This window comes from Raoultella sp. (assembly GCF_039594335.1).
Classification (GTDB): Bacteria; Pseudomonadota; Gammaproteobacteria; order Enterobacterales; family Enterobacteriaceae; genus Klebsiella.
Genome location: NZ_JBCNNS010000014.1, coordinates 1 through 54,042, shown reverse-complemented (window position 1 = coordinate 54,042; position 54,042 = coordinate 1). Strand labels below are relative to the sequence as shown.

At 54.7% G+C, this 54,042-nt stretch carries 48 protein-coding genes; 19 read left to right on the top strand and 29 right to left on the bottom strand.

The genetic code is table 11. From position 1 onward, the window contains the following. Both ptsI and crr read left to right on the top strand, forming a co-directional pair. The coding region (gene ptsI, locus ACZAHD_RS04000) for a phosphoenolpyruvate-protein phosphotransferase PtsI (protein ID WP_462455634.1) at positions 1 to 1,662 on the top strand (1,662 nt) is incomplete at its 5' end. A gap of 42 nt (positions 1,663 to 1,704) precedes the next feature. Continuing rightward, a complete protein-coding gene (crr, locus tag ACZAHD_RS03995) occupies positions 1,705 to 2,214 on the top strand; it encodes a PTS glucose transporter subunit IIA (RefSeq protein ID WP_003861316.1) in 510 nt (169 codons plus the stop codon). Between the two features lie 40 nt (positions 2,215 to 2,254). Here crr and ACZAHD_RS03990 read toward each other — a convergent pair whose 3' ends face one another. Next, on the bottom strand, positions 2,255 to 2,494 hold the full coding sequence (locus tag ACZAHD_RS03990; RefSeq protein ID WP_462455633.1) for a cytoplasmic protein: 240 nt from the start codon (positions 2,492 to 2,494) through the stop codon (positions 2,255 to 2,257). Beyond that, positions 2,491 to 3,357: a pyridoxine/pyridoxal/pyridoxamine kinase gene (pdxK, locus tag ACZAHD_RS03985; protein WP_462455632.1), complete on the bottom strand. Its 867-nt coding sequence runs from the start codon at positions 3,355 to 3,357 to the stop codon at positions 2,491 to 2,493. The genes ACZAHD_RS03990 and pdxK overlap by 4 nt, the downstream gene beginning before the upstream one ends. A gap of 82 nt (positions 3,358 to 3,439) precedes the next feature. Here pdxK and ptsJ point away from each other — a divergent pair, with 82 nt between their 5' ends. Both ptsJ and ACZAHD_RS03975 read left to right on the top strand, forming a co-directional pair. Beyond that, on the top strand, positions 3,440 to 4,735 hold the full coding sequence (gene ptsJ / locus ACZAHD_RS03980; RefSeq protein ID WP_462455631.1) for a MocR-like B6 salvage transcription factor PtsJ: 1,296 nt from the start codon (positions 3,440 to 3,442) through the stop codon (positions 4,733 to 4,735). 126 nt (positions 4,736 to 4,861) lie between these two features. After that, positions 4,862 to 5,263, top strand: coding sequence for a YybH family protein (locus tag ACZAHD_RS03975; RefSeq protein WP_462455630.1), 402 nt, complete (start codon positions 4,862 to 4,864; stop codon positions 5,261 to 5,263). Here ACZAHD_RS03975 and cysM read toward each other — a convergent pair. The 9 genes from cysM to ACZAHD_RS03930 all read right to left on the bottom strand — a co-directional run bounded on the left by cysM (position 5,260) and on the right by ACZAHD_RS03930 (position 12,872). Then, positions 5,260 to 6,171, bottom strand: coding sequence for a cysteine synthase CysM (cysM, locus tag ACZAHD_RS03970; RefSeq protein ID WP_462455629.1), 912 nt, complete (start codon positions 6,169 to 6,171; stop codon positions 5,260 to 5,262). The two genes, ACZAHD_RS03975 and cysM, sit on opposite strands and share 4 nt — an antisense overlap. A 119-nt stretch (positions 6,172 to 6,290) precedes the next feature. Then, on the bottom strand, positions 6,291 to 7,385 hold the full coding sequence (gene cysA / locus ACZAHD_RS03965; RefSeq protein ID WP_462455628.1) for a sulfate/thiosulfate ABC transporter ATP-binding protein CysA: 1,095 nt from the start codon (positions 7,383 to 7,385) through the stop codon (positions 6,291 to 6,293). Beyond that, complete coding sequence (gene cysW / locus ACZAHD_RS03960) at positions 7,375 to 8,250, bottom strand: sulfate/thiosulfate ABC transporter permease CysW (RefSeq protein ID WP_462455627.1); 876 nt, start codon at positions 8,248 to 8,250, stop codon at positions 7,375 to 7,377. The genes cysA and cysW overlap by 11 nt, the downstream gene beginning before the upstream one ends. Continuing rightward, positions 8,250 to 9,083, bottom strand: coding sequence for a sulfate/thiosulfate ABC transporter permease CysT (cysT, locus tag ACZAHD_RS03955; RefSeq protein ID WP_462455626.1), 834 nt, complete (start codon positions 9,081 to 9,083; stop codon positions 8,250 to 8,252). Before cysT ends, cysW begins: the two co-directional genes overlap by 1 nt. Beyond that, entirely contained in the window at positions 9,083 to 10,099 is a 1,017-nt protein-coding gene (locus ACZAHD_RS03950) for a sulfate ABC transporter substrate-binding protein (RefSeq protein ID WP_462455625.1), read from the bottom strand. Before ACZAHD_RS03950 ends, cysT begins: the two co-directional genes overlap by 1 nt. A gap of 280 nt (positions 10,100 to 10,379) precedes the next feature. After that, the gene (locus ACZAHD_RS03945; RefSeq protein ID WP_462455624.1) at positions 10,380 to 11,279 is read right to left on the bottom strand and encodes a Dyp-type peroxidase; all 900 of its coding nucleotides are present in this window, start codon (positions 11,277 to 11,279) and stop codon (positions 10,380 to 10,382) included. Positions 11,280 to 11,373: 94 nt separating this feature from the next. Next, on the bottom strand, positions 11,374 to 11,949 hold the full coding sequence (locus ACZAHD_RS03940; protein WP_462455623.1) for an RpoE-regulated lipoprotein: 576 nt from the start codon (positions 11,947 to 11,949) through the stop codon (positions 11,374 to 11,376). 61 nt (positions 11,950 to 12,010) lie between these two features. Then, entirely contained in the window at positions 12,011 to 12,460 is a 450-nt protein-coding gene (locus ACZAHD_RS03935; protein WP_462455622.1) for a DUF2919 domain-containing protein, read from the bottom strand. After that, complete coding sequence (locus ACZAHD_RS03930) at positions 12,447 to 12,872, bottom strand: GNAT family acetyltransferase (RefSeq protein ID WP_462455621.1); 426 nt, start codon at positions 12,870 to 12,872, stop codon at positions 12,447 to 12,449. The genes ACZAHD_RS03935 and ACZAHD_RS03930 overlap by 14 nt, the downstream gene beginning before the upstream one ends. 210 nt (positions 12,873 to 13,082) lie before the next feature. Between ACZAHD_RS03930 and amiA the strand changes: the two genes are divergently transcribed. Further along, on the top strand, positions 13,083 to 13,958 hold the full coding sequence (gene amiA / locus ACZAHD_RS03925; protein ID WP_462455620.1) for an N-acetylmuramoyl-L-alanine amidase AmiA: 876 nt from the start codon (positions 13,083 to 13,085) through the stop codon (positions 13,956 to 13,958). Then, on the top strand, positions 13,955 to 14,854 hold the full coding sequence (gene hemF / locus ACZAHD_RS03920; protein WP_462455619.1) for an oxygen-dependent coproporphyrinogen oxidase: 900 nt from the start codon (positions 13,955 to 13,957) through the stop codon (positions 14,852 to 14,854). Before amiA ends, hemF begins: the two co-directional genes overlap by 4 nt. 75 nt (positions 14,855 to 14,929) lie before the next feature. Here hemF and maeB read toward each other — a convergent pair whose 3' ends face one another. Next, positions 14,930 to 17,209, bottom strand: coding sequence for an NADP-dependent oxaloacetate-decarboxylating malate dehydrogenase (maeB, locus tag ACZAHD_RS03915; protein ID WP_462455618.1), 2,280 nt, complete (start codon positions 17,207 to 17,209; stop codon positions 14,930 to 14,932). A gap of 289 nt (positions 17,210 to 17,498) precedes the next feature. Here maeB and tkt point away from each other — a divergent pair, with 289 nt between their 5' ends. After that, positions 17,499 to 19,493: a transketolase gene (tkt, locus tag ACZAHD_RS03910; protein ID WP_462455617.1), complete on the top strand. Its 1,995-nt coding sequence runs from the start codon at positions 17,499 to 17,501 to the stop codon at positions 19,491 to 19,493. Here the strand turns inward: tkt and ACZAHD_RS03905 are convergent. The 3 genes from ACZAHD_RS03905 to aegA all read right to left on the bottom strand — a co-directional run bounded on the left by ACZAHD_RS03905 (position 19,462) and on the right by aegA (position 23,232). Then, a complete protein-coding gene (locus ACZAHD_RS03905) occupies positions 19,462 to 20,529 on the bottom strand; it encodes a DUF1176 domain-containing protein (RefSeq protein WP_462455616.1) in 1,068 nt (355 codons plus the stop codon). The two genes, tkt and ACZAHD_RS03905, sit on opposite strands and share 32 nt — an antisense overlap. Before the next feature lie 66 nt (positions 20,530 to 20,595). Beyond that, positions 20,596 to 21,192, bottom strand: coding sequence for a GDP-mannose pyrophosphatase NudK (gene nudK / locus ACZAHD_RS03900; protein ID WP_462455615.1), 597 nt, complete (start codon positions 21,190 to 21,192; stop codon positions 20,596 to 20,598). A 57-nt stretch (positions 21,193 to 21,249) separates the two neighbouring features. Continuing rightward, a complete protein-coding gene (gene aegA / locus ACZAHD_RS03895; protein WP_462455614.1) occupies positions 21,250 to 23,232 on the bottom strand; it encodes a formate-dependent uric acid utilization protein AegA in 1,983 nt (660 codons plus the stop codon). Between the two features lie 379 nt (positions 23,233 to 23,611). On the opposite strand from aegA, the gene acrD reads away from it, so the two are divergent. After that, a complete protein-coding gene (acrD, locus tag ACZAHD_RS03890) occupies positions 23,612 to 26,725 on the top strand; it encodes a multidrug efflux RND transporter permease AcrD (RefSeq protein ID WP_462455613.1) in 3,114 nt (1,037 codons plus the stop codon). A gap of 138 nt (positions 26,726 to 26,863) precedes the next feature. Here the strand turns inward: acrD and ypfM are convergent, their stop codons facing one another. Next, on the bottom strand, positions 26,864 to 26,923 hold the full coding sequence (gene ypfM / locus ACZAHD_RS03885) for a protein YpfM (RefSeq protein ID WP_100181659.1): 60 nt from the start codon (positions 26,921 to 26,923) through the stop codon (positions 26,864 to 26,866). A 408-nt stretch (positions 26,924 to 27,331) separates the two neighbouring features. On the opposite strand from ypfM, the gene ACZAHD_RS03880 reads away from it, so the two are divergent. The 3 genes from ACZAHD_RS03880 to ACZAHD_RS03870 are packed head-to-tail and all read left to right on the top strand — an operon-like array spanning position 27,332 to position 29,049. Beyond that, on the top strand, positions 27,332 to 27,688 hold the full coding sequence (locus tag ACZAHD_RS03880; RefSeq protein ID WP_462455612.1) for an ArsC family reductase: 357 nt from the start codon (positions 27,332 to 27,334) through the stop codon (positions 27,686 to 27,688). Between the two features lie 3 nt (positions 27,689 to 27,691). After that, positions 27,692 to 28,819 carry a succinyl-diaminopimelate desuccinylase gene (dapE, locus tag ACZAHD_RS03875; protein WP_462455611.1) on the top strand — a complete coding sequence of 376 codons (1,128 nt, stop codon included), beginning with the start codon at positions 27,692 to 27,694 and terminating at the stop codon, positions 28,817 to 28,819. Positions 28,820 to 28,848: 29 nt separating this feature from the next. Next, a complete protein-coding gene (locus ACZAHD_RS03870; protein ID WP_462455610.1) occupies positions 28,849 to 29,049 on the top strand; it encodes a YpfN family protein in 201 nt (66 codons plus the stop codon). Positions 29,050 to 29,148: 99 nt separating this feature from the next. Here the strand turns inward: ACZAHD_RS03870 and ypfH are convergent, their stop codons facing one another. The 6 genes from ypfH to dapA all read right to left on the bottom strand — a co-directional run bounded on the left by ypfH (position 29,149) and on the right by dapA (position 35,815). Continuing rightward, positions 29,149 to 29,847 (bottom strand): esterase, encoded by a 699-nt coding sequence (gene ypfH / locus ACZAHD_RS03865; RefSeq protein WP_462455609.1) that lies wholly within the window; start codon positions 29,845 to 29,847, stop codon positions 29,149 to 29,151. A 76-nt stretch (positions 29,848 to 29,923) separates the two neighbouring features. Then, entirely contained in the window at positions 29,924 to 31,924 is a 2,001-nt protein-coding gene (locus tag ACZAHD_RS03860; RefSeq protein WP_462455608.1) for a tRNA(Met) cytidine acetyltransferase TmcA, read from the bottom strand. Positions 31,925 to 31,936: 12 nt separating this feature from the next. Then, positions 31,937 to 32,806, bottom strand: coding sequence for a KPN_02809 family neutral zinc metallopeptidase (gene ypfJ / locus ACZAHD_RS03855; RefSeq protein WP_462455607.1), 870 nt, complete (start codon positions 32,804 to 32,806; stop codon positions 31,937 to 31,939). A gap of 136 nt (positions 32,807 to 32,942) precedes the next feature. Further along, positions 32,943 to 33,656 (bottom strand): phosphoribosylaminoimidazolesuccinocarboxamide synthase, encoded by a 714-nt coding sequence (gene purC, locus ACZAHD_RS03850; protein ID WP_462455606.1) that lies wholly within the window; start codon positions 33,654 to 33,656, stop codon positions 32,943 to 32,945. A 229-nt stretch (positions 33,657 to 33,885) separates the two neighbouring features. After that, on the bottom strand, positions 33,886 to 34,920 hold the full coding sequence (gene bamC / locus ACZAHD_RS03845) for an outer membrane protein assembly factor BamC (RefSeq protein WP_462455605.1): 1,035 nt from the start codon (positions 34,918 to 34,920) through the stop codon (positions 33,886 to 33,888). Between the two features lie 16 nt (positions 34,921 to 34,936). After that, positions 34,937 to 35,815 (bottom strand): 4-hydroxy-tetrahydrodipicolinate synthase, encoded by an 879-nt coding sequence (gene dapA, locus ACZAHD_RS03840; RefSeq protein WP_462455604.1) that lies wholly within the window; start codon positions 35,813 to 35,815, stop codon positions 34,937 to 34,939. Positions 35,816 to 35,968: 153 nt separating this feature from the next. Between dapA and ACZAHD_RS03835 the strand changes: the two genes are divergently transcribed. After that, complete coding sequence (locus ACZAHD_RS03835) at positions 35,969 to 36,538, top strand: glycine cleavage system transcriptional repressor (RefSeq protein WP_004866176.1); 570 nt, start codon at positions 35,969 to 35,971, stop codon at positions 36,536 to 36,538. Positions 36,539 to 36,541: 3 nt separating this feature from the next. Next, positions 36,542 to 37,012, top strand: coding sequence for a thioredoxin-dependent thiol peroxidase (gene bcp, locus ACZAHD_RS03830; protein ID WP_100683280.1), 471 nt, complete (start codon positions 36,542 to 36,544; stop codon positions 37,010 to 37,012). A 79-nt stretch (positions 37,013 to 37,091) separates the two neighbouring features. Here the strand turns inward: bcp and ACZAHD_RS03825 are convergent, their stop codons facing one another. After that, a complete protein-coding gene (locus tag ACZAHD_RS03825; RefSeq protein WP_462455603.1) occupies positions 37,092 to 38,159 on the bottom strand; it encodes an AI-2E family transporter in 1,068 nt (355 codons plus the stop codon). A 226-nt stretch (positions 38,160 to 38,385) separates the two neighbouring features. Between ACZAHD_RS03825 and bepA the strand changes: the two genes are divergently transcribed. After that, entirely contained in the window at positions 38,386 to 39,849 is a 1,464-nt protein-coding gene (bepA, locus tag ACZAHD_RS03820) for a beta-barrel assembly-enhancing protease (protein ID WP_462455602.1), read from the top strand. 9 nt (positions 39,850 to 39,858) lie between these two features. Next, the gene (gene arsC, locus ACZAHD_RS03815) at positions 39,859 to 40,218 is read left to right on the top strand and encodes an arsenate reductase (glutaredoxin) (RefSeq protein WP_462455601.1); all 360 of its coding nucleotides are present in this window, start codon (positions 39,859 to 39,861) and stop codon (positions 40,216 to 40,218) included. A 95-nt stretch (positions 40,219 to 40,313) separates the two neighbouring features. Here arsC and ACZAHD_RS03810 read toward each other — a convergent pair whose 3' ends face one another. The 5 genes from ACZAHD_RS03810 to bglK all read right to left on the bottom strand — a co-directional run bounded on the left by ACZAHD_RS03810 (position 40,314) and on the right by bglK (position 45,638). Next, the gene (locus ACZAHD_RS03810; protein WP_071824600.1) at positions 40,314 to 41,015 is read right to left on the bottom strand and encodes a DnaA inactivator Hda; all 702 of its coding nucleotides are present in this window, start codon (positions 41,013 to 41,015) and stop codon (positions 40,314 to 40,316) included. 94 nt (positions 41,016 to 41,109) lie between these two features. Continuing rightward, complete coding sequence (gene uraA / locus ACZAHD_RS03805) at positions 41,110 to 42,399, bottom strand: uracil permease (protein WP_462455600.1); 1,290 nt, start codon at positions 42,397 to 42,399, stop codon at positions 41,110 to 41,112. A gap of 96 nt (positions 42,400 to 42,495) precedes the next feature. Then, the gene (upp, locus tag ACZAHD_RS03800) at positions 42,496 to 43,122 is read right to left on the bottom strand and encodes a uracil phosphoribosyltransferase (protein ID WP_004123492.1); all 627 of its coding nucleotides are present in this window, start codon (positions 43,120 to 43,122) and stop codon (positions 42,496 to 42,498) included. 181 nt (positions 43,123 to 43,303) lie between these two features. Beyond that, positions 43,304 to 44,734, bottom strand: a complete 1,431-nt coding sequence (locus ACZAHD_RS03795; RefSeq protein ID WP_462455599.1) for a 6-phospho-beta-glucosidase — start codon at positions 44,732 to 44,734, stop codon at positions 43,304 to 43,306. A gap of 10 nt (positions 44,735 to 44,744) precedes the next feature. Then, a complete protein-coding gene (gene bglK / locus ACZAHD_RS03790) occupies positions 44,745 to 45,638 on the bottom strand; it encodes a beta-glucoside kinase BglK (protein WP_462455598.1) in 894 nt (297 codons plus the stop codon). A gap of 265 nt (positions 45,639 to 45,903) precedes the next feature. Between bglK and purM the strand changes: the two genes are divergently transcribed. The 4 genes from purM to ppx all read left to right on the top strand — a co-directional run bounded on the left by purM (position 45,904) and on the right by ppx (position 51,455). Then, positions 45,904 to 46,941, top strand: a complete 1,038-nt coding sequence (gene purM / locus ACZAHD_RS03785; RefSeq protein ID WP_462455597.1) for a phosphoribosylformylglycinamidine cyclo-ligase — start codon at positions 45,904 to 45,906, stop codon at positions 46,939 to 46,941. Next, positions 46,938 to 47,579 carry a phosphoribosylglycinamide formyltransferase gene (gene purN, locus ACZAHD_RS03780; RefSeq protein WP_462455596.1) on the top strand — a complete coding sequence of 214 codons (642 nt, stop codon included), beginning with the start codon at positions 46,938 to 46,940 and terminating at the stop codon, positions 47,577 to 47,579. The genes purM and purN overlap by 4 nt, the downstream gene beginning before the upstream one ends. A gap of 273 nt (positions 47,580 to 47,852) precedes the next feature. After that, the gene (gene ppk1, locus ACZAHD_RS03775) at positions 47,853 to 49,913 is read left to right on the top strand and encodes a polyphosphate kinase 1 (RefSeq protein ID WP_462455595.1); all 2,061 of its coding nucleotides are present in this window, start codon (positions 47,853 to 47,855) and stop codon (positions 49,911 to 49,913) included. Between the two features lie 3 nt (positions 49,914 to 49,916). After that, a complete protein-coding gene (gene ppx, locus ACZAHD_RS03770; protein ID WP_462455594.1) occupies positions 49,917 to 51,455 on the top strand; it encodes an exopolyphosphatase in 1,539 nt (512 codons plus the stop codon). 19 nt (positions 51,456 to 51,474) lie between these two features. Here the strand turns inward: ppx and ACZAHD_RS03765 are convergent, their stop codons facing one another. After that, the gene (locus ACZAHD_RS03765; RefSeq protein WP_462455593.1) at positions 51,475 to 53,724 is read right to left on the bottom strand and encodes an EAL domain-containing protein; all 2,250 of its coding nucleotides are present in this window, start codon (positions 53,722 to 53,724) and stop codon (positions 51,475 to 51,477) included. Between the last annotated feature and the right edge of the window lie 318 nt (positions 53,725 to 54,042).

Below are 54,042 nucleotides of genomic sequence, written 5' to 3'. Positions count from 1 at the left end.
GAAATTGTCATCGACCGGAAGAAAATTTCTGCCGATAAGGTTGATCAGGAAGTCGAACGTTTCCTGAGCGGCCGCGCCAAGGCCTCCGCCCAGCTGGAGGTCATCAAAACCAAAGCTGGTGAAACTTTCGGTGAAGAAAAAGAAGCCATCTTCGAAGGGCACATCATGCTGCTGGAAGATGAGGAGCTTGAGCAGGAAATCATAGCCCTGATTAAAGATAAGCAGATGACTGCCGATGCGGCTGCAAATGAGATTATCGAAGGTCAGGCCACTGCCCTGGAAGAGCTGGATGATGAATACCTGAAAGAACGTGCGGCTGACGTACGTGACATTGGTAAGCGCCTGCTGCGCAACATCCTCGGTCTGGCTATCATCGATCTGAGTGCGATTCAGGAAGAAGTTATTCTGGTTGCCGCCGATCTGACTCCGTCAGAAACCGCACAGCTGAACCTGAACAAAGTGCTGGGCTTCATCACCGACGCTGGCGGCCGTACCTCCCACACCTCTATCATGGCGCGTTCCCTTGAACTGCCTGCCATCGTGGGCACCGGTAGCGTCACCACCCAGGTGAAAAACGGCGATTATCTGGTCCTTGATGCGGTTAACAACCAGGTGCTGGTTAACCCGACCAACGAACAAATCGAAGAGCTGCGTAAACTGCAGGTCCAGGTCGCTGAAGAGAAAGCAGAACTGGCTAAGCTGAAAGATCTGCCGGCGATTACGCTGGACGGACATCAGGTTGAAGTCTGTGCCAACATCGGTACCGTACGTGACGTTGATGGCGCTGAGCGCAACGGCGCAGAAGGCGTAGGTCTGTACCGTACAGAATTCCTGTTCATGGACCGCGATGCGCTGCCAACTGAAGAAGAGCAGTTTGCCGCCTATAAAGCGGTTGCCGAAGCGTGCGGTTCTCAGGCCGTTATCGTTCGTACCATGGACATTGGCGGTGATAAAGAGCTGCCGTACATGAACTTCCCGAAAGAAGAGAACCCGTTCCTGGGCTGGCGTGCCGTACGTATCGCTATGGATCGTAAAGAGATCCTGCGTGACCAGGTACGCGCCATCCTGCGCGCCTCTGCGTTCGGTAAGCTTCGCATCATGTTCCCGATGATCATCTCTGTTGAAGAAGTTCGTGCGCTGAAGAAAGAGATTGAGATCTATAAGCAGGAACTGCGTGACGAAGGTAAAGCATTCGACGAAAAAATCGAAGTCGGTGTGATGGTTGAAACACCAGCTGCGGCAACGATTGCCCGTCATTTAGCTAAAGAAGTGGATTTCTTTAGTATCGGAACCAATGATTTAACGCAATATACTCTGGCAGTTGACCGTGGTAATGATATGATTTCACATCTTTACCAACCAATGGCACCCTCTGTTCTGACGCTGATTAAGCAAGTTATTGATGCTTCTCATGCCGAAGGTAAATGGACTGGCATGTGTGGTGAGCTTGCGGGCGATGAACGTGCTACACTTCTGTTGCTGGGTATGGGGCTGGACGAATTCTCTATGAGCGCCATTTCCATCCCGCGTATCAAGAAGATTATTCGTAACACGAACTTCGAAGATGCGAAAGTATTAGCAGAGCAGGCTCTTGCTCAACCGACAACGGACGAGTTAATGACGCTGGTTAACAAGTTCATTGAAGAAAAAACAATCTGCTAATCCACGAGATGCGCGGCCCAAATTACTGCTTAGGAGAAGATCATGGGTTTGTTCGATAAATTGAAATCTCTGGTTTCTGATGACAAAAAAGACTCCGGAACTATTGAGATTGTTGCTCCGCTCTCTGGCGAGATCGTCAACATCGAAGACGTGCCGGATGTGGTTTTTGCGGAAAAAATTGTGGGTGATGGCATTGCCATCAAACCTACCGGCAACAAAATGGTTGCGCCGGTAGACGGTACCATCGGTAAAATCTTTGAAACCAACCATGCATTCTCTATTGAATCTGATAGCGGCATTGAGCTGTTTGTTCACTTCGGTATTGATACCGTTGAACTGAAAGGCGAAGGCTTCAAACGCATTGCCGAAGAAGGTCAGCGTGTGAAAGTGGGTGATCCGGTCATCGAATTCGATCTGCCACTACTGGAAGAGAAAGCCAAGTCGACCCTGACTCCGGTTGTTATCTCCAATATGGACGAGATCAAAGAGCTGATCAAACTGTCCGGTAGCGTTACCGTGGGTGAAACCCCGGTTATCCGCATCAAGAAGTAATTCTTGCCGCAGAAAAAATGGCGCCTTATGGCGCCATTTTTTATAGGATGGATTTTACCGGCTGAAAGCATTTCTCCCGGGAGAGTACCTTCATCCCCTCCGGTCCACTTTCCAGAATCCGCCGTTCACTATCTGAAAACAGCAGCTCGCACTGGTATCCTCCCATGACGCCAAACAGCGACCGGGCTACGCAGATATCTTCCAGGGCCTCATTACCGGTGGTATCAAAATAACCGACAATGCGCCCCTGCTGACGCACGACTAAACGATAGCTCTTCATACTGTCACCTCCAGCGGCGGCAGGATCAGCTCATCGCACCCCTGCCGATCGGTCCAGGTCATTACTGCCAGCACGCGCTGCGCCGCAGCCTGTGTCGCAGCTCCCAGCGCCAGTCCCGACAGCAGGCCGCTGATCAGCTCGGCGCAAAACAGGTCACCGGTACCTTTCAGGTCCGTTTCAACCCGTGGATGAACCACCACCTCAACCGAATCAGCCGTCACCACCAGAACGTTAATCGTCGCACTGTCCATTCCCGGAGCGCTGGTAATCACTACCCACTTCAGCGAGTCGGATAACAGACTGCGCGCGGCAGCGATGGCCTCTTGCTGATGGCGGCAAGGCATCCCGCTCAGCGTTTCCAGCTCAAACAAGTTAGGTGTTATTCCCTGGGCCAGCGGCAGCAGATGAGTACGATAGGCATCCGGAATTTCCGCCTTCACGTAGATCCCGCTGTCGACATCGCCAATGACTGGATCAACAAGAATACAGAGCTGCGGGTGAGATACGCGGATCCCGCGTAACCACTGCGCCAGTCGTTCTATCTGTACCGCGCTGCCCATATACCCCGTGGTCACCGCCCGTAATTCACGCAGCGCGTCACGCTCTTCCAGCGCCTGCAAGTAGCCCACAAACCATGCTTCAGGAATCACTCCGCCATAGAACGTATCGTAGTGTGGCGTATTACTGAATAACACGGTTGGTACAGCCATCACCCGCAGTCCATGCTGTTTAATAGCCGGCACTGCGATACTGTTACCGACGCTGCCGTACACGACCTGCGACTGCACGGCGACGATATCGACCTGCAGCGCCCGGCTCTTGTCGTTGAAGAGCACTGATTGTATTTCGTCTTGTTGGCCCATCCCTTCTCCCCCCGCTGGACAGCGGGTCATACTCTGATTATCATTCGTCCTATGCTAAAATTCATTTTGTCATAGGTCAATAATGATCGTTGGAAAAACCGCCAGTGAAATTTTTGATAACATCCGCCATCTGATCCAAAGCGGAGTATTAAAACCCGGAGAAACACTGCCTCCGGTTCGTGAGCTGGCTACTGAACTGACGGTTAACCGCAACACCGTCGCAGCGGTCTATAAACGACTGGTTACCTCCGGGCTGGCCATCAGCCAGGGGCGCAACGGTACCGCCATTAAATCCGCGAATGCCCCCCTGCCGCAGGAAGGCGGAGACCCCTCTTCCCCCCTCAGGGACATTTCCGGTGGCAACCCGGATCCCCGCCGCCTGCCGGATCTCGCTCACTATCTGAATCAGCTCTCTCTGACCCAGCACCTGTACGGCGATGCTGCCATAGAACCGAATCTGGCGGCCTGGGCGCAGCGCTGGATGCACCAGGATCTGGGAATCCATGCTGAGATTAACCTGACCAGCGGTGCCATCGACGCGCTGGAGCGGTTGCTTTGCGCCCTGCTTCTGCCCGGCGATAGCGTTGTGGTTGAAGACCCCTGCTTCCTCAGCAGTATCAATATGCTGCGCTACGCCGGATTTAATGCTTGCCCGGTGGCAGTCGACGGAGAAGGGATATTGCCGGACGGGCTCGAACAGACCTTACGCAGCGGCGCGCGAGCCGTTATTTTGACCCCGCGCGCGCACAACCCAACCGGCTGCAGCCTCAGTGAAGCGAGAGCAGCGGCTATTCGCCAGATCCTGGCTCGCTACCCGCAGGTGCTGGTGATTATTGATGATCACTTCGCATTGTTAGCGGCAACGCCCTGGCACTCCCCTCTGCCCGCCACCACCCAGCGCTGGGCGCTGGTACGCTCCCTGTCAAAAACGCTTGGACCGGACCTGCGTCTGGCGTTTGTCGCCAGCGATAACACCACTTCGACTGCGCTACGGCTGCGGCTCAACGCCGGAAGCCAGTGGGTTAGCCATCTGCTGCAGGGTTTTGCCTTTGCCTGCCTGAATGATAGTGCCTTTACTGCCTCGCTGGCGCAGAGTCGGCGCCATTATCGTCGGCAGAATGAAAAACTGGCCGCAGCCCTGGCCCATCGCGGTTTTCCCACCTCCTCGCCGGGAGATGGACTGAATTTCTGGCTGCCGCTAACGAAACCGAGCCAGCCAATAGCTCTGCGCTTAGCGCGCGCCGGCTGGTTAGTCCGCGAAGGCGAAACGTTCGGTATTCGCACGCCATCACACGGTCTTCGGCTATCGCCGGGGACGTTAAGCGATGAGGAGATTGAGCGCCTGGCTGACGATTTACACCTCGTTCTACAACCCTGACGCCAGAGGCCGGCACTTTATCCGTTCCGTGCAGGAAACGCGCAGCCGGGATTAGTGCGAGATCAAGCTGAAGCCATGGGCATTTTTCGCTAATCTGGTGCTTTATTATCGCCCCCGGAGGAATTCATGGTAAACCCACAGCTAAAAGCAGTCATTGAGGCATGCGACCGCGCAATATCGCAGGAAGACTACGAGACGTTAATGGACTACTACGCAGAGGATGCCCTGCTGGTGGTAACACCGGAGCGGGTCGTGAAAGGCAAGGAGAACATCCGCAAAGCCTTTCTCGCCATTGCCGACTACTTTCAGCATCGGCTGGTGGTGACGCAAGGCAGAATGGAGATACTGGAAGGCGGCGACACTGCGCTGGTGATTATGGAAACCCGACTGGATATCCCGACGGCAGAGTGTGGAACCACCCAAGTCACGCGCCGCGCCACCTATGTTTTTCGTCGCCAGGAGCACCGCTGGCTGTGTACCGTAGATAACTCCTACGGTACCGACCTGCTGGACTCGTCTGTCAGTTAAATCCCCGCCCCCTGGCTGAAGTGCTCTTCGCCAAAAACCCCGGTAGACAGATAGCGATCGCCGCGATCGCAGACGATCGCCACCACTACCGCACAGGGGTTTTCACGCGCGATACGTAACGCGCCGGCCACCGCCCCACCGGAGCTGACACCGCAAAAAATCCCTTCCCGAACCGCCAGCATACGCATGGTGTTTTCCGCGTCCTTCTGATGAATATCCAGCACCGTATCAACCAGCGAAGCATTAAAAATTCCCGGCATATACTCTGCCGGCCAGCGCCGAATCCCCGGAATGCTGCTGCCCTCCTCCGGCTGCAGTCCCACGATACACACCGGCTTATCCTGTTCACGCAGAAAACGGGATACGCCGGTAATGGTGCCGGTGGTGCCCATACTGGAGACAAAATGGCTGATTCGCCCGGCGGTCTGCTGCCAGATTTCCGGCCCGGTGGTGGTGTAATGCGCATAAGGGTTGTCCGGATTATTGAACTGATCCAGCAGTTTCCCTTCGCCACGCTGCGCCATTTCAAGGGCCAGATCGCGCGCACCTTCCATCCCCTGCTCTTTGGTGACCAGAATCAGCTCAGCGCCATAGGCCAACATCGCGGCGCGGCGTTCCTGGCTCATGTTGTCCGGCATCAGGAGCTTCATCCGATAGCCTTTCAGCGCGGCAATCATCGCCAGCGCAATACCGGTATTCCCGCTGGTGGCTTCTATCAGGATGTCGCCGGGCTTTATTTCACCGCGTTTTTCGGCTTCAACGATCATTGAAAGCGCGGCGCGGTCTTTTACTGAACCCGCCGGGTTGTTGCCTTCCAGTTTGACCCAGATTTCACTGCCGTTGTCCGCTCCCATGCGCTGAAGCTTGACCAGAGGGGTATTACCGATGGTGTGTTCTAGTGTATTCACGTTTTTTACTCAATAAAAAAGCCGGGTGGAGCTTAGCTTACCCGGCCTACAAGACGCAGTGATAACTGTAGGCCCGGTAAGTGCAGCGTCACCGGGCGATAAACATATTCAATAAACTATCAGGCTGACTCCGCCAGAGCAATATCCTCACGCGGCTCTATCCGCTGGTTGCCGTTATACAGTCGCGAATTCTGTAAGCCGACAAACAGTCGTTCACCGCGATACGGTGCATCATCGCCCGGCAGCACGACGGTCAGCGGTTCGTCATACCACCCTAATGGCTGAACAACTAATTGGGTGTAGTGCCCTTTCGGACTGGCTTCCAGTACCTGGACCGGCAGCGGTGAATCAAGGCTGGTACGGCGACTGATATCCACTTCCCAGGGGCGCAGGAACAGATCCACCGGCCCTTGATAAGCCGGGGTATATCCCAACGGCCAACGATGGGCACCGACATGGAACTGGCCGCCACGAACAATTCCTTTCAGGCGGTTAACCTCACCCATAAACTCCAGGACGAAGCGGGTGGACGGTTCACGCCAGACCTGTTCCGGCGCATCGGCCTGTTCGATATTGCCCTGGCTCATGACCACCACGCGGTCAGCCACTTCCATTGCTTCTTCCTGGTCATGGGTCACGAATACGCTGGTAAACTTCAGCTCTTCATGCAACTGACGCAGCCAGCGACGCAGCTCTTTGCGTACCTGAGCGTCCAACGCACCAAAAGGTTCATCGAGCAGCAGAATTTGCGGTTCTACGGCCAACGCACGCGCTAACGCCACGCGCTGCTTCTGCCCACCGGAAAGCTGCGCCGGGTAACGATCGGCAAGATGGGCCAGTTGCACCATTTCCAGCAGTCGGGTCACCTTCGCTTTAATTCCGGCGGCGTTCGGACGTTCACGACGCGGTAACACCGTCAGGCCGAAGGCGATATTCTCAAAGACCGTCATATGACGGAACAGCGCATAGTGCTGGAAGACGAAGCCTACTTTACGATCACGGGCGTGAACGCGGCTCACATCGGTGCCATGAAAACGGATATGACCGCTGGATTGATTCTCCAGACCGGCAATAATACGTAGCAGCGTGGTTTTCCCGGAGCCAGATGGCCCCAACAGCGCGACCATCTGTCCGGAAGGGATATCCAGAGAGATATCATTCAGCACCTGAGTGCGTCCAAAAGATTTCTTAATATTGACAATCTCAATGCTCATGATTCCCCTCCAGTTGCGCGCGTTTTTCCTGATTGGCCAGACGCCATTGCAACATACTCTTTAAAAACAAGGTCAAAATAGCCATTAACGTCAGCAGAGCTGCGGCGGTAAAGGAACCGACGGTATTGTAATCCTGCTCCAGCAATTCAATTTGCAGCGGCAGAGACAAAGTTTCACCGCGAATCGAGCCCGAAACCACTGACACGGCGCCAAACTCCCCGATAGCACGAGCATTGGTCAACACCACGCCGTACAACAGCGCCCAGCGAATATTCGGCAGAGTCACCCGGCGGAACATCTGCCAGCCGGACGCGCCGAGCAGAATCGCAGCTTCATCTTCATTACTGCCCTGGCTTATCATCACCGGAACCAGCTCGCGCACCACAAATGGACAGGTGACAAAAATGGTGGCCAGCACCATTCCCGGCCAGGCAAACATGATTTGCAGGTTATGCGCGTCCAGCCAGCCACCGAGCGGGCCGTTCGAACCGTAAAACAGCAAATAGACCAGACCCGCCACCACCGGCGAGACGGCAAAAGGAATATCCAGCAGGGTTAGCAGCAGTTGGCGGCCAGGGAAGTTAAAACGCGTCACCAGCCACGCCAACAGCGTACCGAAAACCAGGTTAACCGGTACGGTAATCAGCGCAATCATCACCGTCAGCCAGATTGCGTGCAGCATGTCCGAGTTAGCCAGGTTTTGCAGTACCGGCATCAGCCCTTTGCTGAAAGCCTGAACGAAGATATAAACCATCGGCACGATCAGAATGAAGGCGGAAACCAATATTCCGGTGCCAATCAGAAACCATTTCCCCCAGTTAATGCGGGGAGCATCGTAACGCTTCAATTGAGTAACTTCCGCCATTAGTGACCTACCACACGTCGACCAAAGCGACTTTGCAGGGTGTTGATGGAAAACAGCAGCAGCAGCGAAGCCGCCAGAATCACCGACGCAATCGCGCTCGCTGCCGGGTAATCAAACTCCTGCAGGCGCACGAAAATCATCAGTGAGGTGACTTCGGTTTTCCATGCAATGTTGCCGGCGATGAAAATCACCGCGCCAAACTCGCCAAGGCTGCGTGTAAATGACAGCGCAACCCCGGCCAGCAGCGCCGGAGAGAGCTCAGGCAGCACCACTTTACGGAAACTCTGTAGGCGCGTGGCGCCCAACGTTTCCGCCGCTTCTTCATATTCCGGCCCCAGCTCTTCCAGTACCGGCTGTACGGTACGGACCACGAAGGGAATGCTGGTAAAGGCCATGGCCACCGCGATACCGAGCCAGGTATAGGTGACCTTGATATCAAACTTCGCCAGCCACTCGCCGTAAAAGCCGTTCACCGAAAACAGTGACGCCAGAGTCAGGCCGGCAACTGCCGTCGGCAGAGCAAACGGCAGGTCCATCAGTGCATCGATCAGCGTGCGGCCCGGAAAGCGATAGCGTGTCAAAATCCAGGCCATCAGCAGGCCAAATACACCATTAAAAATTGAGGCGACAAACGCCGACAGCAGGGTGACTTTGTAGGCCGCCACCACCTGCGCGTTAGTCACCACTTCCCAGTACTGCCCCCAGGTCATCTGCGACAGCTGCATCACCAGCGCACTCAGGGGGAGCAGTAAAATCAAGCAGACAAACAGCAGGCTGGTACCGAGACTCAGGGTAAAACCCGGCAGCACGCGCTTAGATGCAGCAGCAAACATTACTTACGCCCCGCCGCCAACAGTTTGTCCAGCTCACCGCCACTGACAAAGTGGGTTTTCATTACCTGCGGCCAGGAGCCAAACTGGTCTTCGACGCGGAACAGTTCGGTCTGCGGGAATTTATCCTTCAACGTTTCCATCACCTTCGGGTTGTTTACGCGATAGTAATAGTCGGTGATGATCGTCTGTGCCTGTGGGCTATAGAGCCAGTTCAGGTAAGCCTTCGCCGCCTTCTCGGTCCCATTAGCCTTGACGTTTTTATCCACCCAGGCAACCGGGAACTCCGCCAGAATATTGACCTTCGGCACGACCACTTCGAAGCCCTGGTCCTCATACTGTTTGCGAATATTGTTCACTTCCGATTCAAAAGTAATCAGGACGTCGCCGAGTCCACGTTCAACGAAGGTTGTGGTCGCGCCGCGGCCACCGGTATCAAACACTTCGACGTTTTTCAGGAACTGGGTCATAAACTGTTCGGTTTTCGCCTTATCGCCGCCGTCGGCTTTATCTGCAGCTCCCCATGCCGCCAGATAGGTATAGCGTGCATTGCCAGACGTTTTCGGATTCGGGAAAATCAGCTTCACGTCCGGGCGCACCAGATCGCTCCACTCATGAATATTTTTCGGGTTTCCCTTACGGACCAGGAACGCCATGGTGGAGTAGAACGGCGAGCTGTTGTTCGGCAGACGGCTTTGCCAGTCGGCGGGAATCAGATTACCTTTGTCATGCAGGATCTGTACATCCGTTATCTGGTTATAGGTCACCACATCGGCTTTTAAGCCCTGCAATATGGCCAGCGCCTGTTTAGACGAGCCGGCATGAGATTGTTTGATCGTCAGCTTATCGCCGGCATTATCTTTCGCCCACTGCTGTTCAAACGGTGGATTAAGGGCGGCAAACAGCTCGCGGGAGACATCATAAGAGCTGTTCAGCAACTCAGTCGCCTGCGCCTGCGCAACCAGCAGCATGGAAGCAGCCAGTGCCAGATATCCTTTGTTCAGTGATTTAACCGCCATTGCGCACCCTTATTAATTTGATGACTTTCTTATAGCCATAATATTTATAACGGGTATGAAAGGAGTAACGGTTTTATATACCGTTTGGCGATTTGGAAGTCGAAAAGAGAATAAGCCGTTTACAAATCATTACGGAGACGGGCTTCCGGCGTGATTTTCCCTCTATGAGACAGGACAAGAAGTCAAGGTGGATAAGGGGTTAAGTCAGACGATGCCATCAAGCCGGGAGAAGGTTATCTGCCCTCTCCCGAACAGAAGAGGGACAGAGTCAACCCAGGGATTACAACGCCTGGAGACGATCCCGCGACGGAGCGAAGTAGTAGCCGCCAGTCACGGGCCTGGTAAAACGCAACATGGCATCGCGCTTGCCGTCGGTATCGCCAAACATGCTCAACAGCTGCTGTTCAATGTTATGGATACGCGCGCAGTAAGCACAGAAATAGAGACCGTGGGTGCCGCTGGCGGTACCGTAAGGCAGGCTCTGGCGTACAATCTTCAGCCCTTTACCATCCTCTTTTAAGTCGACGCGACTCAAATGCGACGTGGTCGGACGATCGTCGCCGTCAATCTCTTCGTTCGCTTCTTTGGTCCGGCCAATCATCATCTCCTGGTCCGGAACGCTCATGCGATTCAACTGCCGGAGATTATGCTCCCAGCGCTGAACGAACACATAACTGCCGCCAGCATCCACGCCATCTTTGATGATCGCCACCTCACGACGGGTCTCAAGACCGGCCGGGTTTTCCGTGCCGTCGACAAAACCGCTCAGATCGCGCTCTTCAATCCAGCGGAAACCGTGAACTTCTTCTTTCACGTCGATCGCCTCGCCAAAGGCCGCCATGGCCGCTTGAGCAACGGAGAAGTTCACCTCATGACGGGCAGAGAGGATATGAATCAGTACATCGTACTGGGTGGACGGCGCCAGACCCTTGCCGTAGACCGGGAAATCTTTCAGCTCTTCGGCACCGACACCGCCGCTCAACTGGCGCCAGACATTATGGCCAAAAGCCACCACGGCACCCAGTTGTGCATCCGGAAATTGCGTTTGAAAGGTCGCTAATTTATCAATAAAGACTTTGCTGGCTTCGCGCAGGGCGTTGACGTCCCCTTTGACATTGGCTTCAATCCAAATCGCCGCACGGCAATGTTCCGGCAAAATGCCGCTCTGAACCTGAGACATCGCTCCTCCTGAAATGATACAACCACAACACTGTGGCACTTTTATCGCGCTATTGTACCCGTTTTTTCCCGGTGCCGTGTCTCTTCAGATCAAATTAGCCGCGCCAGATAATTTTGCTGATTTTCCAGTTTTTCAACGTGTCGTCGGAAGGCATCAGCTCTTCCGGACCATTCCATTGGCCGGTAAAAGCGTAGCTGATATGCTGGCTGCCGTCCGCCTGGCACTCCACCACGGCGCCATTATCACTTACGCCTTTCTGACAATGACCAAAGGCTTTGCTGTACAGCTCGCTAAACGGCGTGCCAACCTGAACGCCGCGGTCCGTTTTAATCTCGCTATCCCGCACTTCAATACGGTTGATGGTTCCGCCATCACCGTTAATGGTCATCGCGACTTTGTCATCTTTCAGCGCCTCAAAGTAGCGTACGATATTACCGTTGGCGGCTTTCATTCCGCTGCGCAGGCGATAGCTCCCGCCAAGCGCATCGCTGATGGCCTGTTCATTGAGTGGTGTTGTGGCCGTCAGTTTACCCACGCCCTGCTCGGTCACTTCCATTGAGGAGCCAAACCAGTTCCACGGATAGGCCGCCGACCAGTTAACCGTACTCATAGTAGAGCAGCCGGTTAATGCCAGCGGTAAAGCGCAGAGAAGTAAACGTAGCGATTTCATGACACAGTCCTTTCTTGTTTATTTGACGCCTGTTGGAGTACAGGATCGGTAAAAAGTGCCGTTAAACCCGATCTTCCTGAAAACAGGCTTTAAGCCGACGGCTGGCTAACAGCCACCAGCAGGCATAGAGATCTGCGACCAGCAGGCCGATAGTCAGCATCGAAGGCGACTCGCCGCTCAACCATAACAGCGGTTGCCAGAGCAGCAGCAGCGTCTGAGAAAGCACCAGCAGCCAGCGCATTAGCGGCCAGAGACGGGGAAAGCGCTGCCGCTGCCCGCTCACGATAAACGCCGCTACCGCCGGAATGCCCGGCAATAACCCTAGCCAGAAATTGTCGTGATCGGGATAGAACAGGTTCAGTAACACATCGCCCTGCTGGTGGGAGGCCCCCGCCATAATGAACAGCACCCAAGTCCGCGCCTGCAGCAACAGGACGCACCAGAACAGAAACGGCAGCCTGAGCCGGCCGTGGGCATCAAAATCAGAGGGAATAAACTCAGTATTCTTCATCTTCAATCAAACGTTTACCCAGACTCAGAACATCGGCATATTCGTAACCAAGTCGTTCATACATTCCCTGCACGACCTGATTATCATCGCGCACCATGATGTTAATTTTCGGGCAGCCGCGAGCAATCAGCTTTTTTTCCAACCGGTTCAGCAGCGCATTGGCGATACCGCGGCCGCGATATTCCGGATGCACACCCAGGTAGTAGGCGGAACCGCGATGGCCGTCATAGCCCCCCATCACCGTGCCCACCACCTCACCATTCACTTCCGCGACCAGAAACAGGCTGACATCGTGGTTAACCTTACGCTCAATGTCCATTTCCGGGTCATTCCACGGGCGCAGAAGCTCGCAACGCTCCCACAGCGTAATCACTTCTTCGAAATCTTGCTGGCGAAAAACGCGTATCTCCATGGTATTCCCCATTTTTCAGGCTTAAAAACAGCGATTATGGCGCGATTTCAGCGGATAGCCAATATCAGGCGAAATGAAGTGGAAAAAATGACATAATACGCGCTGTCATGTATTGAAATGAAAAGTAAAACAATTCTTATTTTGAATGGTCGTAACGGAAAACGCGATACGATATAACACCAGGTACCACTTGTTTGCAATTCAGGCCGAATGAGCACTTTTAAACCATTAAAAATACTTGCTTCGCGCCGTCAGGTGCTGAAAGCAGGACTGGCTGCCATGACCCTTTCCGGGGTTTCATCGCAGGTCATCGCAAAAGAACAACCGCTGACGACGTCCAATGGCCACAGTAAACCTGCGGCGAAAAAGGCGGGCGCTAAACGGATCGTTATGCTCGATCCCGGACATGGCGGTATTGATACCGGCGCTATTGGTCATAACGGATCCAAAGAGAAGCACGTCGTACTGGCGATTGCCAAAAACGTCCGCAGCATCCTGCGCAATAACGGTATTGACGCGCGCCTGACGCGTTCCGGCGATACCTTTATCCCGCTGTACGACCGCGTGGAAATTGCCCACCAGCACGGCGCCGATCTCTTTATGTCGATTCACGCTGACGGCTTTACCAATCCCAGCGCGGCCGGCGCTTCGGTATTTGCCCTCTCTAACCGCGGCGCAAGTAGCGCCATGGCGAAATACCTCTCCGATCGCGAAAACCGCGCCGATGAGGTCGCCGGTAAAAAAACCACGGATAAGGACCATCTTTTGCAGCAGGTACTGTTTGACCTGGTGCAGACCGATACTATTAAAAACAGCCTGACGCTGGGTTCGCATATCCTGAAAAATATTAAGCCGGTGCATAAACTGCATAGCCGCAACACTGAACAGGCCGCCTTCGTGGTATTGAAGTCGCCGTCAATCCCGTCCGTATTGGTTGAAACCTCATTTATCACCAACCCGGGCGAAGAAAAACTGTTAGGTACCTCCGCGTTCCGGCAAAAAATCGCCAGCGCGATCGCTTCCGGCATCATCAGCTACTTCCACTGGTTTGATAACCAGAAGGCCCACTCAAAGAGACGTAAATGAAGCCCGATGCGCAACAGGTAAAACGCTACCTCCTCCAGCTCCAGGAGATCATTTGCCAGAAACTGAGCGCCATTGACGGCGGTGAATTTGTCGAAGATAGCTGGCAGCGCGAAGGTGGTGGTGGCGGTCGCAGTCGGGTTCTGCGTGATGGCGACGTATTTGAGCAGGCGGGCGTGAACTTCTCCCACGTTCACGGCGACGCCATGCCAGCTTCAGCAACGGCGCATCGCCCGGAACTGGCCGGTCGTAGTTTTGAGGCGATGGGGGTCTCTCTGGTGGTGCATCCGTGGAATCCTTATGTGCCAACCAGCCATGCCAATGTGCGTTTTTTCATTGCTGAAAAACCGGGCGCTGAACCGGTGTGGTGGTTCGGCGGTGGGTTTGACCTGACGCCCTTCTACGGCTTTGAGGAAGATGCGGTTCACTGGCATCGCACGGCTCACGATCTGTGTCAGCCCTTCGGCGAAGAGGTTTATCCGCGCTATAAAAAATGGTGCGATGACTATTTCTACCTGAAGCATCGTCACGAGCAGCGCGGAATTGGCGGCCTGTTTTTTGACGATTTAAATACCCCGGATTTTGACCACGCCTTCGCCTTTATGCAGGCGGTGGGCAACGGCTATACGGACGCCTATCTGCCGATAGTTGAGCGGCGCAAAGCTATGCCCTATGGCGAGCGCGAGCGGAGTTTTCAGCTCTATCGTCGTGGCCGCTACGTGGAATTCAATCTGGTGTGGGATCGCGGGACGCTGTTTGGCCTGCAGACCGGCGGGCGCACGGAGTCGATTCTGATGTCGATGCCGCCGCTGGTGCGCTGGGAGTATGACTACCGGCCGGAAGAAGACAGCCCGGAGGCTGCCCTGAGTAAATTTATCCAGGTCCGCGAGTGGATTTAAGCCGGGTGGCGCCTTCACCTGCCCGGCCAGTGTTATCCCGCAGGTCGGGTTAGCGCAGCGCCACCCGACAAACCCTTACAGCGGCTGAGTCTGAGCCTCGACTACCGCCAGCGCGACCATATTAACGATGCGACGTACAGAAGCGATCGGTGTCAGAATATGGACCGGCTTCGCCACGCCCATCAGCACCGGCCCAACGGTCACCCCTTCCGAACTGGAGACCCGCAGCAGGTTATAGCTAATGCGCGCGGCTTCCATATTCGGCATCACCAGAATGTTGGCCGAGCCTTTGAGCGGGCTGTCCGGCATCCGCTCATGGCGAATACTTTCCACCAGCGCAGCATCGCCGTGCATTTCACCATCAATCATCAGATCCGGTGCCAGCGCTTTGACTCGCGCCAGCGCTTCGCGCATTTTGCTGGCTGACGGGCAATCAGAGGAACCGAAGTTGGAGTGCGACAGCAGTGCCACGCGCGGCTCAATACCAAAACGACGGACGCTTTCCGCCGCCATCAGCGTGATTTCCGCCAGTTGCTCCGGCGTAGGATCGTTATTGACGTAGGTGTCGGCGATAAAGGTGTTGCCGCTTGGCAGCAACAGCGCATTCATGGCCCCCGCGGTGCTGACGCCGTCACGGTAGCCGAACAGCGGTTGAATGACCCCATAATGCTCATGATAGTCGCCGATGGTACCGCAGATCATGGCGTCCGCCTCACCACGGTGCACCATGATTGCGCCAATGATCGTCGTATTGGCAATCACCGCCCGTTGCGCCTGCTCTTGGGTCACGCCGCGACGTTTCATGAGCTGATAATATTCGCCCCAGTACTCTTTAAAGCGCGGATCGGATTCGTTATTGACGATCTCAAAATCCACACCGGCTTTGATCTGCAGCCCCAGCTTCTGGATACGCATTTCAATGACGCTCGGACGGCCGATCAGAATCGGTTTTGCCAGCCCCAGCGACACCAGTTCCTGCGTAGCGTGCAGGACGCGCGTCTCTTCACCTTCCGCCAGCACTACGCGCTTAGGCTCTTTGCGCGCCTGCGAGAAAATCGGCTTCATGAACAGATTGGTTTTGTAGACAAACTCGCTGAGCTTCTCAATATAGATGTCGAAGTCGGCAATCGGACGCGTGGCTACGCCGGAGTCCATCGCCGCTTTGGCGACCGCCGGGGCGATCTTGACGATCAGGCGCGGATCGAACGGTTTCGGAATGATATATTCCGGGCCAAAGCTCAGATCCTGATCACCGTAGGCAGAGGCAACCACTTCGCTCTGTTCAGCATGCGCCAGTTCAGCTATCGCGTGGACCGCAGCCAGCTTCATCTCTTCGTTAATCGCCGTGGCGCCGACGTCCAGCGCACCGCGGAAGATGAACGGGAAGCACAGCACGTTGTTGACCTGGTTCGGGTAGTCTGAGCGCCCGGTACAGATGATCGCGTCTTCGCGAACCTGCTTCGCCAGCGGTGGCAGAATCTCCGGTTCCGGGTTAGCCAGCGCGAGGATCAGCGGCGCGCGGGCCATTTTTTTCACCATCTCTGGCGTCAGCACTTTCGGGCCTGAACAGCCGAGGAAAATATCCGCCCCGTCAATCACATCGTCCAGCGTGCGTTTGCCGTCATCCTCTACCGCGTAGGCCGCTTTGGTCTCTGCCATATGAGGCTCACGGCCTTTGTAGATAACGCCTTTGGAGTCGCAGACCACGATATTGTGTTTCTGCATACCCAGCGCCACCAGCAGATTCATGCAGGCAATCGCCGCCGCGCCCGCGCCGGATACCACCATTCGAATGTCGGAGAGATTTTTTTCAACCACCCGCAGGCCGTTAATAATTGCAGCGGTGCTGATAATGGCCGTACCGTGCTGATCGTCATGGAATACCGGAATATTCATGCGCTCGCGCAGCTTTTGCTCGATATAGAAACACTCTGGCGCTTTGATATCTTCAAGATTGATGCCGCCGAAGGTGGGCTCCAGCGCCGCCACAACATCAATAAATTTATCCGGGTCCAGCTCATCGACTTCGATATCGAACACATCAATACCGGCGAATTTTTTAAACAAAACGCCCTTGCCTTCCATCACCGGCTTACCGGCTAGCGCGCCGATATTCCCCAGCCCCAGTACCGCGGTACCGTTGGAGACAACGGCCACCAGGTTGCCACGGGCGGTATATTTGTAGGCGGCCAGCGGATCTTTCTCTATTTCCAGACAAGGTGCTGCCACGCCTGGCGAGTAGGCCAGCGCCAGATCGCGCTGAGTGGCCAGAGGCTTGGTAGGGACAACCTGAATTTTCCCGGGGACGGGAAACTCATGGAAATCGAGGGCGCTTTGTTTCAACTGCTCATCCATTTTATTGTTCCTTTCACGTATCGGTCGTAAGGGGTGTGCGTAATAATTATCCTGGTGCCCACCCTAATGTGGCGCATAGTATCTCGCCTGATGGCTTTTCAAACTTTGAACGCCGCCAAACTCTCGTCATTGCAAATAGTATATTTGTTATCGATTCATAACATTTATGTAACCTGATTTCGAAAGCAATCATAATCCCGTCTGCTATGCTTTTTAGTTATCCATCCCATAAACGTCTCGACCGACAATCAACAAAAACTCATGCAACATCTTGTTTCAGGAGTCCATTATGTCCCGAAGAGAACTTGCCAACGCCATTCGCGCCCTGAGCATGGACGCCGTACAAAAAGCTAACTCCGGCCACCCTGGCGCCCCGATGGGGATGGCGGATATCGCCGAAGTCCTGTGGAATGATTTCCTTAAACACAATCCCGGGAATCCGCACTGGTACGACCGTGACCGCTTTGTGCTCTCAAACGGTCATGCGTCCATGCTGCTGTATAGCTTGCTGCATCTGACCGGCTATGATCTGCCGCTATCCGAATTGAAAAACTTTCGCCAGTTACATTCGAAAACGCCCGGTCACCCGGAGCACGGCTATACTCCCGGTGTCGAGACCACAACTGGCCCGCTTGGTCAGGGGCTGGCCAACGCCGTCGGCATGGCGATTGCCGAGCGCACGCTGGCGGCGCAATTTAACCGTCCCGGTCATGACATCGTCGATCACTATATCTGGGTGTTTATGGGCGATGGCTGTCTGATGGAGGGGATTTCCCACGAAGCCAGCTCACTGGCGGGCACGCTGGGTCTCGGCAAGCTCATTGGCTTCTACGACCATAACGGCATCTCAATCGATGGTAAAACCGATGGCTGGTTCAGCGACGATACTGCCGCGCGCTTTCGGGCCTATCACTGGCACGTGATTGGCGATATTGACGGCCACGACCCGCAGGCAGTGAAACAGGCGATTCTCGAGGCGCAAAGCGTCACGGATAAACCTTCACTGATCATTTGCCGCACCGTGATTGGCTATGGCTCACCGAATAAAGCCGGTTCGGAAGAGTCCCACGGTGCAGCGCTGGGGGAAAAAGAGGTGGCGTTAACCCGCGAGAAGCTGGGCTGGAAATATCCGCCGTTCGAGATCCCCAAAGAGATTTATCAGCAATGGGATGCCCGACCGCGCGGCGAACAGGCAGAACAGACGTGGAATCAGCAGTTCGCCGCTTATCAGCAGCAGTATCCTGACCTGGCGGCGGAGCTGAAACGCAGAATGGACGGCGCTCTGCCCGAGAACTGGGGCAATACGGTACACAATTATATCGCGCAATTGCAGGCCGAGCCGGCGAAAATTGCCAGCCGTAAAGCGTCGCAAAACGCCCTGAACGCCTATGGCCCGATGCTGCCCGAATTGCTGGGCGGGTCGGCGGATCTGGCGCCGAGCAACCTCACCATCTGGTCCGGGTCAACATCCATTAAAGAGGACATCGCGGGCAACTATATTCATTATGGCGTACGTGAGTTCGGCATGACGGCAATCGGCAACGGAATTGCCCTCCATGGCGGCTTTATCCCATATACATCCACCTTCCTGATGTTCGTCGAATATGCGCGTAACGCGGCACGAATGGCGGCACTAATGAAGGCCAGACAGATTATGGTCTATACCCATGATTCGATTGGGCTCGGGGAAGATGGTCCCACTCATCAGGCGGTCGAACAGCTCGCCAGTCTGCGACTGACACCAAACTTCAGCACCTGGCGCCCCTGCGATCAGGTCGAAACGGCGGTCGCGTGGCAGGCGGCGATTGAACGACAAACCGGCCCCACCGCGCTGATTCTGTCGCGGCAAAATCTGGCGCAAATGGCGCGAACACCGCAACAGGTACAGAATATTGCCCGCGGCGGCTACGTACTGAAAGATGCGGGGGGCAAACCGGATTTAATCCTGATAGCCACCGGTTCCGAAGTGGAGATAACCGTGCAGGCGGCAGAAAAATTGCTCGCTAAAGGGGTTAACGTGCGGGTTGTGTCCCTGCCCTCAACCGATGTTTTCGATGCGCAAGATGAGGCATACCGGGAGTCGGTTCTTCCGGCTAACGTCAGTGCCAGAATTGCCGTTGAGGCCGGTATCGCCGACTACTGGTATAAATATGTTGGGCTGAAGGGCGCCATCGTGGGAATGAGAAGCTTCGGTGAATCGGCGCCAGCGGATAAACTCTTCCCGTTCTTTGGCTTCACCGCCGACCATATTGTCAGTCTTGCGGATGAGATAGGTAACGGGTAACCCATAGCGTGGGCCAGGCATCTGGCCCCTGCCAGTTATCGCACTGCGGCTGTTGCGCATAGCGGACCAGGCTAAACCGCTGACCATCATAGCGCCAGCGGGTCTGAACCCCGCAATCGCCGGGGCCGCGCCCTTTATCCAACGTCACCAGCTCGTGCCGTCGCTCATCAATACTGGCATTAATCAGTTCAATGTCACGTGCCGCATTGCCAGGCGGCTGGAAGGGCAGCGTCAGACGAACCTGGCGAGCCACATACGGCCGCTGGCGCGACACCAGCCAGGCCAGCCAGATGGTGTTGTAGGCCCCAGCTTCGCAGCTGACCATCAGTAGCACCTTCTCCTCCGTCAACGCGGTAACCCGAATCTCACGGCGGAAAGGGTCCAGCGAACAGGTGCTATTGTTCATCCGCTCGTTGCCGTAATCCATCAGGTCATTGAGTTCATCCCGGCTGAGCGGTGATTGCGAGAAGTCGATTTTACCCACCGCTCGCAGCGCAGGCGCAGGCGGCACGCTAAGCGGCGGCTCTTCGCCCTTCTCCACCCAAGCGGTTTCACTGCCGACACGCTTTTGATGGCTATCAATAAACAACAACGCAGCTTTCAGCCCTTGCAGAGAAATACTTTGCAGTCCGTTAATCAGGGTTATCGCCCGCCCTTTCTGCACCTGCTGGAGAAAAGCATCGATCGTCACGCTATCCCCGGTATTGATCAGCTTATCCGCAACCTGCCAGTGTTTATCGGTCAAGGCCAGTGGTTTACCGTCAAGCAAAAGACGAGGCGCGATCGGCGCCAGGGCGGCAACCGGGTTACCGATCCCCCCCAGCTCAATGCGCAGGCTGGCATCCGTAACGGCGCCGGCACTGCGGCTGAGGGTCATAACCAGTCCGTGATGCAGACCAACGTTGCGAGCGACGCAGAAATTCTGATTATTGCAGGTGACCAGCCAGTCGCCGAACAGCTGTTGTACCGGCGCCGCCCACGCCCACGACGTCGGTAGCAAACCGAAAAACAGAAAAAAAAGAACCCGATAAAGCATGTGCGGCACAACCTCAGAGAAGAACGCTCAAAACAGCCGTCATCTTCACCAGCGGCAGCACGTTACTCAATCAGATTTATCAGATAACCCTGCCATCAGTCCCGATGTTTGCAGATACTGCAGCAGGATCACTGCCTTTCCATCGCGTATCTCGCCGCTGTCAACCATCTGCAATGCCTGGCTGAAAGGCAGCTCCAGCACGTCGATATCTTCATCTTCAACGCCACCACCGCGCGTTTTGCGCTGCGCATCGCTGTACTCGGCGATAAAGAAATGAACAATTTCGGTCACCCCGCCGGGAGACATATACAGCTCGAACAGCTTATGCGCTTCGCCAACTTCGTACCCGGTCTCTTCGATGGCCTCTTTGCGGATGCAGGCTTCGGGCTCGTCGTTATCCAACAACCCGGCGCAGGTTTCGATCAGCATTCCGTCCTCGTTACCGTTGACCCAGGTCGCGACACGAAACTGACGGACCAACACGACGGTTTGCTTACGGCGGTTATACAACAGCACCGTGGCGCCGTTGCCGCGATCGTAAACCTCGCGCTTATGACGAACCACGCTGCCATCGCTACGCGTCAGCTCGTAGGTCATATTGCGCAAAATAAAGTAGTTCTCAGAGAGGAGTTTATCTTTGATAACGTTGATGTTGAGTGACATACGGCCCCGCAGCGTGGAATGACACTGTCATACTACGCTGCAGAGCCGGGTTTGTCGTTAGTGAAGCAAGGCCGATTTTACACCGAGATAATCCATGATCCCCTGTGCCGCATGGCGGCCTTCGGCCATCGCCGTCACCACCAAATCGGCACCGCGAACGGCATCTCCGCCGGCAAAAATTTTGTCGTGCGTGGTCTGATAGCGGTAGCGGCTCTCTACGCTGGCCTTAATCCGCCCCCGGCTATCGAGCTGTACGCCGACGGACTCCAGCCACGGCATCCCATGGGGGTGGAAACCAAAGGCCATGATCACCGCATCGGCTGGCATCACGAACTCGCTGCCCGGCAACGGCGATGGACTGCGTCGCCCCTGTGCATCCGGCTCGCCCAGCTGCGTGCGCAGAAAACGTATGCCGTTAACCCGACCGTCACTATCCAGTTCCAGCGTCACCGGCTGAACGTTAAATTCAAACTCCGCCCCTTCTTCACGGGCATTTTTCACCTCTTTTTTCGACCCCGGCATATTGACCTCATCGCGACGATAGGCACAGGTCACCTTTTTCGCCCCGTGACGCAGCGCGGTGCGCACGCAATCCATTGCCGTATCGCCGCCCCCCAGCACCACGACATTCAGCCCTCGGGTATTGATGAAAGGCTCTTCGGGTTTCTCGCTTAGACCCATGACGTGCTTAGTATTGGCAATCAGGAACGGCAGCGCGTCATAAACGCCCGAGGCTTCTTCATTCGGCAGCCCCGCTTTCATGGAACGATAGGTTCCGGCGCCGACAAATACCGCATCGTACCCGGCCAGCAATGTGGTTAACGCCACGTCCTTGCCCACTTCACACTTCAGTTCAAAGCGGATACCCATTTCAGTAAAAATCTCCCGTCGCCGGGCCAGCAGCGACTTATCCAGCTTGAAAGCCGGAATGCCAAAAGTCAGCAAACCGCCAATTTCCGGATGACGGTCAAATACCACCGGCTGCACGCCGTTTCGGATCAACCGGTCAGCGCAGGCCAGCCCCGCAGGCCCGGCACCGATAATGGCCACTTTTTTTCCGCTGTCGACAACCCGGGAGAGGTTCGGTCGCCAGCCTTGCGCCAGCGCCTGGTCGGAGATATAGCGCTCAATGTTGCCAATCGTCACCGCACCCTGTTCATCATGTAGCGTACAGGCCCCTTCACACAGGCGATCCTGCGGGCAAACGCGACCAGTTATCTCCGGCAGACAGTTGGTCTGATGGGACAGCGCCACAGCAGTGTCGATATCCCCCGCGTGTACCCGTTCAATCCACTGGGGAATCGTGTTATGCAGCGGACAGGTCCATTCGCAGATACTGTGTTCCCCGCACTGTAGGCAGCGCTCCGAAGCCTGCTGGGCCTGCCCGGCGTTAAAAGGCTGAACGATCTCGGCGAAATCCCTCCTCCGGACGGCCGCGGCCCGTTTATCCGCCTCGCTACGCAGTGAAGTTGCCGCCATTTGACTGACTTTTGCACCACCTTGCGCTAATGCCATATCACCTGGATGGGTATGCCACGGCCGCGCATCCAGACGCGCCGTACTCAGGCGTCGCTGTTTAGCCATCGTAGAAAGGGTCGCTTCCGTCGCCAGCTGCAGCGCCTGCGCCGGACAATTTTGCACACAGGCTGGTCCGCCTTCACGGCCACTGCACAGATCGCATTTATGTGCAGTGGCTTTCACTTTCTCCGCTGCCGCCGGTAACAGCACGATCTCCATGACGCCAAACGGACAGGCCACCATGCAGGATTTACAGCCGATGCACTTTTCCTCGTCAACCTGCACGCTGTCATTTATGTGGCGAATGGCATCATTCGGGCAACTGCGAGCACAGGGGGCGCTTTCACAATGGCGACATGTTATTGCGTTACGTTTTTGCTCGTGCTTCATCACGCTAATGCGCGGTAAGAAGCGCTGCGGGGTCAGAACGTGCTGTTCGTCGTTGTGTGCCATCACGCAGGCCACTTCGCAGGCTTTGCAGCCGATGCATTTGCGACTATCGCTGATAATAAAGTGGTTCATGGTATCCTTCGGTCTTCGGTTAATAACCCCTCGATTCGCATGACTATTTATTACCCGACAAAACGGGGCAGGAACAATGTTCATTTGCCCGGAATAGCGTTTTTCTGGCGATAACCCGTTTTGGATCAAATTCCTTGAGTTAACTGAAATTGCGTTTTATTTAATGTAGCAAGCAGAAAAAAATCTGACGAAGACAAACAGACACCAGGGTAAGCTGCAGTTTTTGCGCAGCGAGTCGGAGAGTTCTTTACGGTGTCGCTAAAGGCACACGATAAATTACACTATCTCCTTAATTTCTCCACGTTTGTCCGTGGAGTTGCCTATAAAGTGTCACAGACTGTGCGGTAACAAAAATGTACACAATGAGGTCTCAATTCTGATGGCGAATTTTTTTATCGATCGCCCCATTTTCGCGTGGGTTCTGGCGATCCTGCTCTGCCTGACCGGAACGCTCGCAATCTTGTCACTTCCCGTTGAGCAGTATCCCGATCTTGCGCCGCCTAACGTACGCATTACCGCCAATTACCCGGGGGCTTCCGCACAAACGCTGGAAAATACCGTCACTCAGGTTATCGAACAAAATATGACTGGCCTCGATAACCTGATGTATATGTCTTCCCAGAGCAGCTCTTCAGGTCAGGCGACGATTACGCTGACCTTTACCGCCGGAACGGATCCCAACGAGGCCATGCAGCAGGTACAAAACCAGCTGCAATCGGCAATCAAAAAACTGCCTCAGGATGTTCAAAATCAGGGGGTGACGGTACGTAAAACCGGTGATACCAACATCCTGACTATCGCGTTCGTGTCTACTGACGGCAGCATGGATAAGCAGGATATCGCCGACTACGTGGCCAGTAACATTCAGGAACCGCTCAGCCGCGTTAACGGGGTTGGCGACATTACAGCCTACGGCTCGCAATACTCAATGCGCATCTGGCTTGATCCGGCCAAACTCACTAGCGTGCAGATGACGGCGAAAGATGTCACCGACGCCATCAAATCACAGAATGCGCAGATTGCGGTCGGCCAGCTTGGCGGTACGCCATCGGTTAATAATCAGTCGCTCAATGCCACCATTAACGCCCAGTCGCTGCTACAAACGCCGCAGCAGTTCCGTGATATTACGCTGCGGGTTAATCCGGACGGTTCGCTGGTGACGCTTGGCGATGTGGCGAAAGTTGAACTGGGCGCGGAAAGCTACGATAACCTCAGCCGCTATAACCGTAACCCGGCCTCCGGCCTTGGTGTGCAACTGGCCTCTGGGGCAAACGAAATGCAGACCGCGGAGCTGGTGCTCAATCGCCTGGACGAGTTGTCGCAATATTTCCCGCACGGCCTTGAGTATAAAATTGCCTATGAAACCACCTCCTTCGTCAAGGCTTCTATCCATGACGTGGTGAAAACCTTGCTGGAAGCTATCGCGCTGGTCTTCCTGGTGATGTACCTGTTCCTGCAAAACATCCGTGCAACGCTCATCCCAACGATTGCTGTGCCAGTGGTCCTGATGGGGACCTTCGCCATCCTGTTTGCCTGCGGCTACAGTATCAACACCCTGACGATGTTCGCGATGGTGCTGGCGATAGGTCTGCTGGTGGATGATGCCATCGTGGTCGTCGAGAATGTTGAGCGCATCATGAGCGAAGAGGGCCTTTCGCCGCGTGAAGCGACACGAAAATCCATGGGCCAGATTCAGGGGGCGCTGGTCGGGATCGCTATGGTACTGTCGGCGGTTTTTATCCCGATGGCCTTCTTTGGCGGCACAACTGGCGCCATTTACCGCCAGTTTTCTATTACCATCGTTTCGGCGATGGTGCTGTCGGTACTCGTGGCCATGATCCTGACCCCGGCACTGTGCGCCACCTTGCTAAAACCGATGAAGAAGGGTGAAGAACACGGGAAAAAAGGTTTCTTTGGCTGGTTTAACCGCATGTTCAACCGCAACGCCAGCCGCTACGAAACCGCGGTGGGCAAAATTCTTCACCGTTCGCTGCGCTGGATAGTGATCTACGCGCTGCTATTGGGGGGCATGGTCTTTATGTTCTTACGCCTCCCGACGTCGTTCCTGCCCCAGGAAGACCGCGGCATGTTCCTGACCTCGGTGCAGTTGCCGAGCGGCGCAACGCAACAGCAGACCTTAAAAGTCGTGCAAAAAGTTGAGGACTATTTCTTTAGCCATGAACAGGCCAACGTTGCTTCGATTTTCGCCTCCGTTGGTTCTGGCCCGGGAGGCAACGGTCAGAACGTCGCGCGCATGTTTATCCGCCTCAAAGACTGGGGTGAACGCGATGCGAAAACCGGCACCTCGTTTGCGATCATTGAACGTGCGACAAAAGCCTTTAACAACATTAACGAGGCGCGCGTCTTTGCCACTAACCCACCGGCAATCAGCGGGCTGGGCAGTTCCGCCGGCTTTGATATGGAGCTTGAAGACCACGCCGGCAACGGACACGAGGCCCTCATGGCAGCCCGCGACACGCTGCTCGATCTGGCGGCAAAAGACGATCGACTGACCCGGGTGCGCCATAACGGCCTTGACGATAGCCCGCAACTGCAGATTGATATCGATCAGCGGAAAGCCCAGGCGCTGGGCGTTGCGATTGACGATATCAACAACACCTTGCAAACCGCCTGGGGCTCAAGCTACGTGAACGATTTTATGGACCGCGGCCGCGTGAAGAAAGTCTACGTCCAGTCCGCCGCCCCTTACCGCATGCTGCCTGACGATATTAATCTGTGGTACGTACGCAACAGCAGTGGCACGATGGTGCCCTTCTCGGCATTTGCCACATCGCACTGGCAAACCGGCTCCCCGCGTCTGGAACGCTATAACGGCTACTCGGCGGTGGAAATCATCGGTGAAGCGGCTCCGGGCATCAGCACCGGTACCGCGATGGATATCATGGAAGAGCTGACCAGACAGTTGCCAAACGGCTTTGGGCTCGACTGGACGGCCATGTCCTATCAGGAACGGCTGTCAGGCGCGCAAGCACCGGCACTGTACGCCATTTCGCTACTGGTAGTGTTCTTGTGTCTGGCAGCGCTGTACGAAAGCTGGTCTATCCCCTTTTCGGTCATGCTGGTGGTGCCGCTGGGCGTTATCGGTGCCCTGCTGGCCACCTGGATGCGCGGCCTTGAAAATGATGTCTACTTCCAGGTTGGTCTGCTAACGGTCATCGGCCTGTCGGCGAAAAACGCCATTCTGATCGTCGAATTTGCTAATGAGCTAAACGAGAAAGGGGAAGATTTGCTCGCCGCCACACTGTCGGCCTGTCGCCAGCGTCTGCGTCCGATCCTGATGACTTCACTGGCCTTTATTTTTGGGGTCCTGCCGATGGCGACCAGCACCGGCGCCGGTTCCGCTAGCCAGCATGCCGTCGGCACCGGGGTGATGGGCGGGATGATTTCCGCCACCATTCTGGCTATCTTTTTCGTTCCGCTATTCTTCGTGCTGGTTCGTCGACGCTTCCCGCAAAAAGATCGTCCGCAATAACCCGGCAGGGTCCTGAGCGTCCCGTGTCTTCCCCGCGAAATAACAAAAAGGCGACTGTAATAGTCGCCTTTTTTTATCTGCTTACAGCCGCCGGACTATTATTTTAGCCGTACGATTACCCTGCTCACATTGAGGATTTTATTTCCGAAGCATGCCTTCAATAAAATCTTTCCAGTTCCCTAGTTCATGTTCAATCATAATAGCCTCTCTTATTATTATGGGTGATTTTAAGCAAATTGGTTTGGGAAAGGAAGTGCATCAAGGTTATCGCTGCGATTGCTGGTAACCCCTTCTACGCTATCATCTCTCTGATTTGCTGCTACTATGAGCCTGAGAATGCAAATTTAATGTGATGCATAGCAACATTTCGCAACATTAAGCCTGTTTTCAGATAATTTCCACTGCCGATATCCTGTCCATTTATCCGCCACCTGCAGGCGATTTACTGATTATCGCTAGCGGTCTGGTCAATATTCGCCCAATGCATACATAGAGGGTGAAAAAGGATATTTATTCACGTGATTCACGTATTATTTTATACAGCCTTCTGTATTCAGAAAATTCTGAGTCAATCACGTAAATCAACGTAAAAGAAAAGGTTTCATTATGCTGACGATGTACGGAATCAAAAACTGCGACACCATTAAAAAGGCCCGCCGCTGGCTGGAGGCGAATCAGATTGCATATCAATTCCATGATTATCGGGCCGATGGCCTGGATCGCGAACGATTAAACACCTTTATCGCCGAACTGGGCTGGGAAGCACTGCTCAACACGCGCGGTACAACCTGGCGCAAACTCGATGAAACCGTGCGTGCCGGTATCAATAACGCCGATGCCGCCGCCGCGCTGATGCTGGAAATGCCGGCAATTATCAAACGCCCATTGCTCTGCGCGCCCGGGCAGCCTATGCTGCTGGGTTTCAGTGAACTCACTTATAAGAAGCTTGTTAACGAGGTATAGTCTATGTCTTGCCCGGTCATTGAGCTGGCTCAGCAGCTTATTCGCCGTCCTTCCCTCAGCCCCGATGATGCGGGATGTCAGGCGTTAATGATTGAACGCCTGCGTGCGATTGGTTTTACCGTGGAACCGATGGATTTCGGCGATACCCAAAACTTCTGGGCCTGGCGTGGGCACGGTGAAACGCTGGCCTTTGCCGGCCATACCGATGTTGTTCCGGCCGGCGACGCTGACCGCTGGATTAACCCGCCCTTCGAACCCACCATTCGCGACGGCATGCTGTTTGGCCGCGGTGCGGCAGATATGAAAGGCTCGCTGGCAGCCATGGTGGTTGCTGCCGAGCGTTTTGTCGCCCAGAACCCGAATCATCAAGGTCGTCTGGCCTTTTTGATCACCTCTGATGAAGAGGCCAGCGCGCACAACGGAACGGTGAAAGTCGTCGAAGCGCTGATGGCCCGCAACGAACGCCTGGACTACTGCCTGGTCGGCGAGCCGTCAAGCACCGAAGTCGTCGGCGACGTGGTCAAAAACGGTCGTCGTGGCTCGCTCACCTGCAACCTGACCATTCACGGTGTTCAGGGCCATGTCGCGTATCCGCATCTCGCCGATAACCCTGTGCACCGCGCGGCCCCTATGCTGTCGGAGCTGGTGGGGATCGAGTGGGATAAAGGCAATGAATTCTTCCCCCCTACCAGCATGCAGATAGCCAACGTGCAGGCGGGGACCGGGAGCAATAACGTGATCCCCGGCGACATGTATGTTCAGTTCAACTTCCGCTTTAGCACCGAACTGACCGATGAAATGATTAAAGCCCGCGTCGTCGAGCTGCTGGATAAATATCAGCTGCGCTATACCCTGGACTGGTGGCTATCTGGCCAGCCGTTCCTTACCAACCGTGGCAAACTGGTCGACGCGGTGGTGAACGCCATTGAGCACTATAATGAGATCAAACCCCAACTGCTGACCAACGGCGGTACCTCTGACGGTCGCTTTATCGCTCGCATGGGTGCGCAGGTGGTTGAGCTGGGACCGGTGAATGCTACCATTCACAAAATCAATGAATGTGTTAACGCCGCCGACCTGCAGCTGCTGGCGCGGATGTATCAACGCATCATGGAACAACTGGTCGCCTGACGACCTCGACCTGAAAAGAGGAAGCGCACATGGAATGGCTAATCAACCACTGGTGGATTCTGGTATTGGTATTTTTGCTGGGCGTCATGATTAACGTGATTAAGGATCTTAATCGCGTTGACCACAAAAAGTTCCTCGCCAATAAGCCGGAACTGCCGCCCCATCGCGATTGTAACGATAAGTGGGACGATGACGACGACTGGCCGAAGCACGACCAGCCGAAGAAGTAATATATCCCGCCTCCCGGCCAATCCTACACCGCCGGGAATGCCCCGGATAGCGGCGTGATACGCCTTATCCGGGGAGTACGTTCGCGAGATAATAGTCGATTAGAGCAATTCGATAATATCGTCGTCTTTCGGCGTACTACCGCTTAACGCCTCGTCAAAATAGTGCTTCGGCACGGTATAGCGCAGACGTTCAAGGGCAAACTGTATGCTGCGATCGTCAATCGCATGCCCCAGATCCTCGACAATATCCAGCGTCACATCGCCGCCAGTCTGCTGAAGCGCCTCCTGAGCCGAAACCGCCCACGCCAGATCGATAACGCGATCCTCGCCGCCGTGAATCAGATGGATGGTTGTCGCAGTGGTCGCCGACTGCGGAAGCGTCGCATACCGTCCGTTAAAGGCGATAACCCGCGATGCCAGCCCCGGCTGGGCTTTGATACTCTCCAGAGACATAATCGCCCCCTGCGAGAAACCAATCAGCGCCGTCGCCCGCGGACCGACGCCACTCTGTTTCTGCCAGTAGCGAACGATCTCAATAAAGGTCGACATAATGGAATCAATACGCGACTGGCGGTTTTCCTCCGTCACGCCCTGCACCGAGAACCACTGACGGCCCGGCGGCGGACCGCAAGGTTCCGCACCACCGATGCTAACGATCAGCGCATCCGGGAACTGCGGCGCAAACAGACTGCCGATTTGTCCCATTGAAACCGGATTATCACCGACGCCATGAAACAGCAACAGCAGCTGTTGGGCAGGTGTCGCAGGGCTTTGCACAATAAAATGGTCGTGTTTCATGGCTGTCTCCTTAGTTTACGTGGGCAGTTTACGCCGCACGCGGAATATGACCATGACATTTAACTGAATGAGTTAGTTAAAAAAATTGCAGTTCCCGGAGCTGCTGGCGTAGCTTCTGCGCCCGCAATGCGTCGAGGCTCAACAGCGCCAGTCCCGCTTCTTCGCGCAGCCTGACCAACAGCGCTTTGCGTCCCAACAGACGCAGCCCGGCGCAAATCTTCGCTTCATCCTGGCGTTGCAAACGGGCGCGAAGTGCCGGAAGCGGCAGCCCGGTGTGTAGCAGCAGACGGTTAAGGCTGCCCACCACCGCCAGCAGCGGGCGATGGGCAAACGCGAAGCCCGCCACATCCAGCCAGTCGTCATCCGTAAGCATAGCTGCTGGCGCCACCGGCTGCGGGAATAACGCTTCCCGCCACTCCCACAGCCAGAACTCATCGCGCGCCAGACGCTGCGACTCCCGCAGCACCAGTTCGTGCCCCGCAGAGCTTAACGGATAAAGCGCCATCGCCGTGTAGCACCCGCTGCTTGCCTCTCGATGGGTACCTAAACGCACCAGCGTAAAACCGCAGCGCCGCCAGAAGCGCTCTAGCTCTGGCGTATAGCCAAAGCTGACCGATAGATAATCGAGACCGTGGCTTTGCGCTACCGCCCGGGCGACCAGAGCCTGACCAAGCCCCTCACGCTGGCGGGTCGGGTGCACAGCGATACGGGTGATTCGCTGCGCCAGTAGCGTGGCCGCCAGCGGGCTTCCACCGTGGGCCGCCAGCGACTGCGCCACCAGATTACCGCGTGGGCGGCGAAAACCGGCCCATACCGCCCGGCTAAGCGCAGGGTCAAGCCCCCCCTCCTCTACCCGCCATAGAGCTCCGGCCACACCGTTGTTCGTGCGGGCGCAGGTAAAATGCTGACCCGGCGCATCCATCATCCGCCGCAAATCCAGCGGCGATGTGCGGTAATGTGCGCCGGAGAGCAGCTGATACATAGCCTCGGCCAGCCCGTCCTGCTGTTGCCAGCTGTCCTGCCCCACCGCCTCAAACGTTACCTCCCCCGTTGGAGATTGCGTAAAGGTTTCATCACCAAACAGGAGTAATTCACTGACCAATGCTTCCAGCGGACAGCCAAGTGCCCAGCGGATAGGAGCAAGCAGACTAAACTGGCGCAGATGGGGAAAGCTGGCACAAAATTTGAGCAGAAAGCCGCGGCCGGTGCCTTCATAGCCCTGTACCGTGGTGGTCAGCAAGGTGCGAGGAAAACGGGCGACCAACTGGCGAAGCAGCGGCCCAGGAATGGCGGCCGCTTCATCAACGATCAGCCATGATGCCTGAGCATTGCTGGCCAACAACGCATCCGGCGCCATAAAGCGAAAATCGTCGCCGGCGAACGTCGCCATCACCTCGGTCGCTCCGCGCGCTGGGGCGGTGACGATAGCATCGCCCGCCAGCTGACGTATCAACATTCCCGCCAGTGCGGATTTTCCTCGCCCACGCTCGGCGGTAACCACGGCAATGCCCGCAGGGAGTGCGCTCAGACTGGCCAGAATAGCGGCCTGTCCGACCTGAGGATGACCGTCAGCCGGGTGCCAGAGCGGTCGTGGCACGTCGTCCGGTAGCGTCAGCGGCTCATTCTGGCGCCAGACGATCGCCTCAGGATTCGCGCAGACCCGCTGGCAAAAACGGTGGACAAAATGGGGAGTGGGAATAGGCTCCGGCGCGTCGCTCCAGCGCTGAGAATCCGTATCTGGCCGCGTTGGCCAACAGGCGAAAGACGGCGTCAGCAGGATCAGCCAGCTTCCCGCTTTCAACGTCCCGCTCAGGGCAGCAAAAGCCGCCGCGTCAAAGCCGCTGCGGGCATCAAAGAAGGCATGATTGTATTCACGGCCGAGCAGAGATTTGAGGGCCTCCGGCGAGATACAGGGCTCTTCCATGGGCTGCGGACCCACCCACAAACCGTCGCCGGCCAGCCGTTTACGCAGCGGCAGCGCCTGCTGCAGGCACCATGCATCGTCGCCGCTGAGCACCAGCAGACGTCGAATGCCCTGCTGCGCCATCCGCGCCGTCAGGTTAAGTAATTGATCCATTTACAACGGCGATCAGAGCGCATGACCAAATGTATTGCACTGCGCCGGGTCTCCGCTGTCAAAACCGCGCTTAAACCAGGTATAGCGCTGCTGCGAAGTACCGTGGGTAAAGCTGTCCGGAACCACGCGTCCTTGGCTTTGTTGTTGCAGGCGATCGTCGCCGATCGCTTCTGCGGCATTGAGGGCTTCCTGCAGGTCGCCGGTCTCCAGCACATTCTGCTTCTGCATATTATGGCCCCAGACACCGGCAAAACAGTCGGCCTGCAGCTCCATTTTCACCGACAGGCGGTTTACTTCCGTCGGCGAGGCATTCTGCTGCAACTGGCGCACTTTCGATTCAATCCCCAGCAGCTTTTGCACGTGGTGGCCGACTTCATGGGCGATAACATAGCCCTGAGCAAAATCGCCATCCGCCCCCAGCTTATTCTTCATTTCGTCATAGAAAGAGAGGTCAATATAGACCGTGCTGTCCGTCGGGCAGTAGAACGGCCCCATGACCGATTGCCCGGTTCCACAGCCAGTCCGGGTGGCGCCGCGATAAAGCACCAGCTTCGGCTGCGGATACTGACGCCCCATCTTTTCAAAAATGGGCCCCCAGGTATCTTCGGTTGTCGCCAGGATAACCGAGGTAAACTTCGCAGCTTCATCATCTTTCGGGCTGACAGAACGCTGGGTCGTCGTTTGCTGCTGGCCGATCGGTTCTCCCGTCAACATGCCGGTTAAGTCAACGCCGTAATAGCCCGCAACCAGCACGATAATCAGCAGGACGATACCGCCCTTGCCGCTGGGGAGGCGAAAACCACCGCCGCCGCCCATTGGCGACCCCGAACTATTTCGTCTGTCTTCCACATTGTCGCTCTCGCGACGCCCTTGCCAGCGCATAGGCACCTCAACATAACATATTCACGAATATGAGAGATCGTAGGCGCTTAAAAGGAAAATTACCACAGGAAACAACAAGAAGAGCGCCAGAAGGTAGAGCGCCAGAAGGTAGAGCGACCTTCTGGCGAAGGGAGGATTAGTCGAGCTTAACGCCAAGGCGATGAGCCACTTCTTCGTAGGCCTCAATCAGGCCACCGAGGCTCTGGCGGAAGCGGTCTTTGTCCATTTTATCGAGGGTATTTTTATCCCACAGACGGCTGCCATCTGGTGAAAACTCGTCGCCCAGCACCACTTCGCCCTTGAACAGACCAAACTCCAGCTTGAAATCGACCAGGATCAGGCCGGCGTCATCAAACAGCTTTTTCAATACGTCGTTGGCTTTGAAAGTCAGTTCCTGCATGCGTGCCAGATTCTTTTTGCTTACCCAGCCAAAAGTCTCGCAGTAAGACTCGTTGACCATCGGATCGTGCATCGCATCATTTTTCAGGAACAGGTCAAACAGCGGAGGATTGAGTTCAATCCCTTCTTCAATACCCAGACGTTTAACCAGAGAACCGGCGGCGCGGTTACGGACCACGCACTCCACCGGAACCATCTCCAGCTTTTTAACCAGACATTCGGTATCGGAGAGCAGTGCTTCCATCTGAGTTGGGATGCCGGCTTCTTCCAGTTTGCTCATAATGAAATGGTTAAATTTGTTGTTCACCATGCCTTTACGATCGAACTGCTCAATGCGAGCGCCATCTCCTGCTGAAGTATCGTTACGGAATTCGAGTACCAGCAGGTCCGGATTCTCCGTGCTGTAAACGGTTTTCGCTTTACCACGATACAACTCAGCTTGCTTTTTCATCTTTCACCACTCCAGTGATATTAAGTCAAAAAATACGTTTCCGCCGGTACACGAAATCATTCAAAGTGTATCGAGGCGACAACTAAGCGAATCCCCAGGAGCTTACATCAGTAAGTGACTGGGATGAACGAAGGAAGCCAACAAAGAGACAATTTGAAGGATGATGTGTACACGCACACGTTTGCGTCACTATACATGAAAAAGGGCTGGATTGCTCCAGCCCTGTTTATTACTTACTGAATGCGGCCTGGAATACGGCGACCAAGGCGTCATTCTGCGACTGTGTCAACGTATGGCCTTTCGGGTCGATGAACTGCAGACTGCTGCGGTTATCAAGGTCGCCGACCTGCAGTTTGTAGTCACCTGATACCAGTTGCGGATCGCTGGCACCCAGCGCCTGCCAGCTGCTGTCGGACAGCGGCTTGTAGGTCAGCGCCATGCTGCCTTGCGAGCGAGTGCTATCCGTCACCTTCATGCCCACTTTTTCCAATGCGCCCGGCAGACGTTGCCACACCATGTTGAATGGTGCGCGAACAACCAGCATTGGCAGACCCGTATCGTCGGCAGCGCTCTGCACATCGAAGGTCGCACCGGCATTTTTCTGCGCCGCATTCTGCGCGCTGGTGGCGTTCATATCCAGACCCTCGGAAATGACGTTCAGCATCGACGTGCTATAGCGTTGCAGAGAAGCCGGATCGGATACCGGTTTCCCGGCCTGCTCAAGGTTCACCAGCTTCACGATAACCGCCTGCTGATAACCCTGCGGTTTCACTGAGATTTGATAGCGACCACGATACTGCTGGTCTTCATCGAGGCGATTCCATTCAACCCAGTCGGTATTCAGCGTCTGGCTGGCATCGTCACGTTTGGTGATGACATAGTTCTTAGACTGTACGATGCTGGCTACCTGCGCCCACAGCGAACCGCTACGACCGTTCTCAACCATCAGCGTGGCGGTATCACCAGTAAACTGAGTACGAGCGCCGCTCACCAGTGCCAGAGGCTGAGCCGGAGGGCGGATGTCCAGAGCTTTGCCCACTGCGCCTGCGCTGGTTGCAACAGGAATATTATAATCACCAACCTGAACCGGCAGAATCATGCCCGCAGGTGCGTGCAGTTCACTGAGCGGCGTAGCTTGAAGATAGGCCTCATCGCCTCCCACCTGACGTTTGTAGCGTGAGTCGGAACTACAGGCCGCGAGAAGCAGGACCAATGAAACACCCGCAACCTTCGTCAGGCGCGACTTCTGTACTGAGTAAGCCATCAAATCTCCCTAAACTTTACAGCAAACCGGCATGCTTCAGCGCTGCGGTAACGGCCTGAGTACCCTGTTCGGTAATCGGCGTCATCGGCAGACGAAGCGTATCGGTTGCCACAAGACCCAACGCCTTACATGCCCATTTCACGGGGATCGGGTTGGGTTCGACAAATAATTTTGTATGCAATGGCATCAGACGTTGGTTAATTGCACGAGCTTGCGCGAACTGACCTTCCACAGCCAGTCGGCACATATCCGCCATTTCGCGAGCCGCAACGTTCGCCGTGACGGAAATCACGCCCTGACCGCCGAGCTGCATAAAGTCCATTCCGGTGGCATCATCGCCGCTCAACAGAATAAAGTCATCTGAAACCAGCTCTTTGATCTGATGAACACGACTTAAGTTCCCGGTCGCTTCCTTAATACCGATAATATTTTTTACTTCCGCCAGGCGACCGACAGTTTCCGGCAGCATGTCGCAACCGGTACGGGATGGCACATTATACAGAATTTGCGGCAGATCGGTGTGTTCGGCGATGGCTTTAAAGTGTTGGAACAATCCTTCCTGGGTCGGACGATTGTAATAAGGGGTGACCGTCAGGCAACCGACAACACCGCTGTTGTTAAAACGCCTGGTCAGGCTAATCGCCTCTGCGGTTGCATTTGCACCGGTACCTGCGATGACCGGGATACGCCCGTCAGCCAGTTCAAGCGTCATCATCACGACATCGCCATGTTCTTCATGGCTTAAGGTCGCGGATTCTCCGGTAGTCCCTACCGATACGATCGCCGAGGTTCCGCTGGCGACATGGTAATCAATCAGTTTTTTCAGGCTTGATCGGCAGACGTTACCTTTTTCATCCATCGGCGTGACAAGCGCTACAATACTTCCCGTGAACATGGGCCATCCTCAGAGCTGAAGTGCGACAAGATTGTCAATGTTACGTTTGGTGCCGCAATAAAAGCAAGAGACCCGATGCCATCAGGGATGTTGTATGCCGGTTTTTTTTATGCTTTCCTAATGTTACCTCACCTTTTTAAAGGAAGAACAGGTTTGACCGCCTCATTACAACACTATCTGGTTATTACCGCTTTGGGCGCTGACCGTCCCGGCATCGTGAACACCATCACCCGCCACGTCAGCAGCTGCGGCTGTAATATCGAAGACAGCCGGCTGGCCATGCTTGGTGACGAATTTACGTTTATCATGCTGCTTTCAGGTTCATGGAACGCGATTACACTTATCGAATCGACCCTGCCGCTGAAAGGAGCTGAGCTGGATTTGCTGATCGTGATGAAGCGGACGACCGCCCGGCCTCCTCAGGCCATGCCAAACACCGTCTGGGTCCAGGTTGAGGTACCGGACTCGCCGCACATTATCGAGCGTTTCACTGCCCTGTTTGACGCGTGGAATATGAACATCGCCGAACTGGTTTCTCGTACCCAGGTTAGCGGTGATGACGATTCAGCGCAGTTGTTTATTCAGATAACCGCACACAGCCCTGCAACACAAAATGCATCAAATATCGAACAAGCGTTCAAAGCCCTATGTACAGAACTGAACGCACAAGGCAGTATTAACATCGTTAATTATTCACAACATGATGAACAGGATGGAGTTTGAGTAATGAATCCACTGAAAGCCGGTGATATTGCACCGAAATTTAGCTTACCGGACCAGGACGGCGAGGAAGTAAATTTGACCGACTTCCAGGGACAGCGTGTTCTGGTTTATTTTTACCCGAAAGCCATGACCCCGGGTTGTACCGTTCAGGCCTGCGGCCTGCGCGATAATATGGATGACTTAAAAAAAGCCGGTGTTGAGGTCTTGGGTATCAGTACTGATAAACCGGAAAAACTCTCCCGTTTCGCCGAAAAAGAGCTGCTGAACTTCACGCTGCTGTCTGATGAAAATCACCAGGTGTGTGAACAGTTTGGCGTCTGGGGCGAAAAATCGTTTATGGGGAAAACCTACGACGGTATTCACCGCATTAGCTTCCTGATCGATAGCAACGGCAAAGTCGAACACGTGTTTGATAACTTTAAAACCAGCAATCACCATGATGTGGTGCTGAACTGGTTGAAAGAAAACGGCTAACGTACTACCTGACGCAGGACGCCAGGTCGTGATTCACTGACCCGGCGTCCGTTTTCTTTCCCGCGTTTCCAGTCACGGACTAATTGTCGTCTTCCACCACCAGGCCATCTGGCCACGCATGTACCACCGCTTTGATAAGGGTCGCCAGCGGAATCGCAAAAAAGACGCCCCAGAATCCCCACAGCCCGCCAAAGATAACCACCGACAGGATAATCACCAGCGGATGCAGGTTGACGGCTTCTGAAAACAGCACCGGTACCAGCAGGTTACCGTCGAGCCCCTGAATAATCAGGTACACCGCAAACAGGCTCCAGAACTCCGTGCCTGCGCCAAACTGGAACAGCGCCACGCCCACGACCGGAATGGTCACCACGAAGGCACCGATGTACGGAATCAGCACCGAGAAGCCGACCAGCACCGCCAGCAGCAGCGAATAGTTGAGATCAAACAGGATAAAGCCTATCCACGTTGCCACCCCGACGACAATCATCTCCAGCACCTTGCCGCGGATATAGTTGGTGATCTGCTGATTCATCTCTTTCCATACCTGCCCCGCCAGCCCGCGGTTGCGCGGCAGCACGCGGCGCACGGCATTCAGCATCTGCTCTTTGTCTTTCAGCAGAAAGAACACCATCAGCGGCACCAGCACCAGATAGACCGCCAGAGTCAGTAAACCGACCAGCGAAGCCAGAGAGTATTTGACCACCGAATCGCCGACGGTGAGCACGCGGTTGCGCATATTGTCCGCCATGGCGTCGAGAATACCGGCATCCATCAGCGCCGGGTAACGGCGCGGCACCGTGGCAGCAAAATCGGAAAGCTTATTGAGCATGCCAGGCATATCGCGAATCAGATTAATGCCCTGCTGCCAGGCAACAGGCATCACCACAAACGCCATCAGCAACAATATGCCCACGAACAGAATCAGCACGAACGAGGTTGCCCAGGTTCGCGACAGCCCTACGCGCTCCAGCCTGACAGTTGGCCATTCCAGCAGATAAGCCAGCACGATAGCGACCAGCAATGGCGCCAGCAGGCCGCTGAAAAAAAACATGATCCCGAACCCGGCCAGCAAAATAACCAGCAGCGCTATCGCTTCTGGATCGCTAAACCGACGACGGTACCACTGCATTAACATCTCAAGCATAAAACCCTTCCCTGAAGCGCTTAGCGGCAAAAAAACCGAGGGAATTGTATCTAAATGTCACCGGAAAGACTTCGCTTTTATTAGCAAAGCCACAAACATTCGCGCTGGCGTGAATATCATATTTTCAATAGCCTCTGCGCCAGCTAAACTCGCAGGACGCGCGGAAATGGAACATTACGCCGCCCAATCGGTCAAACTGGCACACCCACATTACAGGACAGAGGTTATGTTCAGGCAGTTCAAGAAAACGCTGGTGGCAACCGTCATAGCGTCGCTGACGCTGGGTTCGATTTTGCCTGCTTTTGCTGACTCCGCAGATACCCTGCCCGATATGGGAACCTCTGCGGGAAGCACGCTCTCTATTGGCCAGGAAATGCAGATGGGAGACTACTATGTGCGCCAGCTACGCGGTAGCGCGCCGCTCATCAACGACCCGCTGCTGGTGCAATATATTAACGGATTAGGTATGCGTCTGGTCGCGCACGCTAACTCTGTTCGTACCCCTTTTCACTTTTACCTGATTAATAACGATCAGATTAACGCCTTTGCTTTCTTTGGCGGCAATGTCGTGCTGCACTCTGCTCTGTTCCGCTATTCAGATACCGAAAGCGAGCTGGCGTCGGTGATGGCGCACGAAATCTCGCACGTCACCCAGCGCCACCTCGCGCGCGCGATGGAAGACCAAAAACGCAACGCCCCGCTGACCTGGGTCGGCGCGCTGGGCTCGATTCTACTGGCGATGGCCAGCCCGCAGGCCGGGATGGCGGCGCTCACCGGTACGCTGGCGGGAACCCAGCAGGGGATGATCAGTTTTACCCGTCAAAACGAAGAAGAGGCTGACCGCATCGGGATTCAGGTGCTGCAGCGCTCCGGCTTTGATCCGCAGGCGATGCCGGCCTTTATGGGGAAACTGCTCGACGAGTCCCGCTACTCGACCCGGCCGCCGGAAATGCTGCTGACTCACCCCCTGCCGGAGAGCCGTCTGTCTGACGCCCGCAACCGCGCGAACCAGATGCGTCCTGTGGTTGTCCAGTCTTCCGCCGATTTTTACCTGGCCAAGGCCAGAACCCTGGGAATGTATAACTCCGGGGAAAATAAGCTTGGCGACGATCTGCTGAACGCGTGGGCGAAAGGCAATATCCGCGAACAACACGCCTCCCAGTACGGACGAGCGCTGCTGGCCATGGGAAACAATAATGACGATCTGGCACGCAAAACGCTGCAGCCTCTACTGAGCGCCGATCCGCAGAACGCCTGGTATCTCGACCTGGCAACCGATATCGATCTCGGACAGAAGAAAACGGCCGATGCGATTAACCGCCTGAAAAATGCTCGCGAGATTCGTACCAATCCAGTGCTGCAACTCAACCTTGCCAACGCATACTTACAGGGCGGGCAAGCAGCGGAAGCGGAGAAAATCCTCAACCGGTATACCTTTAACTACAAAGATGACAGCAACGGCTGGGATCTGCTGGCGCAGGCTGAAGCAGCGCTCGGCCATCGTGACCAGGAGCTGGCAGCGCGCGCAGAAGGTATGGCGCTGGTCGGCCAGCTCGATCAGGCGATTTCTCTGCTGAGCAGCGCCAGCGCACAGGTGAAACTGGGCAGTTTGCAGCAGGCGCGCTACGATGCGCGTATTGACCAGCTGCGCCAGTTGCAGGAACGGTTCCGCCCGTATCAAAAAATGTAAGGAGACGACATGTCTGACGCGGTAAAAATTTATCACAATCCTCGCTGCTCCAAGAGCCGCGACACCTTAAGCCTGTTGAAAGCTAACGGTATCGATCCTGAGGTCGTGCTCTACCTGGAGACGCCGCCGGATGCAGACACGCTGCGCCAGCTGTTGAACATGCTCGGCATGGTCAGCGCCCGCGAACTGATGCGCCACAAAGAGGATCTGTATAAATCCCTGGAGCTCGCCGAACCGCAGCTTAGCGAGGACGCGCTTATTCAGGCCATCGTCGATAACCCGAAGCTGATGGAGCGTCCGATTGTCGTCAGCCATGGCCAGGCGCGGATAGGCCGACCGCCGGAGCAGGTTCTGGAAATCGTCAACTAATGCCGCTGCGCCATCGCGGTTTGTCGTGATGGTGCAGAGAGTGAAATCTTTACGCGAGGTTCGCGAACTGGACCGTTCGCAGAGATCTTGCCCGGCTAAAGCTTGAGGATCTCTTTCACAAAAGGAATGGTCAATTTACGCTGCGCGGTGATCGACGCATGATCGAGCTGATCGAGGGTCATAAACAGCGAGCGCATTTCACGATCTAACCGTTTGAGCAAGAAACGACAGACGTCTTCTGGCATCTCAAAACCCCGCAGGCGCGCGCGCAGCTGTAGCGCCTGCAGCTTATCTTCATCCGACAGCGGTTGTAGCTTGTAGATTTGCCCCCAGTCGAGGCGCGAGGCCAGATCCGGCAACCCGAGATTCAGCTGACGCGGCGGGCAATCGCCGGTAATCAGCAAACGCGTTTTACCTGATTCAAGGATCCGGTTATAGAGGTTGAAAATGGCCATTTCCCACGGCTCGTCGCCGGCCACGCACTCGATATTGTCAATACAAACCAGCGAAAGCTGCTCCATCCCGTCAAGCACTTCCGGTACAAACCACGTACGCTTATCCAGTGGAACATAGCCCACCGCGTCGCCGCGCTGGGAAAGCTCCGCACAGGCGGCATGTAACAAGTGACTGCGCCCCGCGCCTTCGCGTGACCAGATATAGATGTACCCGCTATGTTCCTGCCGCAACACATTCTGTAAGGCAGCAAGAAGAGAAGGATTATCACCCGGCCAGAAACTGGCGAAAGTTTCATCATCGGGAAGATACAGTGGCAGAGAGAGCTGTGCCGGTGCGTTCAGATGGACCTCATCATAGGCTTACAGAAAAACGCGGAGAGTTTATCACGAAGTCTGTCTTGAGAGAACCGGGCGGGATCGCCGCCCGGTTGTGAGATCAATGTTTTACTTCTTCACTGTCGGCGGCATCCAGAACAACCTCTTCCGGACGCAGGACACTGATCAGCTTAAAAATCAGGCTCAGGCCCACGCCGACTATTGTCGCCAGCGCCATGCCTTTCAGCTCCGCCGCGCCAATGTGCACTTTCGCCCCGCTGACGCCAATGATCAGAATCACGGAGGTCAGAATCAAATTCTGTGCCTTGTTGTAGTCCACTTTCGATTCGATCAGGACGCGAATCCCGGAGGCGCCAATCACACCGTACAGCAGCAGCGAAACCCCCCCCATGACCGGCAGCGGGATGATCTGAATCGCAGCCGCCAGTTTACCCACGCAGGAGAGCAGAATCGCGAAGATTGCCGCCCCGCCGATAACCCAGGTGCTGTAGACGCGAGTGATCGCCATGACGCCAATGTTCTCGCCGTAAGTCGTGTTGGGCGTCGAACCAAAGAAGCCGGAGATCATCGTCGACAGGCCATTAGCAAACATCGAACGATGCAGCCCCGGATCGCGGATCAGATCTTTTTTAACGATATTCGCCGTAACCACCAGGTGGCCGACGTGCTCGGCAATCACCACCAGCGCGGCGGGCAGAATGGTGAAAATGGCAAACCATTCAAAGCGCGGGGTGTAGAACGTCGGCAGGGCGAACCAGTGCGCCTCAGCAATCGGCGTGGTGTCGACAACCCCCATCACAAAGGAGAGCGCGTAGCCCACCAGGACACCAATCAGAATCGGGATAATGGCCAGGAAACCGCGAAACAGCACCGAACCGAAAACCGTCACCGCCAGCGTCACCATCGAAATAATGATGGTTTTGCTCTCCGGCGATTGCCCGTCAGCTGGCAGCAGACCGGCCATATTGGCAGCGACGCCCGCCAACTCGAGGCCGATAACCGCGACAATGGCCCCCATGGCCGCCGGTGGGAACATCACATTCAGCCAGCCGGTGCCGGCTTTTTTGACAATAAAGGAGACGATGCAGAACAGAGCGCCGCACATAATGAACCCCCCTAACGCCACTTCATAGCCCAGCGGCAGCAGCAGCAAAACCGGAGAGATAAACGCGAAGCTCGATCCGAGATAGGCCGGGATTTTTCCCTTACAGATGAAAAGATACAGCAATGTCCCAATACCGTTAAACAGCAGGACGGTAGCCGGGTTGATATGAAACAGAACGGGCACCAGAACCGTTGCGCCAAACATAGCGAACAGATGCTGCAAACTCAGTGGGATAGTCTGTAAAAGCGGCGGTCTTTCACTCACCCCGATTGCGCGGCGCGTCATAGCGTTTTCCTCTAAGAGTCGTATATTAGTGGCTGTCAGTTTGTTTTATTCAAAAAAAAGCCGACTCTTAAAGTCGGCTTCTTATTATCGGTGTAATCACTTGGTACCAAAAATCTTATCGCCGGCATCGCCGAGCCCAGGAATAATGTATCCGTGCTCGTTGAGGCCCTGGTCAATGGATGCGGTGTACAGCTCAACATCCGGATGCGCTTTCTCCAGCGCGGCAATCCCTTCCGGCGCAGCCACCAGAACCAGTACCTTAATACTGGAGCAGCCCGCTTTTTTCAGCAGATCGATAGTGGCGATCATCGAACCACCGGTTGCCAGCATCGGGTCAACCACCAGCGCCATGCGCTCGTCGATATTCGATACCAGCTTCTGGAAGTAAGGAACAGGCTCAAGCGTCTCTTCGTTACGGTAGATACCCACCACGCTGATGCGCGCGCTCGGTACGTGCTCAAGCACGCCTTCCATCATCCCCAGGCCCGCGCGCAGAATCGGCACAACGGTGATTTTCTTCCCTTTGATCTGCTCGATTTCTACCGGGCCGTTCCAGCCTTCGATGGTGACTTTTTCGGTCGCCAGATCGGAAGTGGCTTCATAAGTCAGTAAGCTACCTACCTCTGAGGCAAGTTCACGGAAGCGTTTGGTGCTGATGTCGTGCTCACGCATCAGGCCCAGCTTGTGTTTGACGAGCGGGTGTTTCACTTCCACAATCTTCATTTTCTTTCTCCTCTGAGGGGCAGCCACAAAAAAATCGCGGGATTATACCGCTTTTTTCCATTTGCGCCATAGCCGATATGTTTGACCGGGATCAACCAAAATGCTTTGCGCTGCCTGAGCCAGTATAAATCAAAATAAAAAAACCCCGCACAGGCGGGGTGCTCGGGGCTTAAAGGGCGTTTTACAAGGTTTCGCCATTGCTGCTGATAACCTGTTGATACCAAGAGAAGGATTGCTTCCGGCTGCGCTCCAGCGTTCCGTTGCCTTCATTATCTTTATCAACGTAGATAAAGCCGTAGCGTTTTTTCATTTCACCGGTACCGGCGGACACCAGGTCGATACATCCCCATGGGGTATAGCCCATCAGGTCAACGCCGTCCTCAACCACCGCTTTTTTCATCTCGGCAATATGTGCGGAGAGATAATCGATCCGGTAGCGATCGTTTACCGTGCCATCCGCTTCGCGCACATCGATAGCCCCGAAGCCGTTCTCAACAATAAACAGCGGCAGCTGGTAATGATCCCAGAACCAGTTCAGGGAGTAGCGTAAGCCAACCGGATCAATCTGCCAGCCCCAGTCTGACTTTTGCACGTATGGGTTAGAGACCAGGCTTTGGGTCTCGTCATAATCCAGCAGCGGATTATCATCGGTCGCCTTCGTGGCAAACGACATATAGTAGCTAAAGCCAATATAGTCGACGCAGCCCTCGGCCAGCGCCTGACGATCTTCTGCGGTGATATCCAGCACAAAACCGCGGCGAGCGAAGTAGTTCAGCAGATGCTGCGGGTACTTGCCACGGACGTGAACATCGGTAAACCAGTAACGGCGATGCATAGCGTTCATGGCCATCATCATGTCGTTCGGGGCGCAGGAGAACGGATAAATCGGGCTCATCGCAATCATGCATCCCACCTGCAGCGATGGATTAATCTCGCGGGCAGCGTTGACCGCCAGGGCGCTGGCAACCAGCTCATAGTGCGCCGCCTGATACATCACCGGCTCGCGATCTTCATCCGGCAGATACTTCAGACCGGAGTTGGTGAACGGGGCAAAATCTTCGTGGAAGTTAGCCTGGTTATTGATCTCATTAAAAGTCATCCAGTACTTCACTTTGTGCTGATAGCGCTCGAACACCACTCTCGCAAAGCGGACGAAGAAATCGATCAGCTTACGGTTACGCCAGCCGCCATACTCGGTCACCAGATGATAAGGCATCTCGAAGTGAGAGAGCGTCATCACCGGTTCAATACCGTACTTCAGGCATTCATCAAACAGATCGTCATAGAACTGGAGCCCTGATTCATTAGGCTCCAGCTCATCACCCAGCGGGAAAATACGTGTCCAGGCAATCGAAGTGCGGAAGCATTTGAAACCCATTTCGGCAAACAGCTGAATGTCTTCTTTATAACGATGGTAAAAATCAATCGCCTCATGGTTGGGGTAATTTTTCCCCGGCAGTACGCCATTGGTGATTTCACGCGGCACGCCGTGTGCGCCAGCGGTCATCACGTCGGCCACACTGACGCCTTTCCCGCCTTCCTGCCAACCACCTTCCAACTGATGCGCCGCCACCGCGCCGCCCCACAGAAAACCTTCTTTAAATCCAGACATGTTTTCTTCCTTATGAACCATCGCCGCTAAACGATCGGTTTTGCTGATTAAAATGGTAAACCGCCCCCATTAAACCGGCATCGTTGCCGTGGCTGACGGTGTCGAGATAGTCTGCAATACCGAACCAGGCAAGATGTTCGCGCATCAGCGCCAAAAAGCCTGGCCGTTCCACAATGCCACCGCCGATGAAAATGGCCTGCGGATCAAAAATGTTCACCAGGTTATACAGACCGGTACCAAGACCGTTGAAAAAGTCTGCCACCAGCCGCTGGCAGACCGCGTCGCCCGCATCGTAGCGATCGAAGATCTCTTCACCGGTTACCGCTTCCAGCGATTTACCAACATGCCCGGCATAGCGGTGCCGCAATACTCGCAGCGTGCAGTTTTCATTCATAGAATAGCGACGCACATCGCGAGCACCGGGGCGCTCGGTCTGCATATAGCCGAATTCACCCGCGCGAAAACGCGCGCCATGCACCAGTTGGTTGTGACAAAAAATCGCGCCGCCGACGCCGGTTCCGATCGTCAGAACCAGAAAGTCGCTCATATTGAGCGCTTTACCCTGCCAGCGCTCAGCGAGCAGAACGCAGTTAGCATCGTTTTCGATGGAGACGGGAAGCCCGGTCTGTTGCTCCAGCCAGTGCTTAATCGCGAAATTATCGAACTTACGGATTGCGCCGCCCATTTCGATAAAGCCAGTATGTGGGTTGACATAGCCAGGCGCGCCGATCGCCACGCCTTTACATTCCGGGTGAGCGGCAATCCACGCCAGAATCGCTTGCAGTATCTGGTCGCCATCGCTGTCGCTAATCGACTGCTTATCTTTTTCAAGCAGTTCGCCCGCAGCAGTGCTTACACCCATTTTTAACGCTGTTCCGCCGATGTCAAATGCGGCAATGTTCATTCCGTTTCTTCCTCCAGAATCCCCGCGGAATCTACCTTCTGCTCTCCTGAACAAAAAAAGAAACCGGTTTCAGTGGCATGATGGCGATTCCTAATGTCATAGGCAAGTACAAGAATGTACCCGGTTTCATTTTCGTGAACCGGTTCAAATTTGTTCATATCGCTGCCGATTCACGCCGACTGCAAAGCAGGCTCGCAAACGTTTGCTTTCCCTGTTAGAATTGCGCCGATTTTTCTTGCTACCGCAAATGTGTGGAGATTTCGCAGTGACCGATAAAACCTCTCTCAGTTATAAAGATGCCGGCGTAGATATTGATGCAGGCAACGCGCTCGTCGACCGTATCAAGGGTGTGGTGAAGAAAACCCGACGCCCGGAAGTGATGGGTGGACTGGGCGGATTCGGCGCACTGTGCGCATTGCCGCAAAAATACCGCGAGCCGGTTCTGGTTTCCGGCACTGATGGCGTCGGCACCAAGCTGCGTCTGGCGATGGACCTGAAACGCCACGATACTATCGGTATTGACCTGGTGGCAATGTGCGTCAATGACCTGGTGGTCCAGGGCGCAGAACCCCTGTTTTTCCTCGACTACTATGCCACCGGTAAACTGGATGTCGATACGGCAGCCAGCGTCATCAGCGGCATCGCTGAAGGCTGCCTGCAGTCGGGCTGCGCGCTGGTTGGCGGCGAAACAGCGGAAATGCCGGGCATGTACCACGGCGAAGACTATGATGTCGCGGGCTTTTGCGTCGGCGTAGTAGAAAAATCAGAAATCATTGATGGCAGCAAAGTTGCCGATGGCGACGTGCTGGTCGCGCTGGCCTCCAGCGGCCCGCATTCCAACGGCTACTCGCTGGTGCGTAAAATTATCGAAGTTAGCGGCGTCGATCCGCAGACAACCGATCTGAATGGTTCGCCGCTGGCCGACCATCTGCTGGCACCGACCCGCATCTACGTTAAATCGGTGCTGGATCTGATCGCCAACGTTGACGTTCACGCGATCGCCCACCTGACCGGCGGCGGCTTCTGGGAAAACATTCCGCGCGTTCTGCCGGACAACACCCAGGCGGTCATCGACGAGTCCTCCTGGCAATGGCCGGAAGTCTTCAACTGGTTGCAACAGGCCGGGAATGTCAGCAGCCATGAAATGTACCGTACTTTTAACTGCGGTGTCGGCATGGTTATCGCCCTGCCGGCAGAAGTCGCCGACAGCGCCATCACGCTGCTGAACGAGAAAGGTGAAAACGCGTGGAAAATCGGCTATATCAAAGCTTCTGATTCCGAACAGCGTGTGGTCATTGAATGAAAAACATGGTGGTGCTGATTTCCGGTAACGGAAGCAATTTGCAGGCGATAATTGATGCCTGTGCCCGAAAGCAGATTAACGGCACCCTGAGAGCGGTATTCAGCAATAAGGCCGACGCGTTCGGTCTTGAACGCGCGCGTGAGGCCGGTATTCCGGCCCATGCGTTGTCGGCCAGCCAGTTTGCCAATCGCGAAGCCTTCGATCGCGAACTGATGCATGAGATCGATGCTTACGCGCCGGAGCTGGTGGTGCTGGCAGGCTACATGCGGATCCTTAGCCCGGCGTTCGTCGCCCATTACCAGGGGCGTCTGCTGAATATCCACCCGTCGCTGTTGCCAAAATACCCGGGGCTGCATACCCATCGCCAGGTACTGGAAAACGGTGATGAGGAGCACGGTACATCGGTACATTTCGTCACCGATGAGCTCGACGGTGGTCCGGTGATTCTGCAGGCCAAAGTGCCGGTTTTTGCCGGAGATAGTGAAGACGAGATTACCGCCCGCGTGCAGGCTCAGGAACATGCCATCTACCCGCTGGTAGTAAGCTGGTTTATGGACGGTCGTCTGCGCATGGAGGGGAATGTGGCCTGGCTTGACAACGTCCCTCTGCCGCCACAGGGTCATGCGGCTGAAGAATAATCATCAGCGCCTCCGGCTCCCGCCAGAGGCGTATTTTATCGGTTCACCGCCCGCCGCTTCTCCCCTGTTTTGTTCGAATCAACGATGATTTTTTCCCTGTTTATATCCGGGCACGGCCTCGTTTTGTACACAAAACCAGCACTTGCTTGCCACCGTTTTTGTTCACAGCACATTGAAAGAAAACTGTCATACTTCTTTGACATAGTTGGACATTCAATGGCAAAGCTCGCCATAATGAAAAAGCAACATCAATCAACCGGAGTGTGAGTTGTAATGGGCCAGGAAAAGCTATATATCGAGAAAGAACTCAGCTGGTTGTCCTTTAACGAACGTGTACTTCAGGAAGCGGCGGATAAAAGTAACCCACTGATTGAGCGCATGCGCTTTTTAGGCATCTACTCCAACAACCTCGATGAATTTTATAAAGTGCGCTTCGCTGAACTTAAGCGTCGCATCATAATTAGCGAAGAACAAGGCAGTACCGCCCATTCTCGCCATTTGTTAGGCAAAATTCAGGCCCGCGTACTGAAGGCCGATCAGGAGTTTGACAGCCTGTATAATGAGCTGTTGCTGGAAATGGCGCGTAACCAGATCTTTCTGATCAATGAGCGCCAGCTTTCGGTGAATCAACAGTCCTGGCTACGCAACTATTTCAAACAGTACCTGCGTCAGCACATCACCCCGATCCTGATTAACCCTGAAACCGACCTGATCCAGTTCCTGAAAGATGATTACACCTATCTGGCAGTCGAAATCATCCGTGGGGAAACCATCAATTACGCCCTGCTGGAGATTCCATCAGACAAAGTCCCGCGGTTTGTTAATCTGCCACCGGAGGCACCGCGCCGCCGCAAGCCAATGATCCTGCTTGATAACATCCTGCGTTACTGCCTGGATGATATCTTTAAGGGCTTCTTTGACTACGATACGCTGAACGCCTACTCGATGAAGATGACCCGTGACGCCGAGTACGATCTGGTGCACGAGATGGAATCGAGCCTGATGGAGCTGATGTCCTCGAGTCTGAAACAGCGTCTGACGGCAGAGCCGGTACGTTTTGTTTATCAGCGCGATATGCCGGACACCATGGTTGAAATGCTGCGCGAGATGTTCTCCATTTCACGCTACGATTCAATGCTGCCAGGCGGGCGCTATCATAATTTTAAAGACTTTATCGGCTTCCCTAACGTCGGTAAGGCCAATCTGGTTAACAAGCCGCTGCCGCGCCTGCGTCACACCTGGTTCGATAAGTTCCGCAACGGGTTTGACGCCATTCGCGAACGCGACGTGCTGCTGTACTACCCGTATCATACCTTTGAGCACGTGCTGGAGCTGCTGCGCCAGGCCTCATTCGATCCGAGCGTGCTGGCAATAAAAATCAACATTTATCGCGTTGCCAAAGATTCACGCATCATCGACTCGATGATCCACGCGGCCCATAACGGCAAAAAAGTCACCGTGGTGGTGGAGCTTCAGGCGCGCTTCGACGAAGAAGCCAATATTCATTGGGCGAAGCGCCTGACCGAAGCCGGCGTACACGTTATCTTCTCTGCACCGGGGTTGAAAATTCACGCCAAGCTGTTCCTGATCTCGCGTAAAGAGGGTGAAGAAGTCGTCCGCTACGCACATATCGGGACCGGCAACTTCAACGAAAAAACCGCCCGTCTGTACACCGACTATTCGTTGCTGACGGCAGATGCACGTATCACCAATGAAGTGCGTCGCGTCTTTAACTTTATCGAAAACCCATACCGCCCGGTGAGCTTCGATTACCTGCTGGTTTCGCCACAGAACTCGCGCCGCCTGCTGTATGAAATGATCGACAGAGAAATCGCCAACGCCCAGAACGGTCAGCCTTCTGGCATCACGCTGAAGCTGAACAACCTGGTCGATAAAGGACTGGTGGATCGACTTTATGCCGCGTCAAGTTCCGGGGTTCCCGTTAACCTGTTGATTCGCGGCATGTGCTCTCTGATTCCTGGGCTGGAAGGGATCAGTGAAAATATTCGTGTCACCAGTATCGTCGACCGTTTCCTTGAGCACGATCGTGTCTATGTTTTCGAAAACGGCGGAGATAAACAGGTTTGGCTCTCCTCTGCTGACTGGATGACGCGTAATATTGACTACCGTATTGAGGTCGCCGTACCGCTGCTGGACCCACGTTTAAAACAGCGCGTCCTGGATATTTTTGATCTCTTATTCAACGATACGGTCAAAGCACGCTATCTTGATAAAGAACTGAGTAATCGCTATGTACCCCGCGGCAATCGCCGTAAAGTGCGCGCACAGCTGGCGATCTACGACTATCTCAAATCACTCGAACAACCCGACTAACCTATGCCAATAAAAGAAAAAACCCCTCGTCCACAGGAGTTTGCTGCGGTCGACCTTGGTTCAAACAGTTTTCATATGGTGATCGCCCGTGTCGTCGACGGAGCCATGCAGATCATCGGTCGCCTGAAACAGCGGGTTCACCTGGCCGATGGACTGGATGAAAATTCCGTGCTCAGCGAAGAGGCGATCGCCCGCGGGCTTAACTGTCTGTCGCTGTTTGCCGAACGCCTGCAGGGTTTTTCTCCCTCCAGCGTCTGCATTGTCGGGACACACACCTTACGCCAGGCCGCCAACGCCGCGGAATTTCTCAAGCGCGCGGAAAAGGTGATTCCCTATCCGATAGAGATAATCTCCGGTAACGAAGAAGCGCGTCTGATTTTTATGGGCGTCGAGCATACGCAGCCGGAACGGGGCCGTAAGCTGGTCATTGATATCGGTGGTGGTTCGACGGAGCTGGTGATTGGCGAGGATTTCGAACCGCGTCTGGTTGAGAGCCGTCGTATGGGCTGCGTCAGCTTCTCGCAGATCTATTTCCCCGGCGGCACCATCAATAAAGAGAATTTCCAGCGCGCGCGTCTGTCGGCCGTGCAGAAGCTGGAGACGCTGGCGTGGCAGTTCCGTATCCAGGGTTGGAATGTGGCGCTGGGCGCATCCGGCACCATCAAAGCGGCACAGGAAGTACTGGTCGCCATGGGGGAAAAAGACGGTTTTATCACCCCGGAACGCCTTGAAATGCTGGTGGATGAAGTGTTGAAGTATAAAAACTTTGACGCGCTCAGTCTGCCGGGCCTGTCAGAAGAACGCAAAGCAGTGTTTGCTCCGGGGCTGGCTATCCTCTGCGGCGTTTTCGATGCGCTGGCGATCAAAGAGCTGCGTTTGTCCGATGGCGCGCTGCGCGAAGGCGTGTTGTATGAGATGGAGGGACGTTTTCGCCATCAGGATATTCGCAGCCGCACCGCGCAAAGCCTGGCAAACCAGTACAATATTGACCGCGAGCAGGCGCGTCGGGTCCTGGAAACGACCACCTATATGTTCGAGCAGTGGCAGGAACAGAACCCCAAACTGGACAACCCGAACCTGTCTGCATTGCTGAAATGGGCGGTGATGCTCCACGAAGTGGGGTTGAATATTAACCACAGCGGAATGCACCGTCACTCAGCTTATATTTTACAAAACAGCGACTTGCCTGGCTTCAATCAGGAGCAGCAAATGCTGATGGCGACGCTGGTTCGCTATCACCGTAAAGCGATCAAATTGGATGATTTGCCCCGCTTTACGCTGTTTAAGAAAAAGCAGTTCCTGCCGCTCATTCAGCTTTTACGCCTTGGTATTTTGCTGAATAACCAGCGTCAGGCGACCACCACACCGCCAACGCTCAAGCTGAAGACCGAAGCCAATCACTGGACGCTGGTCTTTCCACACAACTGGTTCAGCCAAAATGCGCTGGTGCTGCTCGATCTGGAAAAAGAACAGCAGTACTGGGAAGGCGTTCCTGACTGGCTGTTGAAAATCGCCGAAGAAGAGCCGGACAGCAAAAAATAGCCCCGAGGCCGGGTTGCTCTCACCCGGCCCGTTTACTCGCGTCAGCCGTTACCGCCGTCGCCAGAGATGCCAGTGGAACCGGTAGACCAATCTCGTACCCCTGCAGATAATCAATCCCCAATGACAGCGCCGCCTGGCGAATCTCCGGTGTTTCCACACATTCCGCAACCACCTGCATATTTTTCATTCGCGCCAGATGGCAAATCGATGCCACGACCTGATAATCAAGGCTGCTGGAATGCAGGTTACGAATAAAGCTGCCGTCAATCTTCAGCAGATCTACGTTCAGGGTTTTCAGACGCGCGTAGCTGGCGTAGCCGGTACCAAAGTCATCGATTGCCACTCGGCACCCCAGCGCCCGCAAATGCGCCAATGTTTGCCGTGCTTGCTCAGGATTGTTGAGCGAATGGTTTTCCGTTAACTCAAATATTAACTGCCAGGGTTCAACATGATACTGCGCCAGCAGCCGTTCCACTTCACCGGGGAACGGGCTCCTGCTGACGGAGACCGGTGAAAGATTAACCGCCAGCCGCAGCCCGGGTAAAATCTCCCGGTGCTGGTTAATAAAGGCGAGCGTATGCTCCAGCACCCACAGGTCAATACGTGATGACAAACCAAACTCATGCGCCACCGGGAGGAAATCATCCGGGTAAACGATCTCCCCGCCATCTCCCGTCATTCGCAGCAGAACTTCATAATAGTTGTCACCGCGAATACCGACGATCGGTTGCGCCATCAGACAAAAACGGTTTTGCTCCAGCGCCTGCTGGATCTGGTTTATCATCACCACTTTATCCCGCAAGCCATGCTGAATATGGATAGCACCTCGACGCTGCATATTTTCTGGCTGGCCACTGGTCAGAGACATATCAGCAATATTATTCAGCTCGCCTAAAAGCAAATAGAGATGCTTCACCGGTGAACGAACGCTGCAGTAACTCATCCCTACCGCAGGCTGCAGAGGCATGCCATCCCAGATAAAGCGAAACTGCCGGATACGCTCATCCAGCACGGCAATGCGCGCCTTATGATCGCTGCTGTTCAAGCGGAGTACCAGATCGTGTCCGGCCAGATGGTGAACGGCCTCGTTCGGCTGAAGTAAGTCGCCCAGGTGTTCAGCCAGCTTTTGCTTATATTGAATGCGCAGCATAACGCCATAATGGCGCCCCAGAAGCTCCAGCTCCGGAATGCGCAAAAAACACAACACCGACCACCTTGAACCGTCCAGCGATCGACTCAACGCCCGTAAATTGGGCATATGAACAACCGGATCGAGAAACGCCATCCGCCGTACCCTGGCATAAATCACACGCTGCTGGGTCGCCAGCATGGCCATGTAGGCAATAATAAAAGAGAACACCAGATAGCTCGAAGAGGTGATGGCCAGCTGATTGTCATATCCCGGAGAAGAAGGCAAATACCGATAATGAAAATGAATAATAACTATTAATACTGGCGTCCAAATGATTGCGATACAGCGATAGCCAAAGCGCATCGCTCCCCACAACATGACCGGCATAAGTAGTGATAATGTATAGTTTGTGCTAAATATCGTACTCTGACCATTCAATGGCATTAATAATAACGCCAGTAACGTTAACAATGACATCGACCATAAAACAAATTCACCACATTTAATTTTTGGATCAACCTGTAATTTTGTCTGTGAAATAAAACTACGCAGATAAAAAGGATTGCGAAGAATACGTATCAACAAATAGCACAGCGGAACACCGGTTAAGCCCCCCACCATCAAGGCCTGAAAGGTAATCAGCGAGCGTAAACTTAGCGGATCGATCCCGGCCAGTCCCGTCGTCCGCGGGTGCATACCAAGATACTCGGCAACCTGAGAAAGCACGAGGAAAATCAGTGAGGGCAACAGCATTTGCCAGAACAGACGGTAGGGCATCAGACTCACATTACCGTGGTAAATATGCTGTCGGCGTGGCACAAAAATCCGATAGCCACCCCAGCAGAGTACGGCCGGGATAAGAAAGTGGAAAACGACTTCAATAGCTTCCCACGGGCTCATTCCCCGGGCCACGGTGCACAGCAAGCCGATGATAATACCGGGCAATGCTGCCACATCAAAAAACAGCATAAGGCTCTGGACCAGCGCCAACGGCAAATAGTAAAGCGAAACTTCACTACCATTTAGCTCCGCGTAGGTATTTGCTCCTCGTGCCAGAGGCAGTAAAAGCAGAGGTAAGATCAGCGGAAGCGCCCACCATTTATCCCGATATCGTCTGTACTGTTTAATTATTTTCATTGATGCTCTACAGATAACCCAAATTCCGGCAGGCATCCAACCCAACCATCCTAGCCGCATAAGGAATACCTATGCAGAACAGGCAAGAGATTTTAGTTATCAGCACACATGGACTATTGATATAAATCAAAAAACCTTTTCGCTATGATTAATAAAGCTTATTTTTATACGTCTGATCGAATGAAAGAAAAAGGATGTGAATATTATAATTATCTTACATAACATTAAGTAATGTTTGAACGGCGGATTTTTACATCCTCATCAATTGACCCTGCTCCATTCCTGTGCCTTAATACTCCCATCTCCCCAGTTATGGGT

Excerpts from the sequence above, each read along its gene's own strand:
- crr (WP_003861316.1), top strand. The coding sequence starts at position 1,705 with ATGGGTTTGTTCGATAAATTGAAATCTCTGGTTTCTGATGACAAAAAA.
- ACZAHD_RS03990 (WP_462455633.1), bottom strand. The coding sequence starts at position 2,494 with ATGAAGAGCTATCGTTTAGTCGTGCGTCAGCAGGGGCGCATTGTCGGT.
- pdxK (WP_462455632.1), bottom strand. The coding sequence starts at position 3,357 with ATGGGCCAACAAGACGAAATACAATCAGTGCTCTTCAACGACAAGAGC.
- ptsJ (WP_462455631.1), top strand. The coding sequence starts at position 3,440 with ATGATCGTTGGAAAAACCGCCAGTGAAATTTTTGATAACATCCGCCAT.
- ACZAHD_RS03975 (WP_462455630.1), top strand. The coding sequence starts at position 4,862 with ATGGTAAACCCACAGCTAAAAGCAGTCATTGAGGCATGCGACCGCGCA.
- cysA (WP_462455628.1), bottom strand. The coding sequence starts at position 7,385 with ATGAGCATTGAGATTGTCAATATTAAGAAATCTTTTGGACGCACTCAG.
- cysW (WP_462455627.1), bottom strand. The coding sequence starts at position 8,250 with ATGGCGGAAGTTACTCAATTGAAGCGTTACGATGCTCCCCGCATTAAC.
- cysT (WP_462455626.1), bottom strand. The coding sequence starts at position 9,083 with ATGTTTGCTGCTGCATCTAAGCGCGTGCTGCCGGGTTTTACCCTGAGT.
- ACZAHD_RS03950 (WP_462455625.1), bottom strand. The coding sequence starts at position 10,099 with ATGGCGGTTAAATCACTGAACAAAGGATATCTGGCACTGGCTGCTTCC.
- ACZAHD_RS03945 (WP_462455624.1), bottom strand. The coding sequence starts at position 11,279 with ATGTCTCAGGTTCAGAGCGGCATTTTGCCGGAACATTGCCGTGCGGCG.
- ACZAHD_RS03940 (WP_462455623.1), bottom strand. The coding sequence starts at position 11,949 with ATGAAATCGCTACGTTTACTTCTCTGCGCTTTACCGCTGGCATTAACC.
- ACZAHD_RS03935 (WP_462455622.1), bottom strand. The coding sequence starts at position 12,460 with ATGAAGAATACTGAGTTTATTCCCTCTGATTTTGATGCCCACGGCCGG.
- ACZAHD_RS03930 (WP_462455621.1), bottom strand. The coding sequence starts at position 12,872 with ATGGAGATACGCGTTTTTCGCCAGCAAGATTTCGAAGAAGTGATTACG.
- amiA (WP_462455620.1), top strand. The coding sequence starts at position 13,083 with ATGAGCACTTTTAAACCATTAAAAATACTTGCTTCGCGCCGTCAGGTG.
- hemF (WP_462455619.1), top strand. The coding sequence starts at position 13,955 with ATGAAGCCCGATGCGCAACAGGTAAAACGCTACCTCCTCCAGCTCCAG.
- maeB (WP_462455618.1), bottom strand. The coding sequence starts at position 17,209 with ATGGATGAGCAGTTGAAACAAAGCGCCCTCGATTTCCATGAGTTTCCC.
- tkt (WP_462455617.1), top strand. The coding sequence starts at position 17,499 with ATGTCCCGAAGAGAACTTGCCAACGCCATTCGCGCCCTGAGCATGGAC.
- ACZAHD_RS03905 (WP_462455616.1), bottom strand. The coding sequence starts at position 20,529 with ATGCTTTATCGGGTTCTTTTTTTTCTGTTTTTCGGTTTGCTACCGACG.
- nudK (WP_462455615.1), bottom strand. The coding sequence starts at position 21,192 with ATGTCACTCAACATCAACGTTATCAAAGATAAACTCCTCTCTGAGAAC.
- aegA (WP_462455614.1), bottom strand. The coding sequence starts at position 23,232 with ATGAACCACTTTATTATCAGCGATAGTCGCAAATGCATCGGCTGCAAA.
- acrD (WP_462455613.1), top strand. The coding sequence starts at position 23,612 with ATGGCGAATTTTTTTATCGATCGCCCCATTTTCGCGTGGGTTCTGGCG.
- ACZAHD_RS03880 (WP_462455612.1), top strand. The coding sequence starts at position 27,332 with ATGCTGACGATGTACGGAATCAAAAACTGCGACACCATTAAAAAGGCC.
- dapE (WP_462455611.1), top strand. The coding sequence starts at position 27,692 with ATGTCTTGCCCGGTCATTGAGCTGGCTCAGCAGCTTATTCGCCGTCCT.
- ACZAHD_RS03870 (WP_462455610.1), top strand. The coding sequence starts at position 28,849 with ATGGAATGGCTAATCAACCACTGGTGGATTCTGGTATTGGTATTTTTG.
- ypfH (WP_462455609.1), bottom strand. The coding sequence starts at position 29,847 with ATGAAACACGACCATTTTATTGTGCAAAGCCCTGCGACACCTGCCCAA.
- ACZAHD_RS03860 (WP_462455608.1), bottom strand. The coding sequence starts at position 31,924 with ATGGATCAATTACTTAACCTGACGGCGCGGATGGCGCAGCAGGGCATT.
- ypfJ (WP_462455607.1), bottom strand. The coding sequence starts at position 32,806 with ATGCGCTGGCAAGGGCGTCGCGAGAGCGACAATGTGGAAGACAGACGA.
- purC (WP_462455606.1), bottom strand. The coding sequence starts at position 33,656 with ATGAAAAAGCAAGCTGAGTTGTATCGTGGTAAAGCGAAAACCGTTTAC.
- bamC (WP_462455605.1), bottom strand. The coding sequence starts at position 34,920 with ATGGCTTACTCAGTACAGAAGTCGCGCCTGACGAAGGTTGCGGGTGTT.
- dapA (WP_462455604.1), bottom strand. The coding sequence starts at position 35,815 with ATGTTCACGGGAAGTATTGTAGCGCTTGTCACGCCGATGGATGAAAAA.
- bcp (WP_100683280.1), top strand. The coding sequence starts at position 36,542 with ATGAATCCACTGAAAGCCGGTGATATTGCACCGAAATTTAGCTTACCG.
- ACZAHD_RS03825 (WP_462455603.1), bottom strand. The coding sequence starts at position 38,159 with ATGCTTGAGATGTTAATGCAGTGGTACCGTCGTCGGTTTAGCGATCCA.
- bepA (WP_462455602.1), top strand. The coding sequence starts at position 38,386 with ATGTTCAGGCAGTTCAAGAAAACGCTGGTGGCAACCGTCATAGCGTCG.
- arsC (WP_462455601.1), top strand. The coding sequence starts at position 39,859 with ATGTCTGACGCGGTAAAAATTTATCACAATCCTCGCTGCTCCAAGAGC.
- uraA (WP_462455600.1), bottom strand. The coding sequence starts at position 42,399 with ATGACGCGCCGCGCAATCGGGGTGAGTGAAAGACCGCCGCTTTTACAG.
- upp (WP_004123492.1), bottom strand. The coding sequence starts at position 43,122 with ATGAAGATTGTGGAAGTGAAACACCCGCTCGTCAAACACAAGCTGGGC.
- ACZAHD_RS03795 (WP_462455599.1), bottom strand. The coding sequence starts at position 44,734 with ATGTCTGGATTTAAAGAAGGTTTTCTGTGGGGCGGCGCGGTGGCGGCG.
- bglK (WP_462455598.1), bottom strand. The coding sequence starts at position 45,638 with ATGAACATTGCCGCATTTGACATCGGCGGAACAGCGTTAAAAATGGGT.
- purN (WP_462455596.1), top strand. The coding sequence starts at position 46,938 with ATGAAAAACATGGTGGTGCTGATTTCCGGTAACGGAAGCAATTTGCAG.
- ppk1 (WP_462455595.1), top strand. The coding sequence starts at position 47,853 with ATGGGCCAGGAAAAGCTATATATCGAGAAAGAACTCAGCTGGTTGTCC.
- ppx (WP_462455594.1), top strand. The coding sequence starts at position 49,917 with ATGCCAATAAAAGAAAAAACCCCTCGTCCACAGGAGTTTGCTGCGGTC.
- ACZAHD_RS03765 (WP_462455593.1), bottom strand. The coding sequence starts at position 53,724 with ATGAAAATAATTAAACAGTACAGACGATATCGGGATAAATGGTGGGCG.